58 protein-coding genes, 1 pseudogene and 1 riboswitch (2 of these 60 cut by a window edge) are annotated in these 56044 nt (G+C 57.2%); of the genes and pseudogenes, 30 read left to right on the top strand and 29 right to left on the bottom strand.

The window, feature by feature from the left end; all coding sequences use genetic code 11:
* From OMR58_RS18380 to map, 3 genes are all read right to left on the bottom strand, one after another.
* On the bottom strand, window positions 1-402 hold the 5' portion of the coding sequence (locus tag OMR58_RS18380) for a hypothetical protein (protein ID WP_264546622.1). 291 nt of this gene lie to the left of the window's left edge; only the first 402 of its 693 coding nucleotides appear in the window; the start codon lies at window positions 400-402; its stop codon lies beyond the left edge, outside the window.
* 433 nt (window positions 403-835) lie between these two features.
* Entirely contained in the window at window positions 836-1228 is a 393-nt protein-coding gene (locus OMR58_RS18375; RefSeq protein WP_105595674.1) for a (R)-mandelonitrile lyase, read from the bottom strand.
* A 133-nt stretch (window positions 1229-1361) separates the two neighbouring features.
* Window positions 1362-2150, bottom strand: a complete 789-nt coding sequence (map, locus tag OMR58_RS18370) for a type I methionyl aminopeptidase (protein ID WP_200546363.1) — start codon at window positions 2148-2150, stop codon at window positions 1362-1364.
* Window positions 2151-2355: 205 nt separating this feature from the next.
* On the opposite strand from map, the gene OMR58_RS18365 reads away from it, so the two are divergent.
* On the top strand, window positions 2356-2946 hold the full coding sequence (locus OMR58_RS18365; RefSeq protein ID WP_264546621.1) for a flavin reductase family protein: 591 nt from the start codon (window positions 2356-2358) through the stop codon (window positions 2944-2946).
* 98 nt (window positions 2947-3044) lie between these two features.
* On the opposite strand, the gene OMR58_RS18360 is transcribed toward OMR58_RS18365, so the two are convergent.
* Together OMR58_RS18360 and OMR58_RS18355 are read right to left on the bottom strand one after the other, a co-directional pair.
* A complete protein-coding gene (locus tag OMR58_RS18360; protein WP_264546620.1) occupies window positions 3045-3815 on the bottom strand; it encodes a YdcF family protein in 771 nt (256 codons plus the stop codon).
* Between the two features lie 14 nt (window positions 3816-3829).
* The gene (locus OMR58_RS18355) at window positions 3830-4810 is read right to left on the bottom strand and encodes a LacI family DNA-binding transcriptional regulator (RefSeq protein WP_200558758.1); all 981 of its coding nucleotides are present in this window, start codon (window positions 4808-4810) and stop codon (window positions 3830-3832) included.
* Window positions 4811-5282: 472 nt separating this feature from the next.
* On the opposite strand from OMR58_RS18355, the gene oxlT reads away from it, so the two are divergent.
* On the top strand, window positions 5283-6545 hold the full coding sequence (gene oxlT / locus OMR58_RS18350) for an oxalate/formate MFS antiporter (RefSeq protein WP_264546619.1): 1263 nt from the start codon (window positions 5283-5285) through the stop codon (window positions 6543-6545).
* Between the two features lie 37 nt (window positions 6546-6582).
* Window positions 6583-7281 (top strand): GntR family transcriptional regulator, encoded by a 699-nt coding sequence (locus OMR58_RS18345; protein ID WP_264546618.1) that lies wholly within the window; start codon window positions 6583-6585, stop codon window positions 7279-7281.
* A 31-nt stretch (window positions 7282-7312) separates the two neighbouring features.
* Here the strand turns inward: OMR58_RS18345 and OMR58_RS18340 are convergent, their stop codons facing one another.
* From OMR58_RS18340 to OMR58_RS18300, 9 genes are all read right to left on the bottom strand, one after another.
* Window positions 7313-8470 carry a Gfo/Idh/MocA family protein gene (locus OMR58_RS18340; RefSeq protein WP_264546617.1) on the bottom strand — a complete coding sequence of 386 codons (1158 nt, stop codon included), beginning with the start codon at window positions 8468-8470 and terminating at the stop codon, window positions 7313-7315.
* A complete protein-coding gene (locus OMR58_RS18335; protein ID WP_264546616.1) occupies window positions 8463-9536 on the bottom strand; it encodes a sugar phosphate isomerase/epimerase family protein in 1074 nt (357 codons plus the stop codon). Before OMR58_RS18335 ends, OMR58_RS18340 begins: the two co-directional genes overlap by 8 nt.
* 26 nt (window positions 9537-9562) lie before the next feature.
* Complete coding sequence (locus OMR58_RS18330) at window positions 9563-10804, bottom strand: MFS transporter (RefSeq protein ID WP_200558765.1); 1242 nt, start codon at window positions 10802-10804, stop codon at window positions 9563-9565.
* A gap of 139 nt (window positions 10805-10943) precedes the next feature.
* Complete coding sequence (locus tag OMR58_RS18325; RefSeq protein ID WP_264546615.1) at window positions 10944-11906, bottom strand: GlxA family transcriptional regulator; 963 nt, start codon at window positions 11904-11906, stop codon at window positions 10944-10946.
* Between the two features lie 42 nt (window positions 11907-11948).
* The gene (locus tag OMR58_RS18320) at window positions 11949-12725 is read right to left on the bottom strand and encodes an MBL fold metallo-hydrolase (RefSeq protein WP_264546614.1); all 777 of its coding nucleotides are present in this window, start codon (window positions 12723-12725) and stop codon (window positions 11949-11951) included.
* Window positions 12726-12884: 159 nt separating this feature from the next.
* A complete protein-coding gene (locus OMR58_RS18315; protein WP_264546613.1) occupies window positions 12885-13193 on the bottom strand; it encodes a hypothetical protein in 309 nt (102 codons plus the stop codon).
* Window positions 13194-13303: 110 nt separating this feature from the next.
* A complete protein-coding gene (gene iolE, locus OMR58_RS18310; protein ID WP_264546668.1) occupies window positions 13304-14215 on the bottom strand; it encodes a myo-inosose-2 dehydratase in 912 nt (303 codons plus the stop codon).
* 29 nt (window positions 14216-14244) lie between these two features.
* Window positions 14245-16089 carry a 3D-(3,5/4)-trihydroxycyclohexane-1,2-dione acylhydrolase (decyclizing) gene (gene iolD, locus OMR58_RS18305; RefSeq protein ID WP_264546612.1) on the bottom strand — a complete coding sequence of 615 codons (1845 nt, stop codon included), beginning with the start codon at window positions 16087-16089 and terminating at the stop codon, window positions 14245-14247.
* 133 nt (window positions 16090-16222) lie between these two features.
* Window positions 16223-17161, bottom strand: coding sequence for a MurR/RpiR family transcriptional regulator (locus OMR58_RS18300; RefSeq protein WP_264546611.1), 939 nt, complete (start codon window positions 17159-17161; stop codon window positions 16223-16225).
* 378 nt (window positions 17162-17539) lie between these two features.
* Between OMR58_RS18300 and OMR58_RS18295 the strand changes: the two genes are divergently transcribed.
* The 7 genes from OMR58_RS18295 (at window position 17540) to OMR58_RS18265 (ending at window position 24567) form a co-directional block, all read left to right on the top strand.
* Window positions 17540-18973, top strand: a complete 1434-nt coding sequence (locus tag OMR58_RS18295; RefSeq protein ID WP_264546610.1) for an NAD-dependent succinate-semialdehyde dehydrogenase — start codon at window positions 17540-17542, stop codon at window positions 18971-18973.
* 10 nt (window positions 18974-18983) lie between these two features.
* Window positions 18984-19796 (top strand): HpcH/HpaI aldolase family protein, encoded by an 813-nt coding sequence (locus tag OMR58_RS18290; RefSeq protein WP_264546609.1) that lies wholly within the window; start codon window positions 18984-18986, stop codon window positions 19794-19796.
* A 1-nt stretch (window position 19797) separates the two neighbouring features.
* Window positions 19798-20778, top strand: coding sequence for a hydroxyacid dehydrogenase (locus tag OMR58_RS18285; protein WP_264546608.1), 981 nt, complete (start codon window positions 19798-19800; stop codon window positions 20776-20778).
* 44 nt (window positions 20779-20822) lie between these two features.
* Entirely contained in the window at window positions 20823-21818 is a 996-nt protein-coding gene (gene iolG / locus OMR58_RS18280) for an inositol 2-dehydrogenase (protein ID WP_264546607.1), read from the top strand.
* 21 nt (window positions 21819-21839) lie between these two features.
* Complete coding sequence (locus tag OMR58_RS18275; RefSeq protein ID WP_264546606.1) at window positions 21840-22958, top strand: Gfo/Idh/MocA family protein; 1119 nt, start codon at window positions 21840-21842, stop codon at window positions 22956-22958.
* 828 nt (window positions 22959-23786) lie between these two features.
* Window positions 23787-24212 (top strand): nucleoside triphosphatase NudI, encoded by a 426-nt coding sequence (nudI, locus tag OMR58_RS18270; protein WP_264546605.1) that lies wholly within the window; start codon window positions 23787-23789, stop codon window positions 24210-24212.
* Between the two features lie 124 nt (window positions 24213-24336).
* Window positions 24337-24567 (top strand): hypothetical protein, encoded by a 231-nt coding sequence (locus tag OMR58_RS18265; RefSeq protein WP_105595635.1) that lies wholly within the window; start codon window positions 24337-24339, stop codon window positions 24565-24567.
* 88 nt (window positions 24568-24655) lie between these two features.
* Here the strand turns inward: OMR58_RS18265 and OMR58_RS18260 are convergent, their stop codons facing one another.
* The gene (locus OMR58_RS18260) at window positions 24656-24865 is read right to left on the bottom strand and encodes a hypothetical protein (protein ID WP_264546604.1); all 210 of its coding nucleotides are present in this window, start codon (window positions 24863-24865) and stop codon (window positions 24656-24658) included.
* A 268-nt stretch (window positions 24866-25133) separates the two neighbouring features.
* On the opposite strand from OMR58_RS18260, the gene OMR58_RS18255 reads away from it, so the two are divergent.
* On the top strand, window positions 25134-26327 hold the full coding sequence (locus OMR58_RS18255; RefSeq protein ID WP_200558780.1) for a CobW family GTP-binding protein: 1194 nt from the start codon (window positions 25134-25136) through the stop codon (window positions 26325-26327).
* A 71-nt stretch (window positions 26328-26398) separates the two neighbouring features.
* Window positions 26399-26776: an RNA polymerase-binding protein DksA gene (gene dksA / locus OMR58_RS18250; RefSeq protein ID WP_105595671.1), complete on the top strand. Its 378-nt coding sequence runs from the start codon at window positions 26399-26401 to the stop codon at window positions 26774-26776.
* 139 nt (window positions 26777-26915) lie between these two features.
* On the opposite strand, the gene OMR58_RS18245 is transcribed toward dksA, so the two are convergent.
* Window positions 26916-27602, bottom strand: coding sequence for a FadR/GntR family transcriptional regulator (locus tag OMR58_RS18245; RefSeq protein ID WP_264546603.1), 687 nt, complete (start codon window positions 27600-27602; stop codon window positions 26916-26918).
* A 228-nt stretch (window positions 27603-27830) separates the two neighbouring features.
* Here OMR58_RS18245 and fhuA point away from each other — a divergent pair, with 228 nt between their 5' ends.
* Entirely contained in the window at window positions 27831-29987 is a 2157-nt protein-coding gene (gene fhuA / locus OMR58_RS18240; protein ID WP_264546602.1) for a ferrichrome porin FhuA, read from the top strand.
* Between the two features lie 106 nt (window positions 29988-30093).
* On the opposite strand, the gene OMR58_RS18235 is transcribed toward fhuA, so the two are convergent.
* Window positions 30094-30483 carry a hypothetical protein gene (locus OMR58_RS18235; RefSeq protein WP_264546601.1) on the bottom strand — a complete coding sequence of 130 codons (390 nt, stop codon included), beginning with the start codon at window positions 30481-30483 and terminating at the stop codon, window positions 30094-30096.
* 128 nt (window positions 30484-30611) lie between these two features.
* On the opposite strand from OMR58_RS18235, the gene OMR58_RS18230 reads away from it, so the two are divergent.
* Window positions 30612-31409, top strand: coding sequence for a helix-turn-helix domain-containing protein (locus OMR58_RS18230; RefSeq protein ID WP_264546600.1), 798 nt, complete (start codon window positions 30612-30614; stop codon window positions 31407-31409).
* Between the two features lie 267 nt (window positions 31410-31676).
* On the top strand, window positions 31677-31889 hold the full coding sequence (locus OMR58_RS18225) for a glycine zipper 2TM domain-containing protein (protein ID WP_105595629.1): 213 nt from the start codon (window positions 31677-31679) through the stop codon (window positions 31887-31889).
* Between the two features lie 86 nt (window positions 31890-31975).
* On the opposite strand, the gene OMR58_RS18220 is transcribed toward OMR58_RS18225, so the two are convergent.
* From OMR58_RS18220 to OMR58_RS18195, 6 genes are all read right to left on the bottom strand, one after another.
* Window positions 31976-32449: a tellurium resistance protein TerW gene (locus OMR58_RS18220; RefSeq protein WP_105595628.1), complete on the bottom strand. Its 474-nt coding sequence runs from the start codon at window positions 32447-32449 to the stop codon at window positions 31976-31978.
* A gap of 94 nt (window positions 32450-32543) precedes the next feature.
* Complete coding sequence (locus tag OMR58_RS18215; RefSeq protein ID WP_264546599.1) at window positions 32544-33500, bottom strand: HpcH/HpaI aldolase/citrate lyase family protein; 957 nt, start codon at window positions 33498-33500, stop codon at window positions 32544-32546.
* Window positions 33500-34573: a cysteine protease StiP family protein gene (locus tag OMR58_RS18210; RefSeq protein WP_264546598.1), complete on the bottom strand. Its 1074-nt coding sequence runs from the start codon at window positions 34571-34573 to the stop codon at window positions 33500-33502. Before OMR58_RS18210 ends, OMR58_RS18215 begins: the two co-directional genes overlap by 1 nt.
* A complete protein-coding gene (locus OMR58_RS18205) occupies window positions 34566-35348 on the bottom strand; it encodes a hypothetical protein (RefSeq protein WP_264546597.1) in 783 nt (260 codons plus the stop codon). The genes OMR58_RS18210 and OMR58_RS18205 overlap by 8 nt, the downstream gene beginning before the upstream one ends.
* Window positions 35341-36480 (bottom strand): phosphoribosyltransferase domain-containing protein, encoded by a 1140-nt coding sequence (locus OMR58_RS18200; RefSeq protein WP_205064633.1) that lies wholly within the window; start codon window positions 36478-36480, stop codon window positions 35341-35343. The genes OMR58_RS18205 and OMR58_RS18200 overlap by 8 nt, the downstream gene beginning before the upstream one ends.
* 10 nt (window positions 36481-36490) lie before the next feature.
* A complete protein-coding gene (locus tag OMR58_RS18195; protein ID WP_264546596.1) occupies window positions 36491-37546 on the bottom strand; it encodes an ATP-grasp domain-containing protein in 1056 nt (351 codons plus the stop codon).
* Window positions 37547-37862: 316 nt separating this feature from the next.
* Between OMR58_RS18195 and OMR58_RS18190 the strand changes: the two genes are divergently transcribed.
* From OMR58_RS18190 to OMR58_RS18165, 6 genes are all read left to right on the top strand, one after another.
* Entirely contained in the window at window positions 37863-38444 is a 582-nt protein-coding gene (locus OMR58_RS18190) for a TerD family protein (protein WP_105595622.1), read from the top strand.
* Window positions 38444-39616, top strand: coding sequence for a TerD family protein (locus tag OMR58_RS18185; RefSeq protein ID WP_264546595.1), 1173 nt, complete (start codon window positions 38444-38446; stop codon window positions 39614-39616). The genes OMR58_RS18190 and OMR58_RS18185 overlap by 1 nt, the downstream gene beginning before the upstream one ends.
* 22 nt (window positions 39617-39638) lie before the next feature.
* Complete coding sequence (locus OMR58_RS18180) at window positions 39639-40094, top strand: tellurite resistance TerB family protein (RefSeq protein WP_264546594.1); 456 nt, start codon at window positions 39639-39641, stop codon at window positions 40092-40094.
* Between the two features lie 23 nt (window positions 40095-40117).
* The gene (locus OMR58_RS18175) at window positions 40118-41155 is read left to right on the top strand and encodes a TerC/Alx family metal homeostasis membrane protein (RefSeq protein ID WP_264546593.1); all 1038 of its coding nucleotides are present in this window, start codon (window positions 40118-40120) and stop codon (window positions 41153-41155) included.
* Between the two features lie 59 nt (window positions 41156-41214).
* Entirely contained in the window at window positions 41215-41793 is a 579-nt protein-coding gene (gene terD, locus OMR58_RS18170) for a tellurium resistance membrane protein TerD (RefSeq protein WP_200558801.1), read from the top strand.
* Between the two features lie 72 nt (window positions 41794-41865).
* Window positions 41866-42441 (top strand): TerD family protein, encoded by a 576-nt coding sequence (locus tag OMR58_RS18165; protein ID WP_264546592.1) that lies wholly within the window; start codon window positions 41866-41868, stop codon window positions 42439-42441.
* A gap of 112 nt (window positions 42442-42553) precedes the next feature.
* Here the strand turns inward: OMR58_RS18165 and OMR58_RS18160 are convergent, their stop codons facing one another.
* Complete coding sequence (locus OMR58_RS18160; protein WP_264546591.1) at window positions 42554-43570, bottom strand: lipoate--protein ligase A; 1017 nt, start codon at window positions 43568-43570, stop codon at window positions 42554-42556.
* A gap of 269 nt (window positions 43571-43839) precedes the next feature.
* Window positions 43840-43939, top strand: a riboswitch (guanidine-I (ykkC/yxkD leader).
* Window positions 43940-43998: 59 nt separating this feature from the next.
* Between OMR58_RS18160 and OMR58_RS18155 the strand changes: the two genes are divergently transcribed.
* The 9 genes and pseudogenes from OMR58_RS18155 to OMR58_RS18115 form a co-directional block, all read left to right on the top strand.
* Window positions 43999-45057, top strand: a complete 1059-nt coding sequence (locus OMR58_RS18155; RefSeq protein ID WP_200558803.1) for a putative urea ABC transporter substrate-binding protein — start codon at window positions 43999-44001, stop codon at window positions 45055-45057.
* Between the two features lie 24 nt (window positions 45058-45081).
* Entirely contained in the window at window positions 45082-45897 is an 816-nt protein-coding gene (locus tag OMR58_RS18150; RefSeq protein WP_264546590.1) for an ABC transporter permease, read from the top strand.
* Window positions 45894-46682, top strand: coding sequence for an ABC transporter ATP-binding protein (locus OMR58_RS18145; RefSeq protein WP_264546589.1), 789 nt, complete (start codon window positions 45894-45896; stop codon window positions 46680-46682). The genes OMR58_RS18150 and OMR58_RS18145 overlap by 4 nt, the downstream gene beginning before the upstream one ends.
* Window positions 46679-47422, top strand: a complete 744-nt coding sequence (locus OMR58_RS18140; RefSeq protein ID WP_264546588.1) for an urea amidolyase associated protein UAAP1 — start codon at window positions 46679-46681, stop codon at window positions 47420-47422. The genes OMR58_RS18145 and OMR58_RS18140 overlap by 4 nt, the downstream gene beginning before the upstream one ends.
* On the top strand, window positions 47419-48054 hold the full coding sequence (locus OMR58_RS18135) for an urea amidolyase associated protein UAAP2 (RefSeq protein WP_264546587.1): 636 nt from the start codon (window positions 47419-47421) through the stop codon (window positions 48052-48054). Before OMR58_RS18140 ends, OMR58_RS18135 begins: the two co-directional genes overlap by 4 nt.
* Window positions 48045-48209, top strand: a complete 165-nt coding sequence (locus tag OMR58_RS18130) for a hypothetical protein (protein WP_172606625.1) — start codon at window positions 48045-48047, stop codon at window positions 48207-48209. Before OMR58_RS18135 ends, OMR58_RS18130 begins: the two co-directional genes overlap by 10 nt.
* A 77-nt stretch (window positions 48210-48286) precedes the next feature.
* Window positions 48287-51892, top strand: a complete 3606-nt coding sequence (gene uca, locus OMR58_RS18125; RefSeq protein ID WP_264546586.1) for an urea carboxylase — start codon at window positions 48287-48289, stop codon at window positions 51890-51892.
* Window positions 51893-52054: 162 nt separating this feature from the next.
* The gene (locus OMR58_RS18120) at window positions 52055-52285 is read left to right on the top strand and encodes a DUF1272 domain-containing protein (protein ID WP_200558815.1); all 231 of its coding nucleotides are present in this window, start codon (window positions 52055-52057) and stop codon (window positions 52283-52285) included.
* 13 nt (window positions 52286-52298) lie between these two features.
* Window positions 52299-52454 (top strand): annotated as a pseudogene (locus OMR58_RS18115) (DNA-binding protein); the annotation flags it as partial.
* A gap of 1 nt (window position 52455) precedes the next feature.
* On the opposite strand, the gene OMR58_RS18110 reads toward OMR58_RS18115, so the two are convergent.
* From OMR58_RS18110 to OMR58_RS18090, 5 genes are all read right to left on the bottom strand, one after another.
* Entirely contained in the window at window positions 52456-52815 is a 360-nt protein-coding gene (locus OMR58_RS18110; protein WP_264546585.1) for an MmcQ/YjbR family DNA-binding protein, read from the bottom strand.
* Between the two features lie 2 nt (window positions 52816-52817).
* Window positions 52818-53327 (bottom strand): thioredoxin family protein, encoded by a 510-nt coding sequence (locus OMR58_RS18105; protein ID WP_264546584.1) that lies wholly within the window; start codon window positions 53325-53327, stop codon window positions 52818-52820.
* Window positions 53328-53408: 81 nt separating this feature from the next.
* A complete protein-coding gene (locus OMR58_RS18100; protein ID WP_264546583.1) occupies window positions 53409-54350 on the bottom strand; it encodes a ketopantoate reductase family protein in 942 nt (313 codons plus the stop codon).
* A 141-nt stretch (window positions 54351-54491) separates the two neighbouring features.
* A complete protein-coding gene (locus tag OMR58_RS18095) occupies window positions 54492-55961 on the bottom strand; it encodes a pyridoxal phosphate-dependent decarboxylase family protein (RefSeq protein WP_105593833.1) in 1470 nt (489 codons plus the stop codon).
* A 14-nt stretch (window positions 55962-55975) separates the two neighbouring features.
* A protein-coding gene (locus OMR58_RS18090; protein ID WP_200546499.1) for a diaminobutyrate--2-oxoglutarate transaminase crosses the window boundary here: on the bottom strand, window positions 55976-56044 show its end. It continues 1314 nt past the right edge of the window; the window shows 69 of its 1383 coding nt (coding positions 1315-1383); the start codon falls outside the window, past its right edge — the gene reads right to left on this strand; its stop codon occupies window positions 55976-55978.

Below are 56044 nucleotides of genomic sequence, written 5' to 3'. Positions count from 1 at the left end.
TGCAACCGCTAAAGCAAAACCTGCTTTTGTCAGGGAGCTGGCCGCGATGTGGACATTCACAGCTATAAGCATTTTTTTAATATTTTCGAGCTGATCGGATGTTTTATTTTTAAAAATATCCTGAAAATATATTTCCAACAGAGTACAAACAATATTGCCATTCTGCAAGAGATGGTATATTCCTTTGGTAAAACGGATATCCTCTGTTTTCTGCTGCTGACAAACATCTTGATATTCATCAGTGAAACAGGACGTGTAATGTAATGCTCGCTGCAATCCCGCACCTGTCGTGTTAATTTGATTTGACACTTCTGTCTTTAAGGCGGTGAGTGCATTGTCGAGTTTCAAAGAAAGAATTTTGTTAGCCTGTAAATAACTAATAATTTTATCGTTGCCGTTCATCATTGCTCCCTATCAGTTAGTTTTATTAACTATCATCCATTCCAATGGAATCACTGTCATAACACTTACGCTGCAATAATAACTGACTCTGCTGCAATTGGCAATAAATATAGCTAAGCTTGCTCAGTCATTACAGTAAATGGTAGTTGCCGTTTATCTATATATTTTTCCCGTGAAGGAACACTACTTTTAAATCCTTTCTGTCGTTCTGATAATTCCAGTAAACGGCCGGCTGGCTAGATGGAAATTTGTTGCGTTATCTGAGGCACCTTATTCTTCAGTATCCGCCTGTTGCGAAATAAACACGAATAGGCGAAAGAAGGGGGGAGGCTATGGACAATTAATGCGCTGCATCCGTCAGTAAGGTATGCCAGCCAGATGCGATGGCATTCAGGATCCAGAATGGCGCCCGAATCCAGGCGCTGTGTATAACTCAGGGATACTGCTCGTCGCTGACGTGCTCCAGCCAGTCCACCACTTTACCGTTTTCGGCTTCGGCAATGGCGATATGGGTCATTGCGCTGCCTGCCGATGCGCCGTGCCAGTGCTTAACGCCGGGTCGTATCCAGACGATATCACCGCTGGCGATCGCCTGAACTTCCTTATCCCACTCCTGCACCCAACCCTGACCGGCGGTGACGATCAGCGTCTGGCCAAGTGGATGGGTATGCCATGCGGTGCGCGCACCGGCGCTAAACGACACGGTCGCACCGCCTACGCGCGCAGGTTCGGTCGCCTGGAAAGGGGCATTAATGGTGACTGAACCGGTGAAATAGTCGGCGGGCCCGGCTGCGGGGGCTTTGCTACCGTTTTTAATGATATCAATCATGGCGATTCCTCTGCTCAAATGAAAATCGGGCATCCGTTAACGGATACCCGACAATAATAGGCCATTTAGCCGCAGAGATTGAGGCGGGAGCCCACATAGCAGTTATGAGTAAATCTCATTAATAGCGGTGTTAAATCGCTTCGTACTCGCCTGTACCGTCTGGCCATGGCGTCAGCAAATCAAACCCGGTTTCGGTGACCGCCACGGTGTGCTCCCACTGCGCCGACAGCGAGCGGTCTTTCGTTACGACCGTCCACTCATCGGCCAGCACGCTGACCGCCGCTTTACCGGCATTAATCATCGGTTCGATGGTAAAAATCATGCCGGCCTTCAGCTCCGGCCCCTGGCCCGCAATACCGTAGTGGAGGATCTGCGGGTCATCATGATAAATCTGACCGATGCCGTGGCCGCAGTATTCGCGCACCACACTGAAACCCGCACCTTCGGCGACTTTCTGGATTGCCGCGCCAATGTCGCCAAGGGTGCTGCCGGGGCGCACGGTCCTGATTCCGGCCACCATTGACTGATAGGTGACTTCCACCAGACGTTTAGCGCGAATTGACGGGGTGCCAACGTAGTACATGCGGCTGGTGTCGCCGTACCAGCCGTCGCAGATCAGCGCCACGTCAATATTGACGATATCGCCATCGCGCAGCGCTTTTTTCGAGTTCGGAATACCGTGACACACCACATGATTCACCGAGGTGCAGGTGGTTTTGGTGTAGCCGTGATAGCCGATATTGGCCGGGATGCATTTGAGCGTATTCACAATGTAATCATGGCAAATATCATCGATTTGCTCGGTAGTGATACCGGGTTTAACGTGCTCACCGATCATCGCCAGCACTTTTGCCGCAAGGTTTCCGGCGATCCGCGCCTTCTCAATTCCCTCGGCCGAGTGAATTTTAATATTTCGCATAACGGTTCCTGAAGTTAAGTATCTGATAGTTATTCTAGTTTCCGATCAGCGATGAAACAATCACTGACGTAATGAATCTCGTTTCAATCGGCAACGGTTTCTGTTTATCCAGCCGTGCTGCACCGAATACGTCAGCACGACAGGCGGCTACCGGATGGTTTATTCTGGTTTCTACCTCGTCACATCACGCTCATCGAGAAAATTTATGAACGAATTTATTGCCCCTGTAGCGCTGGAAAAAGCCTACCGCCTGATTAACCATGGCCCGACGGTGCTGGTTTCAGCCCGTCACGATGGCGTACAGGATGTGATGGCCGCTGCCTGGGCCACCGGTCTGGATTTCTCACCGGCCAAGATCCTGGTGGTACTGGATAAGATTGCTAAAACACGGCAGCTGGTCGAGGGAAGTGAAAGCTTCGTCATCCAGGTTCCTACCGTGGCGCAGATAACGCTGACTCACGCGGTGGGCACCCGCAGTCTGTTTACCGAACCTGATAAGCTGGCGAACTGCGGTGTTGAGCTGTTCTCGTTTGACGGTTTCGATTTGCCGTTTGTCGCGGGTTGCTCGGCGTGGCTGGCCTGCCGGTTGATTAACGAACCGCATAACCAACAGGCCCACGATCTGTTTATCGGCGAAGTGGTCGGTGCATGGGCCGACAGCCGGGTGTTCAGCGAAGGGCACTGGCATTTCGATCGTGCCGACCCGGCGCTGCGCAGCCTGCACTATGTCGCGGGCGGGCAGTTTTACGCGACGGGTGAGTCGCTGAACGTGCTGGACGGCAGCGAAGGGAATTAATTGGCAGGCGGTTCGAAAACAGGGAGTGCCGTTCAGTGGTTCAGCACTCCCGTTTCAAGAACGATGTGCCCAGCTGGCCGCAGCGATAAGTTCGTGATTCAGGCTCTGCTCAGTTCGCCCAGCGTCGTTTGCGTAATACGTTGCCACGCCGCGGCGACGTCCTGCGGGATAGCTACATGGCCGATAAACCCGGCCCCTTTCGGCCCGTAGCCGCTGGCATCATTATTTAGCCGACGCATTTCGCCCAGCGCCATTGAAATAAAGCGTTCGACATCCCAAATCCCCGCGCTTTGCGCGCCGGTAATTAACGTGCTATCGGCAACAGAGACGAGGCGAGGGACAAAGACCGGCCAGTTAATAAACCCGGCCTTCATTGCTCGCTGTTGCCAGCTAAATTCGAACGTTTCCCGCGTGCGGCGCTGCATCAGTGGGTCCTGCGACAGGATGATTTTATCCGCTTTCAGCCCCAGGTCGGCAATCATATCGCGGGTAAAATCCGCGTTCTGCCCGCAGTTTGCTGAGCGGTTCTCAACGTAAAGCTGCGAAGGGGGAATAGCGAAGAAGTCGGTGGCCAGGGCGAAAAAAATATCTGCTTCGCCCTGCTGGTCGAAGGTGGCGTTGCGGGTTAACGCGTTTTCAGCCAGCGCCTGCTTCAGTAAAACCGTAGAGTGCCCCACGCCGCCGGTAAACAGGAGCGGAATGCCGGTTGAGGCCGCCAGCTGTAACACGCCCAGGATCGCCGGTACTACGGCATGCCCGGCCAGCACGATCAGATCGGCATCAACGTGGCCCGCCATCGGCAGTTCATCCCACGAAAGCCACTCGCTGATAAGGTTGATATCGCTGTGAGTGCGGTTATCTGTTTGCATTGGTACTTCCCCGATTAACTTGAAAGCCGCTTAACAAAACGCCACGCCAGCCGCGATCTTTCCGGTGGCCCGGACGGGTCGTTAATCTTATTCAGCAGCAGTGTGACGGCCTGGCGGCCAATCTGATGTGAGGGCTGCTCGATGGTGGAAAGCTGCGGGGAGGTCATCTCGCCCAGTTCGGTGCCGTCAAAACCAATCACGGCAATATCCTGCGGGATGCGCAGCCCGGCCTCGTCAATGGCGCGAATCGCCCCGGCGGCCAGCGTATCGGAAATGGCGAATACCGCATCGGGCCTGACCGGCTGTGCCAGCAGGTTCTGCATCGCTGCTTTTCCGGCGTTAAAGCTCAATTCCGCGGCGTATTCCACCGGGAAGCCGTCGAGCTGATGCTCGTGCAGCATATCGCGATAGCCCTGTTCGCGCTGGCGGGCATATTTGTAGGTTAAATCGTGGTTGATCATCCCCACGTTCCGGCGGCCGCCCGCAATAAACTGGCCGACCACATGGCGCGATGCCTGATAATCGTCAATGCCAACGCTGGATACCGACGAGTCTTCATCATACTCCGCACACTGCACCCAGGGTGCATCGGCAATCAGCGTGCTGAGCTGCGGCAGGGCGGAGATGGCATCCATAGTAATGACGCCGTCAACCATCTTGCCGGAGAGCAGCTGCAGGCTGGACTGCGAACGTTTAACGTCGGAACCGGAGTTGCACAGCAGGATACGATAGCCGTTGCTTTCCGCTTCGGCCTCAATGCCTTTTACCACGTCGGCACAAAACGGGTTGCTGATATTGGACACCATCACCAGCAGCATATTGCTGCGCGCGGTGCGCAGCTGGCGGGCGAGCAGGTTGGGCTGGTAATTACTCTCTTTGATTGCGCTAAGTACGCGCTCGCGATTCTGCGGTTTGACCGTACCCTGGTTATTTAACACGCGGGAAACGGTGGCTACGGATACACCGGCAAGGCGCGCAATTTTCTGAATCGACATCCCATCACTGTCCACGCTGATCGTTATTCTGCACAGATTAACACAGTTTCAGCAGGCTGTGCCGGGGCGGCATCACCCTGGGTGCCGGATGGAGAATCTGTTTGAACAACGGAAATAATCACCTCACGGTTTAGCGACGGTGCACGCCTTAATCCAGCCTCATTTCTACATTGCACGCATTCATTCTCAGGCGGGAAAGATTTATGCCGCACCATCATTGCGCACCAAATTTTTGCACTGCATCACATTTATTTTCTTCGCAAACACCCTCTTCGTTGATTATTAACGTTTTTTAAATATGGCACGCTTCCTGCTTTATCGCTCTGTATACACAGCGGTGTATCCAGATGAAGACAGCAGGGATTTGGCATTAACAGGTATCGATTGGGAAGTGTGCGAAACAAATAAGCGCCCGTAAGAAAAGTGGCCTGACCACGGCGGGATAACAGAGCGTAATTTTGGAGATATATCAATGACCTCGATAAGCGAACCGGTGGTAATAGCGAAACACAGTAAATGGGTACAGCTCCTGCTTGGGTTACTTTGCATGGCGGCGATTTCCAGCCCGCAGTACGTCTGGACACTGCTGACCAAGCCGATGATTGCCAAACTCGGCGTCGGGCTGGCTGAACTACAGGTCACGTTTTCGCTGCTGATTATCCTGCAAACCTTTTTCTCACCGTTCCAGGGCCGCCTGGTCGAACGCTTTGGTCCGCGTCTGCTGATCTCCATTGGTACGCTGATGGCCGGTTTCAGCTGGGTGATCGCCGCCCGGGTGGACAGCCTGACTTCACTGTATCTGGTGTATGGCTGCCTCGGCGGGCTGGGCACCGGTATTGTTTACATCGGCGTGGTGGGGCTGGTGATGAAATGGTTCCCACAGCAGCGCGGTTTTGCCGCCGGCACCGTGGCGGCGGGTTACGGCATGGGGGCGATTTTTACCACCTTCCCGATCTCCATTTCTCTCGGTAGCTACGGGCTGGAACAGACGATGACGATGTTTGGCCTGATCTTCGCCGCCGTCGGTTTCCTCGCCAGCCAGGGGCTGAGGCTGCCTGAAACCAGCGCGATGATGCCGGTCGGCACCACGCCGTCGCCGGTGTCGGGCCAGCGCCAGTTTAAATCCGGGGAGATGCTGCGCCAGCCGCTGTTCTGGCTGATGTTTCTGATGATGACCATGATGTCGACTTCAGGGCTGATGGTGACCTCGCAGATGGCGATTTTCGCCGAGGACTTCGGCATCAGCAAAGCGGTGATCTTCGGTATGGCCGCGCTGCCGCTGGCGCTGACTATCGACCGCTTCACTAACGGCCTGACCCGCCCGCTGTTTGGCTTTATCTCCGACCGCTACGGTCGCGAAAACACCATGTTTATTGCCTTCGCGCTGGAAGGCGTGGCGATGACGCTGTGGCTGGCCTGCCGCGAAGATCCGCTGCTGTTCGTGCTGCTTTCCGGCGTGGTGTTCTTCGGCTGGGGTGAGATCTTCTCGCTGTTCCCGTCCACGCTGACCGACACCTTCGGCAGTGAAAACGCCTCAGCGAACTACGGCTGGCTGTATATTTCGCAGGGCATCGGCTCAATTTTTGGCGGCCCGCTGGCGGCGCTGATGTACCAGCATACCCATAACTGGCATCTGGTATTTGGCTGCGCAATTACCTTCGACTTTATCACCGCCGGTCTGGCGTTGTGGGTTCTCAAACCATGGCGCGCCCGCTTTATGCGCGCGCAGAAATAATCTCACGCATTGATTAACGGGTAAGGAATATCGGTAAATGGCATCAGAACTGACCAGGCTTCTTCCGCATTCTGTCCGCGTTTATCGCCAGCTCAGGCAGGAGATTTACGAGTTTATTCTGATGCCGGGCGATCGCTTCACCGAAGTGGATATCGCCAGCCGCCTGGGGTGCTCGCGCACCCCGGTACGCGAGGCGCTATTAACCCTGCAGAACGACGATCTGATCCGGCGCTGTTTTCGCAACGGCTGGGAGGTTTGCCCGATTGATTTCGACGTTTACGAAGATCTCTATGCCACGCGTATCCTGATTGAGGTCGACACGGTGGCGCGCCTGTGCAGCTCCGACTCAGCAAAAACAGACCGCAGCGTCCTGGCCAGGCTGCGGGCGCTGTGGATCATTCCGCCAGAACAGCAGGAGCAGGCGGGAGAGAAAATTGCCACCATGGATGAACAGTTCCATATTGCGCTGACCGAGGCCGCGGGCAATTGCGAGCTGACGGCCATCCTCAGCAATATCACCGACCGGATACGGATTATGCGGCGGCTGGATTTTGAATATGACACGCGCATTGCACAAACCTACGCCGAGCACGCAGAACTGCTGGAGGCGATTGAAAACCGTGAGCAGGAGCGGGCGGTCGGCCTGATGCGCGAACATATTGAAGATGCGCACACCGGCGCCTGCGCCATTACCCTTCGGCGTCTGCAAAAAGTCAGGGCAAGAAATCTGCCCTGACGTAACGTTCAATGCGGTGGCGAGCGGGCAATCAATCCAGCGTGGCCACCTCCACCCAGCGCTGCTGCTGATGGCTTTGCAGCATCGCTTCAACGATCAGCAGCACGCTGGCCCCCTCATGGAAGGTGGCGAAGTTAGCGGCATCCACGCCAGGCCGTTTACCCTGTTGAATAAAGCGGTAGTAGTTCAGCATCATATTTTTAAACGCATCCGGCCAGCCCTCAATATGCCCACCGGGGAAGTGCACGGCGGCCGCCACGTCGCGGTTTACCAGCGAAGCATCGTCACTCAGCGTCTGATTCGCACTGTCGCGATGCCCCAGCCACAGCTGCTGCGGTACTTCCTGATCCCAGGCTATCGACATCTCGCTGGCGTTCACTTCAAACGCCAGGCGGTTTTTACGCCCGGCGCTGACCTGCGAAACCGTCAGGCTGCCCCGACTACCGTCGTCAAAACGCAGCAGGATCGAGGCGAAATCTTCGGTATCTACAGCCACGTCATCATATTCGGCATTCTCTTCAGCGGCGGCAAAGGTGGTGCTGGCTCCGCGCGCCACCCGGCGAACGGGATGCACGATTGAAAAATCCGCCATCACCGCACTGATGCGTCGCCCGGTAACGAACTGCAGCGTATCGCACCAGTGAGAGCCGATATCCGCCACCGCCCGGGATGCGCCACCCTGGTTTGCGGATACGCGCCAGTTGAAATCGCTGTCGTACAGCATCCAGTCCTGCAGATAGCTGCCGTGTACGGCAAAAATACGACCCGCCTGCTGCTGGCGGATCAGGCTGGCTGCCTGCTGCACCATAGCGAACTGGCGATAAACAAAGCTTACGCCGTGCACCACGCCAGAGTCCTCCGCCAGCTTCACCAGTTCGCGCGCCTCCTCGCCGGTCATGCACAGCGGCTTTTCTGAAAACAGATGTTTACCCGCCGCCAGCACCTGACGATTGATCGCCGCGTGCAGATGATTAGGGGTGCAGTTATGCACCACCTGTAGCCCGTCGTGGCGTAGCAGTTCCGCCACGTCGGCATAGGCGTGGGGCACGTTAAGCTGCCGCGCTTTCTCCTGTGCTTTTTCCAGCGAGCTGTCGCAGATGGCCACCACATCCACGAACCCCAGACGGCGGATCGCTTCAAGGTGCGCCGGGCCGATAAAGCCCGAGCCGATGATCGCCGCCTTAATCATTTTTTGGCTCCACATCCAGCCCCAGCATAGTACGGATACTGTTGTCTTCGCTGCCGGTGGCGGCAAAGTCATCAAACGCGCGTGCGGATACCGGAATAATGTGCTCGCTGATAAACTGTGCGCCTTCCCGTGCGCCGCTCTCTGCATCCTTCAGACAGCATTCCCACTCCAGCACCGCCCAGCCGTCATAGCCGTACTGCGCCAGTCGGCTAAAAATGCCTTTGAAATCGATCTGACCGTCCCCCGGCGAGCGGAAGCGGCCGGGGCGCTCGCTCCATGGCTGATAGCCGCCGTACACGCCGCTGCGTCCGGAAAGGGTGAACTCGGCATCCTTAACGTGGAACGCTTTAATGCGCGGATGATAGAGGTCGATAAAGGTCAGGTAGTCCATCTGCTGTAGCAGCATATGGCTTGGATCGAACAGAATATTGCAGCGCGGATGATGGTCGACCGCCGCCAGGAAGCGGTCGAAGGTCACGCCATCGTGCAAATCTTCCGACGGATGCAGCTCGTAGCACACGTCGACGCCGTGGCGGTCGAAGCAGTCAAGAATTGGTTTCCAGCGTGCGGCCAGCTCGTTAAAGGCCGTATCGATCAGCGCCTCTTTGCGCGGCGGCCACGGGTAGAAGTAGGGCCAGGCCAGCGCACCAGAGAAGGTCGCATGGGATTTCAGCCCCAGTTTTTCCGATGCCGCTGCTGCCTGCTGGAGCTTTTCAGCTGCCCAGAGCTGGCGCGCTTCCGGATCGTCACGCAGCGCCACCGGAGCAAAGTCACGGAACGCCAGTTCGTAAGCCGGATGCACCGCCAGCAGCTGCCCCTCAAGGTGGGTAGAAAGCTCGCTAATCACCAGCCCGTAGCGCGCCAGCAGGGCAGTGACCTCATCACAGTACGACTGGCTGCTGGCCGCCTTTTCCACATCAAAAATTGCCGGATGATTACAGGGGATCTGCAACGCCCGGAAACCCAACCCCGACGCCCATCTGGAGAGGTTTTCCAGGGTATTAAACGGTGGCATATCACCGATGAACTGGGACAAAAACAGGCCAGGCCCTTTTAACGTTTTCATTGCTTACTCCTGAAGTTTGTCAAAAACTATTCCTGCTCTTTGTACTTGAAGGTGAAGAGGAATATGACCGCGATAACCGCAGCGGCAACCGCCGGGATCAGCCAGAACGTGGTCCAGTTTTCCGGCTGATGCACGCCGCCGTGGTTAATTAACTGGTTGTACAGCGCGCCGGAGATCTGCGATCCCAGCAGCATGCCGATACCGTAGGTGAACATCACAATCAGGCTCTGCGCCTGGCCTTTTACCTGGCTACCGGCGATGCGGTCGGTATAGATAAAGCCGATAACAAAGAAGAAGTCGTAGCACACGCCGTGCAGCAGGATGCCGATGTACAGCAGCCAGCGCGTTTCTTCATTCACGCCGAAGGCGAACAGCGCGTAGCGTACGAACCAGGCCGCCATGCCGATCAGCAGCATGTATTTCACCCCCAGCCGACGGAACAGCAGCGGGATAATCAGCATAAAGAAGATTTCGGACATCTGGCCGAACGACATCGCGGTACTGACGTCCGCAATGCCCACGTCAGACAGGAACGACGCGGTAAAGGCGTAGTAGGTTCCCAGAGGTATGGAGATCAGCGTGGCGCAGATGGCGAAGATCAGGAAGTGGCTTTTTTTCAGCAGCGCGAAGGCATCGGCGCACAGCAGATCGCGCAGGGCAAACGGCTGGCCCTTCGCCGGGGCCGGCGTGTGCGGCAGCGTCAGGCTGTAGGCGGCCAGCACTGCGGAACATGCAGCGGCGAGGCGGAAGATATCGGTGCTGGCGGCAATGCCGCTAACGCCGATACAGATCCCGGCGACAATCCAGCCGATGGTGCCGAACACCCGCACCACCGGGAAGCTTTTCTCGCTGTTGCTCAGGCTGTGGAAGGCGATGTTATTGGTCAACGCCAGCGTAGGCATATAGCACAGCGTGTAGGCAAACAGCAGGGCGATCAGCAGCGAGCCGTTCTCGGCCAGCAGCGCCTGCGGCACAAACCACAGAATCACCGCACCGGCCAGATGCAGCAGGGCCACCACCTTCTGCGACGGAAAGAAGCGGTCAACCACCATTCCCAGCACGAAAGGCGAGAGGATCGAGGCAATCGGCCCGGCGGAGAAGGCATCGCCGATGATGCTGCCGAGATTATGCTGGGTCATCACCAGGCCGAGCGTGACCGACCAGGTTCCCCAGATAAAGAACTGTAAAAACATCATTAATGACAGCCGTGGAACCAGCATTACATGCTGCTGCCGCGAGCCGTTGCCAGCGGTAAGTGAAGAAACCATCGTCAGACCCCTTCCTGAAAAGTAATCGATTACATTATTGTGTCAGATGAATGTAATCGATTACTTTTATGGTTTCCTGGATCTTTTATCGATCTGCGAGGTGGCTCACAAGCTTAATTTTTTACTGAAGGTTCGTCCGCTACGGCTCAGACTTGCCGCCCTGGAAGGTACGCCGCCATTCGCTGGGGCTGACGGTATAGCGCTGCTTAAAGCTCTGACGGAAGGAAATTACCGACTGATAGCCGCTGAGGGCGGCGATGGCCTCGATGGAATGTTCGGTCATTTCCAGCAGCTGCTGGCTGTTGTGCAGGCGTTCGGCGTTCAGCCATTCACCCACCGACATGCCGGTGGCGCGCAGAAAGTGGCGGGTAAAGGTGCGGCGGCTCATCATTACCCGGGCCGCCAGCGAATCGAGATCGTGCTGGCAATCAAGACTATCGCGCAGATAACCGAGCAGGGCGTTGATGCGCTCATCCTGGGTCGTTTGCGGAATGGGGTGAGAAATATACTGCGCCTGACCGCCGTCACGGTGCGGCGGGATCACCATTCGCCGTGCGACCCGGTTGGCCACGGCGCTGCCGTAAAACTGGCGCAGCAGGTACAGGCAACAGTCCATCGCTGCGGCGGTCCCGGCGGAGGTGATCAGCCGCTGCTCGTCAACGTAGAGCGCGTTGGTATCCAGCTGCACCTGCGGGAAGCGCGCACTGAAGTCCTGCTCGAACTCCCAGTGGGTTGAGGCCCGCTTTCCGTCGAGCAGACCGGCATACGCCAGCACATAGGTGCCGAGGCACAGACCCACCACTCTGGCACCGCGCTGCCATGCCTCATTTAATGACTGACATAATGCCGCAGAGGGCCGCTCGCCGGGATGCGGCCAGTAGGGCACAATAATTAAATCGGCCTGCGCCAGAGCTTCCAGCCCGTGCGGAGTTTCAATGCTCATGCCCATCAGCGATTTCAACGTGCCGGGCTGCTCGGCGCACAGCGTCAGCTCAAACAGCGGGCGATCGGCCAGCACCGGGCCAAAAATCGTGCAGGGCACCGAGAAATGGAACGGGCTGAATCCTGGCGTCACCAGCACGGCAACGGACGGTAACGACATGTTTTTCTCCTGATGACGGCGCAAGGACGGCTATCTTACCACTCAGAACGCCCGGCTTTCGCCATCTTCCGCTACCCACAGGCGATGGGCGAAGCCGTTGCGCTGCGCATAATCGCGCAGCTGCTGGCGGCCGAGCAGGCAGTGGTTAATCGCCTCCATATGGCTGGCAATAATATGACTTTCCGGCAGCAGGCGGTGAACCCGCAGCGCATCTTCCTCGCCCATGATAATTGCGCCAAAGCAGTCAATCTGCGCACTTCCGGCATTCAGCACCACCACGTCGGGTTTGAACGCTGCCAGCGCCTGCTCAACGGCCGGAACCCAGACGGTATCCCCGGCGATATACAGCGTTGGTTCTTCGGGGTGCTGGAACACCAGCCCGCAGGCCTTGCCCAACCGTTTTGCCAGCGGCGGCAGCGCATAGGCGGCGTTGCTACCGTGCTGGCCGTCGGTTTTCCATACGGTGATGTCGCCAATCTCCGTGCGATCGTCCAATACCGTCACCGCGCTGAAACCCTGCGCGCGGATCTGCTCGGCGTCCTGCTGATTCTGGCTGAACAGGGGAATAGTCGAAGCAATCAACCGCCGTGCCGCCTCATCCCAGTGGTCCTCGTGAGTGTGGGTAACGATGACCGCATCGGCGTTAATGATGTCCGCAACCGGCAGCGGCAGCTCGACCAGCGGGTTGCGCAGATGGCTGCGGGCGGTGCCGGGGAAACCGGGCAGCGCACCTTTATCCGCCAGCATCGGGTCAATCAGAAAGGTTTTACCGGCATAGTCCAGTTTGAGCGTGGCATTGCGAATTTGGGTGAGTTTCATCGGTGGCTCTCCATCTGAGCGGCAGCGGAATACCGCCGTACCGCGCCAGTATAGAGAGGCGGGAAAACCGCAATAAGTAGCCTGATGGACAATAAACGATGGGATTGGGACAAACTTATCCCGGGGCTGCGTCGATCAGAGGGGGGCAGTGTCTGCCCCTCAGGCGTAGCGACGAACGGCGGGGGCGCGCAGCTGGGCGAGAATACAGGCGCAGTTCTCGTACAGCGTGCGAATACGGCGCTCCAGCACCTCCGGCGGATGGGATTCCACTTCCGCATACATACTGAGAATTTCGCTTTTGCAGTGCGAACGGCAGCTGCGTTTTTTCTGCCGGGCGTCCAGCCAGCGCAGCAGCATCAGCTTTTTCTCTGCATCACGATGCAGCATGCTGCCTCTGATGCTGCGAATGGCCTGCAAAAAATCCTGATAGAAGTCGGTGATATCCTGCATTTTATCGATATTCATCATCGTTGCATCATCCTGCCCGGTTAAGCGGCAGCCGGATTGTTCCCGGCTGCCGGGTCGTCAGCCAGCGGCACGTGCCGCCGGTGATGGAGTCATGATTGTTCTGCTACCGTTCAGCGCTTTGCGGGCGGCTCGATGGCGTATCCGGCTTTGGTCAGCGAAGATTTCAGGCTGGCATAACCAATTCGCGCGTATTCCAGCGGCGGAGCCAGCGCCGGGTCCTGCTCGGCCTCGACCACAAACCAGCCCTGATAGCCGATACCGGCCAGCCGTGCGATCACCGCATCGAAGTCAATGCTGCCGTCACCGGGCACGGTGTAAACGCCTTTCAATACCGCATCAAGAAACGAGTCGCGCTGCCAGTCCAGCCCGGCACGCACATCCGCGCGAATATCTTTGGTATGCACGTGGTTAATGCGCTTACCGTGTTTGCTCAGCACGCTCAGCGGATCGACCCCGGCAAACACCAGATGCCCGGTATCAAACAGCAGCCCCACCTGCGGGCCGGTAGCCGCCATCAGCAGATCGATATCGCGTTCGTCTTCAATCACCGTGCCCATATGGTGATGGAAGGCCAGCGGTACGCCGAAATCACGGCACCAGCTGGCGAACAGGTTCAGCTTCGCGCCGTACTCGCGGATTTGCTCCTCCGTCAGCCTGCGGCGCTGGCTCAGCGGCACCTGCTGTTGGTTCTGAATGGTGCCCGCCGTTTCGCCGTACACCAGACAGGCCGCACCGCACTCTTTAAACAGCTGCATCTGCGGCGTCGCTTTGGCGATTTCGCTCTCCAGATCGTTATCCAGCAGGGTGCCGGAGTACCAGCCGGAGACCAGCTGTAGCTGATATTCCGCCAGCTGCGGCTGCAGTTCAGCGCGGGTTCGCGGGAACTTGCCGCCGGTTTCTACGCCGGAAAAACCGGCCAGCCGGCTTTCGGCCAGGCAGACGGAAAGCGGTGTGTCGCCGCCGAGCTGCGGCAGGTCGTCATTGGACCAGGCGATAGGGGCAATACCCAGTTTTGCGTGCAACGTCATGTTCTGATTCCTCTGGCTGAAAGTTAAATACCTGTACGCTGTTTTTTACGGCCCGCAACGTGTTCGGCCCGCGCCTGATTCACGCTTTCGCGCTGGCTGACTTCCGGCACGCCGACGTCCCACCAGGCATCGCCCGGCGTCCATTCGTGTGGGTGTGTGTCGATGCAGATGACCGTGGTGCGATCGTTACCCTTCGCCCAGTCCACGGCATCGGCCAGTTCATCCAGGCTGCTGACCTTGCGGGCGAGCGCGCCCATCGACTGCGCGTTGGCAACGAAATCGACGTGGAACGGTTCGGTAACCCGGCAGTCCTTGAGCAGGTTGTTAAACGACGCGCCGCCCTTGGCGTTTTGCAGACGGTTAATCACCGCGTAGCCGCCGTTGTCGCACACCAGCAGGATCAGCTTGTGGCCGGAAAGCACGCTGGAATAGATATCGGAATTCATCATCATGTAGGTGCCGTCGCCGATCAGCACGAATACATCGCGATCCGCGTCGATCATTGCCGTACCCCAGCCCGCAGAGATTTCATAGCCCATGCAGGAGAAGCCGAACTCACAGTCGAAAGTACCCGGGTTTTTTACCTTCCAGCCCTTCACCAGCTCCCCCGGCAGTCCGCCCGCCGCGCTGATCACGTAGTCTTCGGCAGCGGCGCGTTCATTGACCACGCCAACCACCTGCGCGTAGGTCGGTACGCCCGTCGTTACGGTGCGCTGCTGGCGTGCGGCGACCAGCTGATTCCACGCGGCAAAGGCGGTTTTTCCGCTGTCCAGCCAGTCCGCATCCACCGCATAGTTGCCGAGCGCGGCATTGAGCTCGCGGATACCTTCGCGGGCATCGGCGACCAGCGGCAGCGAGAAGTGTTTATGGGCGTCAAAGCGCGCGGCGTTAATGGCAATAAAGCGTGCATCGGGTGAAAACACCGTCCAGGAGCCGGTGACGAAATCCATCAGTCGGGTGCCGATGGCGATAATCACATCGGCTTTTGCCGCCAGCGCGTTGGCGGAGGTCGACCCCAGAATACCGACCGGGCCGATATGCAGCGGGTGATCGTGGGTCAGCGTGCCTTTTCCTGCAATGGTTTCCACCACCGGGATGCCGCGCTGGCGGGCGAAAGCTTCCAGCTCGGCCTCAGCACGCGAGTAGCGTACGCCGCCCCCGGCGATAATCAGCGGATGCCGGGCGGAAGCCAGCAGTTCGGCCGCCTGCTCCAGCAGCTGCTGGTCCGGGCGAGGGCGCGGGATGGTGTGAACGCGGCGGGCAAAAAACGCCTCGGGATAGTCGAAGGCCATCTCCTGCACGTCCTGGCACAGGCCGATAAAGGCCGGGCCGCAGTCCGCCGGGTCAAGCATGGTTGCCACCGCCTGCGGCAGGGAAGAGAGGATCTGCTCCGGCCAGGTGATGCGATCCCAGTAGCGGGTTACCGCTTTAAAGGCGTCGTTGACCGTCTGGCTGGGATCGCTGAAGTGCTCCACCTGCTGCATGACCGGGTCCGGCACGCGGCGAGCGAAGGCATCACCGCAGATCATCAGCATCGGCAGGCGGCTGACGTGGGCCACCCCGGCCGCCGTCAGCAGGTTTGTGGTTCCCGGACCGATAGAGGCGGTCACCACCATAATCTGCTGGCGCAGGCGCGCTTTGGCAAAGCCGACGGCGGCGAAGGCCATCGACTGTTCGTTCTGACCGCGCCAGGTCGGCAGCACGTCCTGTACGCTTTCCAGCGCCTCACCAATGCAGGTGACGTTGCCGTGGCCGAAGATGCCGAACACGCCGGGGAAAAGCGGCACTTCTTCACCGTCTACGTGAATAAACTGATTGCTCAAATAACGGACCACCGCCTGTGCAGTGGTGCAACGATAGGTCGACATAGTTTCTACCTGCTGTAGGGCCCGTAATCAGGCTGGTTATAGAAATTAATTTGCTAAAAACACAAACAAGCAATTTTAGTTGCAATTCCGGACGTAGCCCTCCCCAAAGGGAGAGCGTTAAACCGGACTGCGGCTATTTATGGCTGCTTTTCTTACCTTCCTCGCGGATTTGCGTGCGTTCCGTCAGCGTGGCAATACGCGGCTGTTCCTCTTCAGGATGCAGCTCGGCGGCCAGCGCCAGCGCGATGCACTGTACCAGGCACACCGGTGCGGCCAGCGAACGGGAAAAACTGTATTCCTCTTCCGGGATGGTAAACAGCACCCGGGCGTCCTTCGCCAGCGGAGACAGCACGCTGTCGGTAATCGAAATCAGCGGCACCTTTTTCTGCCCGGCAATATCGGCGATCTGCACCACTTCCTGCGCGTAATGGCGGAAGGAGACGGCAATCAGCGCATCACGCGGGGTCATATTCATCGCCATATGCGGGGCCAGTCCGCCGGACATATCCAGCAGCACGACCTTGCGGTTAAGCATGGTCAGCAGGTAGCGCAGCAAAATAGCCACCGGCTCAGAACGCAGTTGCCCGGCGATAAAAATCGTGTCGGCGCGGCCCATCAGCTGAGCGCTGTGGTCGAGATCGGCGGCGGTGACGCTTTCCAGCATACCCTGGAGCGTGGCGATATCCCGCACCACTAAATCCTGCAGAAAACCGAGGTTGCCGAGCTGCTGGTTTTTTTGCAGATCGTTTTCCAGCGCCACAATGCGCTCGTTATAACCGGGCGCGGTGGTCGCCAGCCGGGTCTGAAACACCGCCTGCATCTGCTTAAAGCCGCTGTAGCCAAAGTGCTGGGCAAAGCGCACCAGCGTTGACGGGTGCAGCGCGCAGCGGGCGGCAATAGCGTTGATTGACTCCAGCGCCACGGCGTTAGGATTCTGGGTAATAAAACGCGCCACCTGCTGAAAACGATCCGACAGCTGCGGATAGCGGGCGGTGATGTCGTTCACCACCTGCTCGTAGTTTTTATGCGGCGGTGGGATATCTTTCCTGTCTGTTTCTTTACGGCTCGCCATCGGCTTTAACCCTTAACGTTTTATTCTGACCGCAGGCTATCGCAACTAAAATTGCATTACAATTTTCATTGCAATTGAAATTTCCAAAAGCGTGATCTGACTCAGAAGTTGCGCATTTCATTCTCTTCGACAAAACGCAGAAACTCTCTCAGTGAGTGGGTTTGGTTCTTTAAAAATTCATTAAAAATCATATTGATAATTCATTTCAGATGCTGAAAAAACCAGCGTAGTCAGCGCTAAACTTGCCATTGCAATTTTTATTGCGTTTTTTTCTTGTTTGCAATTAAGTTAATAACCGGTGGCGGTGAGCAGGCAACGACATCCGCCGAATTAACATCTCCGATCCCGGTCAGGGCGGCAGGAAAACAGGATCAGGCTATGTATAACGACTACGGGCAGTTTATTAACGGCGACTGGCGACAGGGCCGCAGCGGCGAAACCATTGTGGTTACCGATCCGGGGCGCGACGAACGGCTGGGCGAGATCGCCGCTGCCTCCCGCGAGGATACGCTGGAGGCGATTGCCAGTGCGGAAGCGGCACTGGCACCGTGGCAGGCGCGTGCCGCCTGGGAACGTGCCGATACGCTGCACCGCGTGGCGGCAGAAATGGAGCAGGCGCGCGAGCAGGCGGCCCGGACGATCTCCCTCGAGAGCGGAAAACCGCTGGCGCAGGCCAGCCGCGAATGGACGCTGGCTATCGATCAGTTCACCTGGTACGCCGAAGAAGCCCGCCGGGTGTATGGACGTATTGTGGAAAGCCGCGTGCCGGGCGGGCGCTGTGAAGTCTCTCATCAGGCTGTGGGCGTAGTGGCAGCCTTTACCGCATGGAACTTCCCGGTGGTGCTGATTGCCCGCAAGCTGGCCCCGGCACTGGCCGCGGGCTGCACCGTGGTACTGCGCCCCTCCAGCGAAGTGCCCGGGTCTGCAATGGTCATTATGACCTGCCTGCAAAAGGCCGGGCTGCCGGCGGGCGTGGTCAACATGGTGGTCGGACCCACAGCCAATACCTATCAGCCGCTGATTGAATCACCGGTGGTGCGCAAAGTGACGCTGACCGGCTCCACGGCGATTGGGCAGCAGATGATCCGTGATTCGGCTGCCACCCTCAAACGCGTCAGTATGGAACTGGGCGGCAATGCGCCGATGATCGTTTTTGACGATGCCGATATAGAGAAAACGCTGGATCTGGCGGTACCGACCAAGTTCGCCAACTGTGGACAGGTATGCGTCACCGCCGATCGCTTCTATGTTCATAAATCGGTTGCGCAGGCCTTTATCGAAGGATTCGCCCGTCGCGCAGCGGCAATTAAGGTCGGTTACGGGCTGGATGAGGGCAGTGAGATGGGGCCGCTGATCAACGCGCGGCGGCTGAAGGCGATTGAAAACATCGTCGAGGACGCACGGCAGAAGGGCGCGCGCGTGGTGACCGGCGGGCAGCGCATTGCCGATAAGCCGGGCTTTTACTTTGCGCCCACCGTGCTGGCCGATGTACCGGACGATGCGCTGGCGCTGGCCGAGGAAAACTTTGGCCCGATCGCTGCCATCACCACTTTCACTGACGAAGCCGACGTTATCGCCCGCGTGAACCGCAGCGAGCTGGCGCTCTCCGCATATGCCTTTACCCGCGATGCCGCACGCATTCGCCGCGTCTCTCAACAGTTGCAGGCGGGCATGGTGGGTATCAACAGCTTTGCCCTGGCCTCGGCCGACGTACCGTTTGGCGGCATTAAGGCCAGCGGTATGGGCAGCGAAGGCGGTGCGGAAGGTATTTTCGAATATATGAATGTCAAACTGACGCAGGTGGTCCTGTAAGGAAGCCACAATGATAAACAGCAACATTAAGCGTTTATGGGCAGAAGGGCACAGCGTGCTGAACGGCTGGCTGTCGGCTGCCAGCCCGTTCACCGCTGAGATTATGGCGGCGCAGGGCTACGACGCGCTGACCATCGATATTCAGCACGGTCTGGTCGGCTACGAGACGGCCACCACCATGCTGCAGGCAATGCGTGCCAGCGGCGTGACGCCGATGGTGCGTGTGCCCTGGCTGTCGCCGGGCGACATTATGAAAGCGCTGGACGCCGGGGCCTGGGGCATCATCTGCCCGATGATCAACAACGGCGAGGAAGCCCGACAGCTGGTGTCCTGCGTGCGCTACCCGCCGCTCGGTTCCCGCAGCTTTGGTCCGACGCGCGTCACCTTTGCAGCAGGGGCGGATTACGGCCAACATGCAGACAGCGAAGTGGTGTGCTTTGCGATGATTGAAACCGCCGAAGCGGTGGAAAAAATCGAGGAAATCGTGCGAACCCCGGGGCTGGACGGCATCTATATTGGCCCAGCGGATCTGACCCTGGCGCTGACCGGGCGACGCTACCGTACCGGTTTTGACCGCGAGGAGCCGGAAATCATCGACGCCATCCGCCATATTCTGGATCGTGCGCACGCTGCCGGTATCCGTGCCGGACTGCATAACGGCAGTCCGGAGTACGCCGCGAGAGCCGTGGAGTGGGGTTTTGATCTGGTTACCGTCTCTAATGATGTTCAGCTGTTGCGCGGTGCGGCGGCGGCCAGCGCCACGCGCTTTCGCCAGCTGACCGGTACAGCGCCACAGGCTAAAGTCCAGCAGGGGGGGTACTGAAATGCCGCATGTACTGATTGCCGGAAGTATTCATCAGGCCGGGTTGAGCATTCTGCAAAACACCCCCGGTTTCACTTACGAGCTGGTGAAAGAAGTGAGCACCGCCAGCTATGCGCCGTTTATCGAACACGCGGATGCGCTGCTGCTGCGTACCCAGCCGCTGACCGCCGCAGAAATTGAGCAGGCTCCACTACTGAAGGTCGTTTCCCGCCACGGCGTTGGCTACGACGCGGTTGACGTGGCGGCGCTGAACGAACGCGGTATTCCGCTAACCATCGTCGGTGATGTGAATTCGCTGTCGGTGGCGGAACACACCTTTGCTCTGCTGATGGGCGTGGCGAAGCAGCTGCGTGTTTACGATGAAAATCTGCGCAGCGGCAACTGGAACTGCCGCAACAGCTTCTCGGCGATGGAACTGTCGGGGCGCACGCTGTTTGTACTGGGCTTTGGTCGCATTGGGCGGGAAGTGGCGAGAATGGCGCGCTGCTTCAATATGTTTGTGGTGGCCTACGACCCTTACGTGGCCGATGAAATCTTCCATGCGCTTGGCGTGGAGCGGATTACCGAAATGGACGCCGGATTAAAAATCGCCGATGCACTGACCGTGCATTTGCCGCTCAGCGACAGTAAACCGCTGATTGGCTGCCGCGAGCTGGCGCTGCTTAAACCGCAGGCGATTGTTATTAATACCGCGCGCGGTGGGATTATTGATGAACAGGCACTGATCGACGCACTGAAAAACGACCGTCTGGGCGGCGCGGGGCTGGATGTTTTCAGTCAGGAACCGCCGTCGCGTGACTCGGCGCTGCTGCATGCGTCCTATCGCCTGATCCTCAGCCCGCATTCCGCCGGGTTGACCGAAGAGGCAGCGATGCGGATGTCGGTTTCCGCCGTGAATAATATTATTCATTATTTCACCGGCGAGCTGGAAGAAAACTTAATTGTTAATTATCGACAGATAAATAACACGCACGCTATTTAACGGCTGGCGAATAATAACTTACCCGTCCTCTACAGGAACTGACTATGTTGAAAATAGCCGTGCTCGGTGCTGGCCGCATCGGGAAAATCCACACCGCGAATATTGCCACACACCCGCAGGCAACGCTGGTGGCGGTGGCCGATCCTTTTATTAATAGCGCAAACGCACTGGCAGATTTATATGGTGCTAAAGCCGTATCCGATCCGCTGGAATTAATTAATGACGCTGATATCGATGCGGTAATTATTGCCACACCTACCGATACTCACGTTGATTTAATGCTGGCAGCCGCGCGCCAGGGAAAGAAAGTATTATGCGAAAAACCTGTCGATCTGGATTTAAACCGGGCGGCCGAGGCTTGCCGTCAGCTTGAAGAGCTAAATGCCCCAGTGATGGTGGCATTTAACCGCCGCTTCGACCCCAGCGCCAGCGAGCTGCAGCAGGCCATTGCCAGTGGAGACATCGGCGATCTGCACCAGGTGGTGATCACCAGCCGCGATCCGGATTTTGCCCCCATGGACTATCTGCGCCATTCCGGCGGTATTTTCAGCGATATGGTGATCCACGATTTCGATATGGCCCGCTGGCTGCTGGGCGAGGAACCGGTCGAAGTTTACGCCAGCGCCAGCCGCCTGCTGAAGCCGGAACTGGCGGAGTTTGACGATTACGACACGGTGATGGTGCAGATGACCACCGCATCCGGCAGGCAGTGCCACATCAACTGCAGCCGCCGCGCGGTATATGGCTACGATCAGCGGCTGGAGGCCTTCGGTTCCGCCGGCATGCTGCTCAATAACAACCAGCGGGCCAACAGCGTGCGCCGCTATACCGCCGCCGCCACGGAAGTGCAGGCCCCGCTGGAAGCGTTCTTCCTTGAGCGCTATGAGCAGGCCTATCGTCTGGAGATGGATGCGTTTATCCAGGCCGCGTTGGGCAAGCGCGCCATCCCCGTTACCCCCTTTGATGGTCTGATGGCGCTGAAGCTGGCTGAGTGCGCCGCGCGTTCTGCCGCCAGCGGCAGGCCGGTAAGTGTTGATTGATTCCTGACGGAGAACGAAAAAATGAAAAAGATTGGCATTGGTATTATCGGCACCGGCTTTATGGGGTTATCACACGCGCTGGCCTATCGCGCAGCGGCGGGCATTTTCCCGACTGACGGCGTGCCGGAACTGATTGCGGTAGCTGATGTGGACGGTGCAGCGGCAGAGCGGGCGGCAAAACGCTTCGGCTTTCGTCGCCACACCGATGACTGGCAGTCGCTGATTAACGATCCGGAGATCGACGTGGTGTCGATTACCACGCCGAACCGTTTCCATCTGGAGCAGGCGCTGGCAGCAATTAAAGCCGGTAAGCACGTGCACTGCGAAAAGCCGATTGCGCCGACCAGCGAAGAGGCGCGGATCATGACCGATGCCGCCGAGGCGCAGGGGGTGATCACCCAGGTGGGCTTTAACTATCTGAAGAACCCGCTGATCAAGCTGGCCAGGGAGATGATCGACAACGGCGATCTGGGTGATATTGTCAGTTTCCGCGGTATTCACGCCGAAGATTTTATGTCCTCGCCGCTGACGCCATGGTCATGGCGGCTGGACCCTGCCGGCGGTGCGGGGGCGGTTGCCGATCTTGGTAGCCACATTGTGGCGATGGCGCGTTTTCTGCTGGGGCCGGTGGTGGCGGTGCAGGCGGATCTGGAGACGGTCATCAAGCAGCGCCCGGTTGCGGCAGGTGCGCATGAGCAGCGAGCGGTTGAGGTGGATGATATCGCCCGCCTGACCGTCGAGTTTGCACGCGGCTGCAAGGGCAGTATTGAGGCCAGCTGGGTGGCGATGGGGCGCAATATGCAGCTGGGCTTTGAGGTTTACGGTACGCGTGGGGCGCTGCATTTTACTCAGGAGCGTTTTAACGAGCTGCACTATTATCGTCACGATGCCGCCGGTGGGGTGCGCGGTTTCCAGAAGATTGAGGCCGGTCCGCAGCAGCAACCATACGGCGCGTTCTGCCCGGCGCCAGGTCATCAGTTGGGCTTTAACGATTTGAAGACGATTGAGATTGCGGAGTTTCTGAGAGCGGTATCCGGTGGGGAGTTCAGCGGGCCGGGGTTCCGTGATGCGATGGAGATCCAGCAGGTGATTGATGCGGCGATTCGGTCTTCGCGTGAGCAGCGGTGGGTGGCGGTTTGATTTTGGGATGAAGGTATGGCGATGGCTGAAGGGATGGCAGGGCGATCGGCGACGCTGAACGCTGGACGTTTGGCGATCGGCTTGAGCGGCTGTGCCTTCGAACGGGCGGGTCCTCGCGCCGCTTCGCGGTTCCCTCACTTCGTTCGTCAGCCTTCAGGACCAGTACAGACGGGGCGTCCTGCCCCGGCTGTACTTTTTGTCCGCGTCCATGCGGCCAAATCCTGGCTTCCTTTCTGCGTTCAGCGCTGCGGATTGCCCGTTCGAGGGCACAGCCGCTCAGCCTGATTGCTCAGCGTTGTCTGCGGGAAGGTCTGGGATTGTTGGTTTTTCCTCTGCGTCCCAGTGGTCAAAGCAAGATTCTAAAAGCGATGAAAATTTCAAAAGGGACAGCCTCTGCTGCTGCGTAAGGGCATCCGCAGCGCTGAGGTGGAGCCATTGAGCCAGGAGACGACAGCAGGGATGCTGGCGTCAGGCCGGGTTTGAACAGGGACGTTCAATCCTGGCCGATCCGTCGGCGCAATGGCGTAACCGAAGGCACCGTGCCACGCACGGCGCGAGGACCGCCCTGGAGCAGCAGCAGAGGCTGAACCTCAAACACCCATTTCACAGCACCCTCTGATTACCAAACTCAAGAGCGATAAAATTATCAAAGGCAGCAGTAAAAGGTGCACCAGGACATCAATTCCCCTGCGCAATCCGCCAGTGGTTCAGCCAGGGTTGTTTCATACCTGTTTCTTCCCATTAGTCGAGGCGCCTTCCAGTTTTAAACTGGCACTCAGCCCGATGAAGATTTAACCTTGTATTTTGTGGTGTTAATAAGGAGAAGTCATGCGCCAGAGGACGATCGTTTGCCCGATTATTCAGAACGAAGGTGAGTATCTGTTATGCAAAATGGCGGCGGACCGCGGAGTATTTCCCGACCAGTGGGCGCTTTCCGGTGGTGGAATGGAACCGGGAGAAACGATGGAGGCCGCGCTCAGAAGGGAAATTCGTGAAGAGCTGGGGGACGAGCTGGAAATCACGGAGGTCAGGCCGTGGGCTTTTCGCGATGACATTCGTACAAAAACCTATACAGACGGCTCAACCGAAGAGATTTATATGATTTATCTCATCTTTGACTGCATTAGCGCTAACCGCACAATTTCGTTTAATGAAGAGTTTCAGGAAGTCCGCTGGGTGCCTGCGGAGAAGATAGGGGAGCTGGATCTGAATGAGGCCACGCGCGTGACCTTTAGCCAGAAAGGGCTGATTTAAATCGCGAGTCTGGGGTCGGTACCGCGCTATAATTTGCGCACGGGGCTGCTGAAGAAAACGCCGCGGCCATTGATACCGAAAGGGTTACATGCATACAAAACGGTGACACGGAGGAGAGCCTGTTATGTCATATTACATTAAGCCAAACAGGGGTGAGCGACTCGCACCGCTCGACGACGAGAAAACAGTGTTTCAGGCATTAGTTTGTGCGGAGCTGGAAATGTGCTCTGGCAATGCCCAGGAGCGTATAGTTCAGTATAAAGCCAGCCTGGCTAAGGCTGCGAAGCAATCTTCCGCGAGCTTATTAAGACAAAAGCTGAAAGGTTGTCTTGTGCGTGAACGACAGGAAATGTAACCCTGTTTTTGTTGGTACAAAGTTTTGTTGGTACAAAGGCCCATCTGCGGGCCTTTGTTGTTTTTAAATTCGTCTAATCGAGCGTGGTTTAGCCAGGCATACGCTCAAGAAAGAAGTCGCGCCCTTTTTTAACCATGCGCATGCCTTCGCGGCCAGAAGCGCTGGCGATGCGGAAAAACTCATCACTGCTGATATCCCAGGCCAGACGGACGCGCTCGCCGCCGGACTTAATGAAATTCCTTGCTTCATCCACGTTCAGTGCGTTGGTTTCAATAGCCTGGATTGAATGACGACTCATAATTCTTCCTTAGTGACGTATGCAATGCCGTTCTCTTCGAGTGGACAGCATCTGATTTAGCTACAGGAAAACGTTTGCTCTGCGCTAACTGTCAATTTCCTGAAACATTTCCTTCATCTTACTCAGAAAATTTATTGCCTCAACTGACGATAACCTGCTGAAACTAAGATTATTCCTACCAGTCTCTGGAAGGGGGTTGCAATGATAAGAGTAGCTCGATCAGTTGTTATATTATAACATATCAAAAATTATCATCGCGGGCCGACTTATGCAGCGTATTCCCCTGACCATTCTCAATGGTTTCCTTGGCGCAGGGAAAACCACCTTACTGAAAAGTTTACTGATGCAGGCGCAGAATCAGCGGCTGAACGTTAGCGTAATCGTGAACGATATGAGCGAACTGGATGTTGACGGCGTGCTGATTGCCAACACCGAGCTGGTAGGGAAGCAGCGGCAGAATTTTATCTCCATCTCCGCCGACAGCATCAGCAGCCCGACCGGAGTTAACAAGCTGGCACAGGCACTGGAACAGCTCGCTGCAAATCAGCCTGATATGATCCTGCTGGAAACCTCCGGCAGCAGCCATCCGCTGCCGCTGATTAAGCTGTTGCGCGATCATCCGCTGGTGCAACTAAAGGGCTTCCTTTCACTAATTGATGCCGTGATGCTGCAAAGCGACTATGACGGCGGTGAACAGCTGATCCCGCGCTGGCAGCGCAACCTTAACCAGGGTCGTGGTGGCGTTGAAAACCTGCTGGCAGGGCAGATCCTGTTTTGCAGTCATCTGATGCTAACCAAAGTCGATCGACTGAATGCCGATGCAGTGCTCGATATAGCTCATGCAGTGCATCCCATTAATCCTGCGGTGGCGGTGATGGCGCTGCCGTGGGGAAATTTGCCGATAAGCGAGCTGTTGGCGTACCCCGAATATGATTTTTATCGCGTGGCAAAACTCGTCGAGGAACTGGAGGAAGAGGTCGAACAGTTCACCGATGACGGCGCACCGTACGACATTGAATCGCGGGTGATTGCGGACGATCGTCCATTCCACCCGCAGCGGCTGTGGGACACTTATCAGCAATTTCTCGGGGCCGGAATCCACCGCAGCAAGGGCTTTTTCTGGCTGCCGGGACGGGACGATCTCGCTCTGCTGTGGAATCAGGCGGCGGGCAGTATCAGCCTGGAATTTATCAGCTACTGGAAAGCAGGCGTACTGCGACATGAAAACAGCCTGCTGAATAGCGAAGAACGACGCATTCTGCAGCAGCAGCTGGATGACATGCCTGGGCGTTTTGGCGATCGGCGATGTCGCCTGACGGTGATTGGTTTGTCCGGGCAGCTCGAGCCCTTTGTCTCGGCGCTGCAGCGCTGTTTCCTCAGCGAGGAGGAAATTGACTGGTGGCAGAAGGGCGGCACGTTTGCTGACCCCTGGCCGAAACGCGTTGCCAGACTGAAGTCGTAAACCCGACCTGAATACTCATTATGGAGGCCCGCGTGCCACAGAGCATTAAAGAAGAGCAGAAGCTGCTGGCGATGTCGCCCGCAGATTATATGAATGCCCAACAGCTGGCGTTTTTTCAGCAGCGTTTATTGCAGGATAAACAGGATCTTTTGGCGCATATCGACCAGCTGAAAGCCAGTTTACAGTGGGGGGATAACCAGGGTGATGAAGCCGATAAGGCAATGCGCGAAGAAGAACTGAGGCTGCTGCTGCGCCAGATCGATCGCGAAAGCCGCCTGCTACCGAAAATCGATGCCGCACTGATCCGTATCAGAAAGGGTGAGTACGGCTACTGTCAGGAGTCCGGCGATCCTATCGGCCTGCCGCGCCTGCTATTGAGGCCAACCGCCGAGCTGAGCATCGACGTGAAAATGACCCACGAAATGAAAGAAGCCGCCTGGCGTAAATAGCGTTGGTCGACGGGTTTATTTTTGTGCGCCATCGTGTTCACATCCGGGTGCTGATGGATCGGATGACCAGAGGCTTCACGCTCAATGCTCAATGCTCAATGCTCAATGCTCAATGCTCAATGCTTCAACAGTGTGCCGATCATTTCAGCTGCGCCAGATAATTAATCGTCGGGGTCAGCATCTGTCTGACCGCCATTTGTGCCTGCTGCGGATCGCGGGCGGCAATCGCCTCATAAACCGCAGTATGCGCCTGTAAATTGGGCTCGGGGAAAAGGTTCAGTGCCAAAAACTGCTCAATATGATGCCGCACCGAAACGCTGAAGTAGTGGTACAGAGCGCGCATGGCTTCGTTGTGAGAAGCCTCAACCAGCGCCTGGTGAAAACGGCTGTCCAGCGTAACAAACTCCGCCATATCTCTGCCCGATGAGTAGTCGCCGCGCAATTTTAACGCGCGCTTCATCGCAGTTAAATCCTCCCGCGTACGCCGCTCGGCTGCGTATTTAGCCGCTTCAGACTCAATCATGCACTGTAATTCAAAGTGATCGTGCAGGCTGCTTTTGTCGACCTGGCGCATAATTTCCGCCGGGTCCAGCACGCTGCGCACCCAGGTTCCATCCCCCTGACGCACCTCCAGCATACCGGAGTGGGAGAGAACGCGGACCGCTTCGCGAATCGTATTGCGCCCGACGTTATACAGCTGCGCCAGTTCGCCTTCGGTGGGGATTCGCTCACCAACCGGCCAGCTGCCGTCGCCTATGGCGGCACGTAGCGCGTCGATAACCGTATTGACCAGCGGCTGGCGCATGATTGCCTGGGGTGATTTCATCGTTCGAAGCCTGATTGTTGATAAAAACATTATCCTATCATCCGATCAATTTCAGCACCATGCCGACGTAATCGTTATTAAAAATCATTCTCATTGTTAGTTTAAACATAGGATGATAGGATTTTAAACATCCTATGTTTAAAGGATCGATGACGATCGCTTTTGTGATGTCGTCATAAAACATCCCCTTATCCGTTGTTCAACCTCTGTTCTAACGAGCTGAAAACCATGAATGATTTCAGGATTGACCCCGTTCGCCGACCGATTGCGGCATTGATTGCCGTAGCGTTGGGCAGCACATTGCTTTCTCCTTTTGCCAACGCCAATAACAGTGGCGATGACACGCTGACGGTCAGCGCCAGCACCGAGGAAAGTGCCTGGGGGCCGAGTGGGAGTCTGGTAGCTAAACGCAGTGCCAGCGCCACTAAAACCGATACGCCGCTGGTAAAAACGCCACAGTCGGTATCGGTGGTTACCCGTGAAGAGCTGGATCTGCTCGATCCGCCCACCGTTAAGGATGCACTGCGGTTTGCACCCGGGGTAATGGTAGAGAGCCGTGGGTCGGTGTCCGGGTTTAACTCGGTGAATATTCGCGGTTTCTCGCAGATTTCAGACAATGTCTGGCTGGACGGACTCAAGCTGGCGGGCGACGGCTACACAAATTTTCAGGTTGACCCCTACCTTCTGGAGCGTGTAGAGCTGCTGCGCGGCCCGGCCTCGCTGCTCTACGGTGCCAGCGATCCGGGCGGTGTGATTGCGCTGGTCAGTAAGCGTCCGACGGCGGAGACGCTGCGTGAAGTGCAGTTCAAGATGGGCAATCATAATCTTTATCAGACCGGGTTCGATTTTGGCGGCGCGGCGGATGACAGCGGCGAATTTCTCTGGCGGCTGACCGGGGTGGCCAGCGATCGCGATGAACAGCAGGTGGGTGAAAAGGCGAAGCGCTATTCGCTGGCTCCATCTCTGACCTGGCAGCCGAACGACAATACGCGTATCACGTTCCTTAGCCAGTTCAGCGATGAACCGGACATTGGCTGGTTCGGCTATCTGCCAGCCGAAGGCACCGTTACCAGCGGGGCAGCGGGTAAACTACCAACGAGCTTTAACGATGGTGAACCGGGATATAACAAAATCTCCCGTAAGCAGATGCTGCTCGGTTATGACGCGGAACATCAGTTCGGCAACGGCTGGAGCCTGCGGCAAAATCTGCGCTACGCCACCGCAGAAATGGATTATCACACGATCTATGGCAGCAAAATTTCCACCACCGATGCCACACAGCTCACGCGCGGTGCACTGGAGATGAAAGAGCAGCTCAGCACGTTTTCGGTCGATACGCAGTTGCAAAATCGCTACCGCACCGGCGAGATCGAACACACCAGCCTGCTCGGCTTAGACTATCGCCACCTACGTAATGATATCTGGCACGCTTTCGGCAGTGCATCAAATCTCAGCCTGACTCAGCCGGTTTACGGCAACACCGACGTGTCGTATTTCAGTCTGAGCAGCCAGGTGGACCATCAGCAGCAAACCGGTGTTTATGTCCAGGATCAGGCACAGTGGCAGCGCTGGATGCTCACGCTGGGCGGGCGCTATGACTGGGCAAAAAGTGATTCAGTGAACCGCTCCGCAAGTAACGCGCTGACTGAACAGAACGACAGCGAATTTTCCTGGCGCGGAGGGCTGAACTATCTGTTTGATAACGGTATTGCACCGTATATCAGCTACAGCGAGTCGTTTTTACCAACCAGCGGGACTGATTATTACGGTCATACTTTCCAGGCCTCCCGCGCGAAACAGTATGAGGCAGGCATCAAGTATATCCCTGCCGAAGGATTGATTTCCGCCAGCGCGGCGGTGTATCAGCTGACCAAAGATAAAAATCTCAGCACCGATCTGGACCATATTTACAACTCAATTCAGAACGGCGAAGTCCGCTCGAGGGGGATTGAACTGGAAGCGAAAGCGGCGCTGACCTCCAGCGTCGATGTCATCGCCAGCTACAGCTACACTCAGGCAAAATTCACCCGTGACAGCCAATATCAGGGCAACCAGCCGTATGAAATCCCGAAAAATATGGCCTCGCTGTGGGGAGATTATACCTTCCATAACACTGTACTGAGCGGACTGACGCTCGGCATGGGCGCACGCTACATTGGTTCTACGTGGGGTGATAATGCCAACTCCTTTAAGGCGGGGGCGGTAACGATTTGGAACACCGCGCTGCGCTACGATCTGGCACGGTTCAATCTGCCGGGCTCATCGCTGGGCCTTAACGTTAATAACCTGTTTGATAAGCAGTATGTCGCCGGATGCTATGCCACGACTGCCTGCTACTACGGTGCGGAGCGCCAGATTACCGGTACAGCTACCTTCCGTTTCTGAGTCACAAAAGGGAGGAGGCAGTCCTCCTCCCCCAAACAGGGACAGATCCTTCAATGGGCAGATCGTCTATGGCGATTTTCTCTGCCCGGCCAGGGTCTGGCAGAGATTATTGCTGTGCCGATAGCAGGCGATCGGCCGTCAACAGCGCCTCCGTTTCGCTGGCGACAATCAGCATGGGATATCCCCAAAACTTGCTGTATCCCACGGCAAACTCCTGGGCCGCGTCCCGCAGGGCGGCGTCCGGCTCGATAAAAATAGCCGCCAGTACCCGCTGACGCAGCAGCGCACGGTGGGTTTTACGCCACTGGGCAACGTACTGCATTTCGTCCTTGCTTTGTGGGTAAGCGGAAAAATCCAGTCCTTCGGCATTGAGTAGAACAAAAGATTCACCGCGTTCAAGCAGCTCCAGGTACAAAGCGAATCCTTCTTCCGTCGACTGTGTTTTGTCGATCAGATGCAGCCAGACGCGGGGAAAATGAGAAGCGTTAATTAACATATGGGTAATCCTAATGGCATCAGTTAAGCGCTTTAGCGTAAATCAACGGCTGCTGGCCGGCATTGGCGGGTTCGGTCATTCCGTTGCCCGTTTCGGCCATGACACTTGTGTGGCAAGGGGAAGAAGGGATGGCTGATACCCTAATCCGCTCCTCGCCATTAATTTCCGGCGCGGACGGAAGTGCGATAACCGCCTGTGGCGTTACCCGCTGCGATAACGACTGGCGAATCCCCGGACATCGCCACCGGTTCAGCCAGCTGATTTATGCCCTGAGCGGTGAACTGCGCTGTGAAACGACGCAGGGGATCTGGTGGGTGCCGGCACGCGGTGCGGTATGGATACCGCGCGGTGAGCAACACGCGGCCAGTGGCAGGGGTGAAATGGCCAGCTTTCACCTGTACGCGGATGAGTTGATGCCGCCACACTGCGCGACCCTGCAACTGACAACGCTGCTCGCCGAGCTGCTACATCACGCCGCACAATTTTCGCATCCTGCGTCGTTAAGTGCGCGGCAGGCGCGCCTGCTGGCCACGCTGCGGGATGAGCTGGCGGCCGCCCCGGTTGATGTCTTCCCGCTGCCGCTGCCGTCCGATACCCGACTTAATCGGCTGATCGCGCAACTGATGGCTTCACCGTCCGACAAGACACCGGCGGCAGAGTGGGCCAGGCGCATCGGCATGAGCGAGCGCAATATGTCCCGGCAGCTGCTGCGGGAAACCGGTATGAGCCTGGGCCGCTGGCGACGGCAGCTGCACATCGTGCTGGCTTTACGCCAGTTACGGCTCGGTGATGCAGTACAGAATGTCGCGCTGACGCTGGGGTATGAAAACGCCAGCGGATTTATCACCATGTTTCGTAAAATTACCGGAAAATCCCCGGGGCGGTATTTAGCAGAAGAACGGTCGTCTCAATATTACCCGAGCTAACAGGGGGGCAGTGTAATGCTGAATGAACGATGCTTTTCACCGGATAACCGAACCGCAATTTTTAACCCGGCCAGGTATTCTCCTAAACTGTTGGCCATGGCTCTCAGACCTCTGAGAAATAGGAATTTTTACCTTTTACACTATTCGCACTGGCAGTAGATTTCAGCTATCGACAGCGCGGGTCAACACCGGGGATGCTGTCGGGAAAAAAACAATCATAAACACTATTTCTACCTGCCATTGTTGCTAATGGTAATGAGGTTAATCATGCTTTTAAAACGCAGCTTTTCTGTAGCAGTCGTGGTACTGCTGACGCTGTCAATCACTGCCTGTGGACATATGTCTAATCGGGGCAGAAACACGGCGATTGGTGCAGGTATTGGTGCGATTGGCGGTGCGGTACTGACCGGAGGAAGTTCTCTCGGCACCGTAGGCGGCGCGGCGGTGGGGGGCATTATTGGCCATCAGATTAGCCGCTGATTAATTCGCTTTGTCAGTTAGTTTGCAGAAAAAAACTAACCTGCTGGTTAACGCTGGCGGGTTAGGTTGCTAAAACCAGCAGCAGTTCAATTTCCCTTCTTTTTCGCCAGCGCTTCCTCAATAAGTTGATCGATACCGCGAGCAGCGGCCATATCAACCGCTTCGCTGCGGGTAATTTCACAGAGTCTGGAGAGGCGGTTGATTTTGCGCAGCAGCGACATGCGTAGCGAAAGCGATATTGCTTTTTTCTTATCCTTATCGAGAAAGACACGACTGACCGTTTCAGCGGGTTTTGCTTCGGCATTTTCAGCCAACGCTTCATTCATCCGGCGTAGTGCCTTTTTATCCAACTGGCCAATACCGGTTAACTGATAAGAGTGGCCTGCTTTACTGTATTTAATTTCAGCCGCGTAGGATTCGCGCAGTTCTTTCAGCGCACGAGTCAACGTGGGTTCGGAACAGTTCAGGGCAGTAATAATCGTCTCGGCAGCCACCGGTTTTCCAGAACCGAGAAGGATTGCCAGCTTATAAATTCGGGCCTGTCGCGTGCTGAGATGCATAATAAGTCTCTGCCTGGATTCATCATTATAGTTTTATGGCCTGGCAGCATAGCACGGGAAAGGCATTTGCTGGCAGTATCGTCTGAGGATTAGCTCAGCTTTTGGTCAGTGCGGTCATCAGCCTGATCGCATCCTGATTTTTCTCGCTAACAATGCCGTATACCTGGGCACGAGCAAGGATGGCTGAGGCCCAGCGGCGATGGGTGGCCGGTTCGCACATCGCGCCCTGCGACTTAAATACCGCCTGACTGGAATTAAGGATGCGCAAGGCATCAGCGTGATCGCTGGCCGACACCATTAGCGCAGCGTCGATGATGCCAATCTGGCTGGGGTGAATGGCGGTTTTACCCACCAGTCCGTGCAGCATATCCAACGCCAGTTCACGATCCATGATTTGCCGATCGTCAATGTGCTCACAAACCGGCGCGGTCAGGGCAAAATCCCGCGTGGCAAAGACCGAAACCAGCATTTTAATCACGTAGCCCATCGGGCCGTCATACAGGGTGAACTCCCGCGAACGGCGCAGTGAGACGACATTCATTAAATCATTACCGCCGATACGCAGGGCAATAATACGCTGACGACACGGATGATTCGCCAGTGCAGCGGCCAGCTTTCGCATCTGCACCACGTCGAACACTTCTTCAGTTTCCAGCGTTGGCATCATGCACAGGTGAGAATCCTTGAGCATTGCCCACCAGACAGGCAGGCAGTGGCGCGTGAATTTGGGCAGTACAAGACCATCGACACCGCTCAGGTCCCAGTCGGCGGCCAGTTCCGCCCCCATAGTGATATCGCGCGGGCGGACAAATACCAGCGGCCAGCTTGCGTTACCCTGTAACTTTTTGGCCTCTGCCAGTTGCGTCAAAACCTGGCGCAGGTTGCGGCGGGCCAGGGGAATATCGGCGTCGCTGACGGCATCTTCAAGACAGATAACCAGCGAACGCAACCCATCAATCTTATTGTGCAGCACGGCGTCAGCGATATCCGTGCGGGTAGCGGGCATGTACAGCGTTGCGCCCAGGCGCCAGGGAGAAAGCCGTTCGTTCATCAGAGTACCTTCTTGATAATGGTGACCGCCCGATACTGACCAATGGCCTCGCCCACGGCGGTTACCGCGATGCTTTTCTCATGCGCCAGATGCAGCAGCAGCGCGACATCGGCATCGTCGGTCGAACGCACCAGCACGTGATCCGGCACGCGGCGCAGCACGGCTCGTGTGGCTTCAGCAATGCCGGGTTTGATGCGATTAATACTGGTGATGTCGTATTGCTCCGCCAGTTGCTTGATGACCGCTTCACTCTGCTGCCGCAGTCCGGCATTCTGCTCGGGATCCCACGCGCAGGCCTTCACCTTACCCAGCAGGCGACGGCGAGCGGCGACCGTCTCCACCAGGTGACGGCTGCATTCGAAGCGTTCGAGATGATGGCAAATCACGCAGCCGTGGAACCCTTCGCTTCGCCAGATCGAGCGTGAAATCATGCCGGAAACCGGCGCGCCCATAATGCCAAACGGAATCAGCCAGTCGTCGTCGCTGGCCGACAGCCAGGAACGACCACAGGGATCGGCCAGCACCACAAGGCGCGGATAAGCCGGATAGCCTGGGCGATCCTTGAGTGAACGAATTAACTCACCGGTGATAGCCCCTTTGCCGGTCCAGCCGTCAACGAAAACAAGGCCTTCCGTACCGTGGCGCTGTTCAATCCAGTCCAGCGCGGCGCTATCAATGCCGCGATCGCGGATAATGCTGATACCGTAATGATAAGATTCCTTTCCGCAATCGCGCAGCGCCTGCTGCAGCATCACACCCAGCGGCACCCCGGCACGCACCAGACTTGCCAGCACTACCGGCGTATCGGGAAAGCGCTCAATCAGCGCCTGCGCCAGCATCGCTACTTCTTTTGCCAGCCGCTCCGCGCCGTGCTCAAGCGCGCGGGCAAACAAATCCAGATGCCATTCGGTTGGCTCCGGCTCCTGGCTCAGCATTTCTGAATAGTGCTTCGCCCCGGACTGGATCAGCGCTTCTTTGCGGTCGACCGGCGTCATTTCCATTTCCACCGGCGTCAGCAGAAAATGAACGTCCTGCGGATGATAGGAGCCAGAAAACGGCAGAAAATCAGTCATGGTCGGCCTCCCTGAACAGCGCTTCGTTAATATGATCTGCAAACTGACTCTGGCGCGGCAGGCCGTACCAGCTGCACAGCTTCATAAAGCGATGATCGCTCAGGCTGTCGCCGAGACCAATCACCGGAAACACGCCGCGCTCGGCGCGCAGCCGTTCCAACAGGAAACTGACCGCCAGCCCTTTTTCCACCACCACCGGCAGCCAGGCCACGTTGTTGCTGTTGCGATGGATATACCAGCCTGCGGTGGGGAACTGCTGCTCGATCTCATCGGCGATGGCGTACAGTTCGTCCAGTTTGGTGCTGTCGCGATGCTTCATGACCAGATAGATCGGCGTCTGCTCGTATTCATAGTTGATACGCGCCCAGCCGTTGATATTGCGCTTCGCCATCAACTCGGTGATCTGCTGCTGCATGGTTAGCAGCTGCGCCGCATACGGTGCCAGTTTTGCCAGCATCAGCGCCCGCCATTCGGCATCCGCTTCACCCTGTGGATTAAGGATCACCGCACCGTGGGTAGCAACAGCCCAGGAGCGGAAAGGGATTTCAACGCGGGCGATCTCTTCAGTGCCGCGTGCGGTGACGGGGATTAAGTCGCCGTGTTCCAGCATCCAGTCAACCAGCATTGCCTGTTCTTCGGTCATAAAGCTGCGCGGTTGCAGGCTGCGGTCCAGCGCGCCGGTGCGAAACGGCTCCAGAGCCAGCTCATCGACCATTTTGCGGCGGGTCTGAAACAGCGTGTCGTCAAGATCGGAGAAAATTACCGGCTTATTCATAGCTGAGTACCTCAACCTGAGGCGCAACCCGGGAGAGTGCGGCAATCAGCGCAGGATCGAGGCTGTCGGCAGGCGTTTCGCTGCACAGCAGAATGCGGTCAAACTGCTGATGGGCCACGTTGTAAACATAGTTCGGAATGCCCAGTCCGTAGTTATCGCTGAAAGCAATTGCCGACTGAATGGCAAATCCGGTCGCTATCGGCGAGCGGGTGGTGGAGCTGTACTTCACCTCGGCACCCTGACGTTCCAGGCGTTCCGCCAGCAGGAAGGGTTCCCAGATAAATTCGCTGGTGCCGAGCACAAGGATCTTTTCCCCCACGGACGCGACGATATCTTTGCCAAGATCGCCTGCCGGAGCGTCCATGCCCAGACGGCCCCAGTTTTGCCGCCCGGTGACCGGTACGCTGCCGCTGGCGGTTACGTTCACCGCCGGCATAATCGGGATCGGCGCATCCGGGTTTTTCTCCCAGTGCCAGTCGCCGCGCACCAGCGCCACGGTGGTCACCGGTAGCGGGCAGGCTCTGGCAATCGCTTCGCCGCTCCAGTCAGTGAGTGTCACGGTGATCACCCGCTCGATACCGGTCAGTCCGGCGTCGTTTCTCAGCGCGGCCAGCAGATTAATAAAGGTGTTGCCGGTGGTGGCTTCATCATCAATCAGTACCAGCGTGCGGGCGTTCTGTACCCGGCGGCGTAACTCAACGTCAGCGGGTAAGTAGAGCAGGTGGTCGGTTGCGTGGCTGTGGTCTTCTTTAAACTCACACAGCAGCTCGCCGCTAACCGGATGCCGCGTTGAACTGAGATAGACCGACTCCGGCGCGCGCTGGCGCATCTCATCAAACACGCCCGCCCCCAGACCCACGGCGGTTTCCGCCATGCCGATAAACAGCACCGGGCCTTCAGGCAGCGCGGGGAACTGCGCGGCAAGCTGGCGATAAACACCGCGCATGGTGGCCGGGCTGACCGGAATATGGCGACCCAGCACTTTACTGACAAACAAAAAAGCGCGTTTCGGATTACGGCGTTCGGCTACGTCGAACAAATCATCCAGCGGGATGGTGTTACCGTTTGGCGTTACGCTCAGCGTGCCGCAGGTTAAGGTTTTGCGCCACAGTGGCGAAGAGATTGCAGTCATTCTCGTTTCCTTACGGGATCAGGTTGGTCAGCGGTTGATAACGCACAACGTCAGTTATCGATCGCACAGTGGCAGGCGAAAAATCACGGATGGCGCGGTCACGTACCTGCTGTGCGGTCATCAGACCCAGGCGTCGCATGGCGAACAGGCCGGGCAGATTGACGCCGCTAAAGCGGGTGTAGCCGATACCGCCGGAAGGGCGCATGTTGATTTCCAGCAGCAGCGGTTTTCCACTGGCATCATGGCGGGTTTGTACATTCACCAGCCCGTCGGCCTCCATCGCTTCGGCGCAGGCGCGTCCGAGTTCATAAGCTTCACCACTGTTTTCCAGATGTTGCAGCGCGCCGTCCTTGCGTCGTGCTACCGCCGCCAGCACAGATCCTTTTTCAACCAGCATATCAACGGAATACTCCGGACCGGGCAGCCAGGGCATCAGCACCAGCGGCTCAACGCGATCGGCAGCGTCCAGCGCCTGTAAATAGAAATGCGGATGGACCCGGCGGCTATCGGGGTGGGTAAATGCAGCCATCGGCGAGGCAGATTCATCAAAACGCCAGAAACCCATGCCATAAATACCTGTAACCGGCTTCACGCACAGGGGCGCATCGCCAAACGGCGAGTCCAGCAGCAGCTGGCGCAGCTGCGATGTGGAGTCAATGCGCATGGAGGGGACGACCGGCAGCCCGTGCTGCGCCATCGACTCAGCAAAGCTGACTTTGTCATCGGCGAGATCCAGCATTTCAACCCGGGTAGCGCCGGTGGTCAGAGTGGCTCCACTGGTTTCAATCTCCGCGCGGCGGGATTCGAACCAGCGGGCATTGCGCCCGGTATGAATCGCCCGAATACCGTGCTGTTCGACCCTGGAAAGAATAAACGCCAGCCGCCGCTCGTCTTCCGCAGGTTCAATCAGAGCAAAGTCGGCCTGAGAAAGAATTTCATTACGTTGATGACGATGTGACGCGAAAACGGAAATCGGCTGCTGCGATGCTTCAGCAGCAGCAGTGATACCCTGAATAATATCGCGCTGTGAGGACAAACCTTCCATCAGCCAAATGTTCATTGTCATTCTGTATTTATCCACCGGGAGAAAAGTTGCACAGCAAATGAGCATCGAGTGTAGGGAGCCAGAAGAATGTTGTCAATCATATTATGATTAACGTAAAGACGTACCAGTTTCATCTAAAGAAGTGTAAATAATACGAGAGTATATTTATTTTTTAATCATTAAAAATGATATAAATCAATATCTTAAATTAATTTCATAAATGAACAAAAAAAAGGATCTTGTGCAAGAACATCATCATGATATGATTTTCTACCTCAAGGATTGTGACGTAAAAGTCAGTCGCCTTTTTCATTACTCATCTTAAGGAATTATGACCATGGTTTCATTAAGCAAGAACCAGACTGTATCACTCAGCAAGCAGTCTTCCGCGATTAATAAACTGCATTTCGGCCTCGGCTGGGACCCGGTAAAGAAGAAAGGCCTGTTTGGTAAGATCTTTGGCGGCGATGGTGACATCGACCTCGATGCAGGCTGTGTTTTGCTGGATAAATCAGGTAGCGAAATCGACACCATCTGGTTCCGCAAACTCAAATCCGACTGCGGCTCAGTGGTTCACAGCGGTGACAACCTGACGGGCGAAGGCGACGGCGATGATGAAATCATTAACGTTGATCTGTCTCGTCTGCCTTCCGACGTTGAGTATCTGGCTTTTACCGTTAACAGCTTCCGCGGTCAGTCGTTTAACGATGTTGAAAACGCCTTCTGTCGCGTAGTGGATCAGGCGGGTAAAGAACTGGCGCGTTATCAGCTGACCGAGCAGGGCGCTCATACCGGTATCGTTATCGCCTCTCTACACCGCAATCACGGCCTGTGGGACTTTACCGCTCACGGTAAAGCGTGCAGCGGCCGCACTATCGATGCGATGCATACCGACATTGTTGCCACAGTGGTGCGCTAATGAATATGACTCCGGGGGGCAATGCCCCCGTTCCCGCTCAGACCCTGACAGTGCGCGTGCTGTCGGGCGCATCGGTAGACGCCTCCGCTTTCCGCCTGTTTGAAAATGGCAAGGTGCAGGGTGACGCCGATATGGTGTTCTACGGCCAGCCTCAAAACAACGATGGCACCATCAGCCTGAATGCGCAGGGTAATAACACCGCTTTCACTGTCGATCTCAGCCGATTGCAGGCTGCCGTGCAGAAAGTGGCGTTTACTGTCACCTGCGACGGTGCGCAAACCGTCGCGGGCCTGCAACGTCTGGCGATTCAGGTCGAATCTTCAGGCGAAGTGCTGCTGAACGGCAATGTGGATATCAGCGGCCGTCAGGAAGCGGCTCTCATTCTCGGTGAGTTTTATCGCCGCAATGCAGAGTGGAAATTCCGCTTTATCGCCCAGGGCTTTAACGGCGGGCTGAAGCCGCTGGCCGAACATTTTGGCGTGGATGTGGCGGATACGCCGGCACCAGCTCCAGCACCTGCTGCTGCTCCGGCCCCAACGCCCGCGCCAGCACCGGCCAGTAAAATCAACCTGAGCAAAGTCACGCTGACGAAAGAAAAACCGGCGATCAGTCTGACCAAGCGCGATAACTTCGGTGAGATCCGCATCAATCTGAACTGGCATCGTGCCCCGGCTTCATCGGGCGGGTTGAAATCGTTCTTCGGCGGTAACAAGGGCATCGATCTCGATCTTGGCGCGTTTGTCGAGCTTAACGACGGCAGCAAAGGGGTGATTCAGGCGCTGGGCAACACGTTTGGGTCGTTCCACGATAAACCCTACGTGCATCTGAAGGGCGATGACCGTACCGGAGCCGTCAGCGACGGAGAGTGGATGCATATCAACGGCCGCGAGTGGAAGCACATTCGTGAAGTGCTGATCTATGCCTTCATCTACGAAGGTGTGCCGAGCTGGGATAAAACTGATGGCGTAGTGACGCTGCATATCCCGGACCAGCCGCCAATTGAAACGCGCCTGACCGAAGGGCAGGACCGCCGCAATATGTGTGCGATCGCCCGCCTGGTGAACGAAAACGGCAATATCAAAGTCGAACGTATTAACCAGTTCTTCAAAGGCCACTCCGACATGGATGAAGCCTTCGGCTGGGGATTTCGCTGGAAAGCGGGTTCTAAATAATTATTCACAGAGGAAAATAAACATGGGTTTCTTTGACAAGGTAAAAGGCGCATTTAACACCAGCCGTGATGAACTAACCAGGCAGGTGAGCCGTTTTAAGAACAAAAAATTCATGCAGGGTACCGTGGCCGTTTGTGCACGTATCGCCGTTGCCAGCGACGGCGTTAGCGCGGAAGAGAAGCAGAAGATGATCGGCTTCCTGCGTGCTTCGGACGAACTGAAAGTGTTCGATACCTCAGAAGTTATTGAGTTCTTCAACAAACTGGTGACCAGCTTCGATTTCGACATTGAGATCGGCAAAGGTGAAACCATGAAGTACATCCTGGCCCTCAAAGACCAGCCGGAAGCAGCTCAGCTTGCGCTGCGCGTGGGTATCGCCGTAGCGAAGAGCGACGGTAACTTTGACCCGGATGAGCAACGCGCCGTTCGCGAAATTGCTATCGCGCTCGGTTTTGAACCGGCTGAATTCGGCCTTTGATGTCCCACCTCTAAGGGTTAACTATGGTATCCACGCATATCGGCTTTCCGACAGAGACAGTCATTGTTTTCGTAGTACTGGCTGTCGGAGCCATTCTTATTGACCTGTTCATGCATCGCGATGACAAGCCAATATCGCTGAAAAGTGCCGCACTGTGGTCCCTGTTCTGGGTCGCTGTTGCACTGGGCTTTGCCGGCTTCCTGTACGTGCACCACGGCGCGGAAGTGGCCAGCCTGTTTGTTACCGGTTATGCGCTGGAGAAAGTGCTGTCGGTTGATAACCTGTTCGTGATGATGGCGATTTTCTCGTGGTTTGCCGTACCGGACCGCTACCGTCACCGCGTGCTGTACTGGGGGATCATTGGTGCCATCGTCTTCAGGGGTATCTTTGTGGCGATTGGTACCGGGCTGCTCAGCCTGGGTCCCTACGTTGAGGTTGTCTTTGCCATTATCGTGGCCTGGACCGCGGTCATGATGCTGAAAAGCGGCGATGACAGTGAAGAAATCGAAGACTATTCGCAGCATCTGGCCTACCGCATGGTCAAACGCTTCTTCCCAATCTGGCCGAAAATCAGAGGTAACGCCTTTGTTCTGAGCCAGAAAGAAGTGGATGCCGAACTGGCAAAACCGGAAAACAAAGACGTGACCATTGGTCGCGGTGCGAAAGCCTGGCGCTATGCAACGCCGCTGTTCCTGTGCGTGGCGGTGGTTGAACTTTCCGACGTGATGTTCGCCTTCGACTCTGTACCGGCAATCATCGCCGTCAGCCGTGAACCGCTGATTGTGTACAGCGCCATGATGTTCGCTATCCTTGGTCTGCGTACTTTGTACTTTGTTCTGGAAGCGTTAAAACAGTATCTGGTACATCTGGAGAAGGCGGTTATTGTCCTGCTGTTCTTTATCGCGGCGAAACTGGGCCTCAATGCTACCGATCATATCTGGCATCATGGTTACAGCATTTCGGCGACAACCAGCCTGTTTGTGGTTCTGGGCGTACTGGCGGTGGGGATTATCCTCAGCGTGATGTTCCCGGGCAAACCCGACGCCGAGGAAGAAAAGTAAGGGCGGTAGTCCACGTCTACTGAAAACGAATTCGAAAATCTAATTATGAGGAAAATATAATGAGCGTTTCTTTATCCAAAGGCGGCAACGTATCCCTGAGTAAAGCAGCACCAACCATGAAAAATGTTCTGGTCGGTCTGGGTTGGGATGCACGTTCTACCGATGGTCAGGACTTCGACCTGGATGCGTCAGCGTTTCTGCTGGCCGCCAGCGGCAAAGTTCGCGGCGATGCTGACTTCATTTTCTACAATAATCTGACGTCTGCCGACGGTTCCGTTAGCCACACCGGCGACAACCGCACCGGCGAAGGCGACGGCGATGACGAATCACTGAAAATCAAACTGGATCTGATCCCGGGCGACGTCGACAAAATCGTCTTCGTGGTCACCATCCACGATGCGCAGGCACGTCGTCAGAGCTTTGGTCAGGTTTCCGGTGCGTTTATCCGCCTGGTTAACGACGACAATCAGACCGAAGTGGCCCGTTACGATCTGACTGAAGATGCCTCTACCGAGACCGCAATGCTGTTCGGCGAACTGTATCGCCACGGCGCCGAGTGGAAATTCCGCGCGGTCGGTCAGGGTTATGCCGGTGGTCTGGCATCCGTGTGTGCCCAGTACGGCATCAACGCATCCTGATAGTTTTATTCATTGTTCCAACCGGGCAGTAAGACGCTGCCCGAATCACCCATTATCAGCAGGAGCATTAAAATGGCAGTTTCTCTCGTAAAAGGCGGCAACGTATCCCTCACCAAAGAAGCACCAACCATGAACATCGCCATGGCCGGTCTGGGCTGGGATGCTCGCGTAACCGACGGTCAGGATTTTGACCTGGATGCTTCAGTCTTTATGGTTGGCGAAGATGGCAAAGTGCTGAGCGACAGCGGTTTTATCTTCTTCAACAACAAGCTGAGCAGCTGCGGCTCCGTTGAGCACCAGGGCGACAACCGCACCGGTGCGGGTGATGGCGACGATGAGCAGGTGAAAGTTGAACTGGGCAAAATCCCGGCCGATGTGAAAAAGCTGGTCTTCGCGGTTACCATCTATGATGCGGAAGCGCGTAAGCAGAACTTCGGTATGGTCAGCAACAGCTTTATGCGTATCTACAACAACGATAACGGCAGCGAAATCGCCCGTTTCGACCTGTCTGAAGATGCCTCTACAGAAACCGCGATGATCTTCGGTGAGCTGTATCGCCACGGCGCAGAGTGGAAGTTCAAAGCAGTAGGTCAGGGCTTTGCCGGCGGTCTGTCCGCGCTGGCTTCCCAGCACGGCGTTAACGTCTGATAATCAGTTAATAAAAAACCCGGCGAGCCCGGGTTTTTTTTCGTCCGCCTGCGGTGGCTGTGGTCAAGAGCGAACCTGGGTTTCAGGCGGCGAATGCGGCGGGCAGTGCCACTCAGCGCAAACTTTCCACCAGCCACGCTGCCAGCTGCAGCAACTCTTCCCGCTGCTGCGGAAACTCAGCAATCAATTCTTCCGCCTGGCGAGAAACGCTCTGCGGCTGATATTTCACGCCCTGTAGCTGCTCCTGCAACGCTTCCAGCGGGGCCGGATTCAGGCTGTCGGTGTAAATCCGGCAGCGCTGAATGATGCCGCGCTCAACGTCAACGTGGATCTCCACGCCGCCCCAGCTGAAGCGGGTATCCAGCTGATGGGCGAAATCCGGGGCCTGGCCAAAGTTCCACTCCCAGCTGCTCTGGCGGGCAAAGGTTTCGGCAAAGCCGGGGAGGTCGGGGAACGCTTCCGGTGAAATCAGCTCCGGCTCACAGCGGTCTCCGTAGTAGTCGAAGAAGGATTGTGTGACAGCGTCACAAATTCGTTCGTAGCTGATATCCGGCTGAAGCTCCTGCAGATTCGCCACGCGGGAACGTACCGAAGTGATGCCCTTGGCCTGTAGCTTTTTCTCGTCAGGGTTCAGGTAGTCGGCCAGCCGCGACAGGTCGGCATTCATCAGCAGGGTGCCGTGATGGAAACCGCGATCGCGGGTTTCACGATAGGCCGAACCGGAGACTTTGCGCATCCCGTCGGCGGTGCTGACCACCAGGTCGTTGCGCCCTGAAGCTTCCGCCGTCATGCCCAATGCTTCCAGCGCGTGCAGGATAATCCCGGTAGACACGCTTTTGTCGTACTCCGGCTTACCGGCCATAAAGGTAAAGCAGCAGTTGCCGAGGTCGTGAAACACCGCGCCACCACCGCTGCTGCGGCGCGCCAGGCGAATGCCATCTTCCTCCATGCGGCGGGTATTGCACTCTTTCCACGCATTCTGCGCCCGGCCAATGACCACCGTTTCCGCATTGCGCCACAGGAACAGCACCCGCTGGGTGGTAGGCATCTGGCGGAAGATGCACTCTTCCACTGCAAGGTTAAACCACGGGTCCCAGGATTCAGATAACAGCAAACGCAGTGAGGACATCAGTAACTCCATTTCCATATTAAGGCCGCCGGGCAGTGCGCGACGGCGGGAGTGCGGCGCAGGGATCATACTCTTGCGGCGACCGGCGTGTCACCTTCGTCCGTATGCCGGGCTGCACTGAAGTGATGCAACCTGCCTGATCGTGAGGCAGAAAAAGATAACTCGCGCGTTCTGATTATCGCAACTCATTGTTTAAAATGGAATTGAACTTCTGGCATAGCTTTTGCTTTTATCTCACTAAGCAGCAGCGTTACCCAGATAACTAATAAAAAATAGCAGGCTAGGGTTCCGGTCCACCAACGTGGATGTCTGGTCCGAGAGCTGGCGACCTCGGTTGAGGTTACACGGCGGGACAAAAGCCCGGGAGACAGCAACACCGCAGGTGTAGCGCTGCTCCCGTATTTTTTCCGCCGACACCGAGGTCCGATATGAAACTATCCCGTTTGCTGGGCGCCTGTCTCCTTACCGCCACCGCGCTTCTCAGCCTGCCGACGCAGGCCGCCGCCAAGAAAGAATTCAACGTCTGCTGGACCATCTATGCAGGCTGGATGCCCTGGGGGCAGATTTCCAGCTCCGGCATCATCGATAAGTGGGCCGCGAAGTACGGCATTAAAATCCACGTCACCCAGCTCAACGACTACATCGAGTCAATCAACCAGTACACCGCCGGGCAGTTTGACGGCTGCACCATGACCAATATGGATGCGCTGACCATTCCTGCTGCCGGCGGCGTGGACAGCACCGCGCTGATCCTCGGCAGCTATTCCGAAGGCAACGACGGCGTGGTGCTGAAGGGCAAAGGCAAAACCCTGAACGACCTGAAAGGCATGAAGGTGTATCTGCCTGAGCTGTCCGTATCGCATTATCTGCTGGTGCGTGGCCTGGAGAAAGCCGGGCTGCAGGAGAAAGACGTCACGGTAGTGAACACCTCCGATGCCGATATCGTTTCCGCCTTCGCCACCCCTGGCGTGCAGGCCGCCGTGGCCTGGAATCCGCAGCTTTCGGTAATCAAAGCCACTCCGGATACCACCGAAGTGTTCGGCTCGCAACAGGTTCCCGGCGAGCTGATCGACATGATGGTGGTGAACACCGCCGTGCTGAAAGACAACCCGGCGCTGGGCAAGGCGCTGACCGGTGCCTGGTTTGAAATGATGGCGCTGATGAAGGCCGGGGATAACAAAGCCCTGACTGAAATGGCGACAGCCTCCGGCACCGATCTGGTGGGCTATCAGGCTCAGCTGAAAACTACCCATCTGTTTTATACCCCGGCCGATAACCTGCAGTTTATAACCGGCAGCGAGCTGGCAAAAACCATGCAGCGCGTGGCGCAGTTCTCCTTTGATAAGGGGCTACTGGGCGACGGCGCGCAGAGTGCGGACTTTATCGGCATGCAGTTCCCCGGCGGCGTGACGCAGGGCGACAGCGGCAACCTGAAACTGCGCTTCGACGACAGCTATCTGCAGATGGCCGCAGACGGCAAGCTGTAACCGATGGCGCAAGGAGTAAACACAATGCGGCAAATTAATCGCCACCCGACGCCAGGCGCGCGCCTGATGCTGATACTGCTGCCGTTTGTGCTGGTGATCGCCGCGTGGCTGATCGGTTTGGCCATCCGTCTGGAGGCCAACCCGCAGGACAAACTTCTGCCGGGTCTGGGACAGATGATCGATGCCGTGCACCGTATGGCCTTCGTAGCGGACAAACGCAGCGGCGATTACCTGTTCTGGACCGATACGCTGGTCAGCCTGGCGCGTCTGCTGGTCGGGCTGAGCATCGCTGCGCTGTTGGGGCTGTGCTTCGGCATTGCCTCCGGGGTTTTCCCCATGCTGCGCGCACCGCTTTCGACCTTTATGACGGTGATTTCGATGGTGCCGCCGCTGGCGATACTGCCGGTGCTGTTTATCGTGTTCGGCCTCGACGAGCTGTCGAAGGTAATGCTGATTGTTATTGGCGTCACGCCGATGCTGGCGCGGGATCTGGAGCAGCGGGCGCGGGAGATCCCGGTAGAAATCCTGATTAAAGCGCAAACGCTGGGGGCCAGCAGCTGGACGCTGGTCCTGCGCGTGGTGCTGCCGCAGCTGCTGTCTCGACTGCTGGTCTCACTGCGGTTAATGCTGGGCGCGGCGTGGCTGTTCCTGATCTCCGCAGAGGCGATTTCCGCCACCGCCGGGCTGGGCTACCGCATTTTTCTGGTGCGCCGCTATATGGCGATGGATGTGATCCTGCCTTATGTGGTGTGGATCACTCTGCTGGCCTGGCTGATGGATCTCGGCCTGCGCTATCTGAATCGTAAATGGTTCCCGTGGTCGACAGGAGCACAGTCATGAGTTTTATCGTCATCGACAACATCTGGCAGGAGTATGGCCGCCATGTGGTGCTGGAGCGCCTGAATCTGCACATTGCCGAAGGGGAGTTCTGCACCATGGTCGGGGCATCAGGCTGCGGAAAATCGACCTTTCTGCGTCTGCTACTGGGCCAGGAAAAGCCCAGTCGAGGGCAGATTCTGCTGGACGGAGAACCGCTCAAACCGGAGCCGGATATCACCCGGGGCGTGGTGTTCCAGCGCTATTCCGTTTTTCCCCATCTCAGCGTGCTGGACAACGTCACCATCGGGCTGGAGCTGCCGCGCTCACGCTGGAGCGGCCGCCTGTTCGGCCAGCAAAAGCGGGAGGCGAGGGAAAAGGCCGCTGCACTGCTGGTACGGGTGGGGCTGGGGCATGCGCTGAACAAATACCCTGCCCAGCTATCGGGCGGCATGCAGCAGCGGCTGGCGATTGCCCAGGCGTTCATTATGCAGCCGCGCGTACTGCTGCTCGACGAGCCTTTTGGCGCACTCGATCCCGGCATCCGTAAAGATATGCACCAGCTGCTACTGGAACTGTGGCAGGAAACCCGCCTGACGGTGTTTATGGTCACTCACGATCTGAGCGAAGGGTTCCATCTGGGCACCCGGCTGCTGGTGTTTGACAAAGTGCGTATCGATCCCCACGAACCGGAAGCGTACGGCGCCCGGATCACCTATGACATCCCGCTGAACGAGCAGCGCCAGCCGCCACGCGATATCGTGACGACCGCTGCGTCGGCTTCAGCCGTAAAGGAGTTTTCCCTGTGAACACCACTCAACACAATCATGCCGATACTGAGAGCGAAGTTCTGCCGGGCGGCGGACACACCTCATTTATCCTGCGTCGCGGACAGGTCCTGCGCATCACCGATACCACCGGCGGTGCCAACGTCAGCCTGATGATGCTGAACGCCGCAGAGAAAAGCGACCGTCTGAATCTGCCGGATACCCTGAAAGCGCAGCACACGGCGAAGCTGACCACCGGCCACTGCCTGTATTCCGATATGGGCCGGGTTCTGGTGGCCATCGTGGCGGATACCTGCGGCTGGCACGACAGCTTTGGCGGCGTGCTCAATGCGGCTGAAACGTTGGAAAAATACGGCCAGGGTCGTTACCAGGAGCTGAGAAACGGCTTTTATCGCAACGGCACCGACAACCTGCTGGTCGAGATGGGTAAATGGGATTTGAACCTGCAGGATCTGCTGATGACCCTGAACCTGTTCAGTAAAGTTACGGTGGATGAGGAGGGCCACTTCCATTTCGAACGCGACTATTCCCGCCCCGGCAGCTATATCGAACTTTACGCGCCGCTCGACGTGCTGGTGATTATGACCGCGCTGCAGCATCCGATGGACCCGGCGACCGAGTATGCTCCGCGCCCGGTCAGCCTGAGCTTCCGAGAGGCGGACGCTCCCGCTGCGCTGCTGTCCTGTACCGAAATCCGCGCTGAGAACGCCCGCGCGCTGATCAACACCACACAGTTTTGCCGCCATGGAGCCCCACTATGAATCCCGTTGCCAGCACCCGAGATATCCGCGATGCGATATACCGCCATACCATTCCGGCGGGCGAACCGTTTCTGTTTGAAGTGCGCCAGGGACAGACGATGCGCCTGCTCGATCTTGAGGGCAATCAGGCGGTGGATACGCTGTTCTACAGTGCCCGTAATCCGCGGGAACGCTACGATGCCCAGCGCACGCTGCGCCGCCAGAATAACGTTTACCTCACCACCGGCAGCGTACTTTACTCCAACCTCGGCAACCCGCTGTTGACTATCGTTGCCGATACCTGCGGCCGCCACGATACGCTGGGCGGTGCCTGTTCACAGGAGAGCAACACCGTGCGCTATGCGCTGGATAAACGCCATATGCACAGCTGCCGCGACAACTTCCTCTGCGCCAGTCTGCACGATGGTCGCCTGCAAAAGCGCGACCTCGCTGCGAATATCAACTTCTTTATGAACGTGCCGGTGACCCCGGACGGGGGATTGACCTTTGCCGACGGTATTTCGGCCGCCGGTAAGTACGTTGAACTGCACGCGGAATGCGATGTGATCGTGCTGATCTCTAACTGCCCGCAGTTGAACAATCCCTGCAACGGCTGGAACCCGACCGCGGCTGAGGTACTGATATGGAATTAATTTTTCAGCGCTTGCGATTAGTGATGCCGCTGCGTTTCTGGCAGAAAGCGGGGCTGCTATGCCTGCGGCTGCTGGAAGCCCGCACCGCAAATTATGCGGTGCTGTCCGATCCGTCGGGCCACCTCAGCGGGCGCGCATCATCCCGCTCGCGTTAAGGCGATTTTTCTCCGGTGGACGACCACAGGAGATCGGATTGATGGCGGGACGGCCCGCCAGAGTGTGAGTCTCAACCATGTTTACAAAAGTCCTTATTGCCAACCGTGCCACGCTGGCCTGTCGCATTCTGCGCACGCTGAAAACCATGAACGTCAGCGGCGTTGCGGTGTTTTCCGAAGCGGATGCCGGCAGTCTGCATATCAGCCAGGCCGATGAGGCCATCAGCCTTGGCGACGGGCCTGCGGCGCAAACCTATTTAGTGGTGGATAAAATCATTGCGGCCGCACGTGAAAGCGGAGCACAGGCCATTCACCCTGGTTACGGCTTCCTGTCGGAAAATGCGGCGTTTGCCGACGCCTGCGAAGCGGCAGGTATCACCTTTATCGGCCCGACCCCGGAGCAGCTGCGGCTGTTTGGCCTGAAACATACCGCCCGCGATCTGGCCCGCCGTCAGGGGGTGCCGCTGCTGGAGGGCAGCGATCTGCTGGACAGCGTTGATGATGCGCTAAACACCGCAGAAAAGGTTGGCTATCCGGTGATGTTGAAAAGCACGGCGGGCGGCGGCGGCATTGGTATGCGCGTCTGTGGTGATGCCCGCGAACTGGCCGACGCGTTTGCCACGGTAAAACGACTGGGCGAAAACAACTTCAGCGACGGCGGCGTGTTTATTGAAAAATACATTACCCGCGCGCGCCATCTGGAGGTCCAGGTCTTCGGTGATGGTGCCGGAGACGCGATCGCTCTTGGCGTACGCGACTGCTCGGTTCAGCGCCGCAATCAGAAAGTCATTGAAGAAACCCCGGCACCGAATCTGCCGGAAGGGATGGCAGACGCGCTGTGCAGCGCTGCCCTACAGTTGGCGAAAGCGGTTAATTATCGCAGCGCGGGCACCGTGGAGTTCGTTTATGACAGTGAAGCGCAGCAGTTTTACTTCCTTGAAGTCAATACCCGTCTGCAGGTGGAGCACGGCGTAACCGAGCAGGTGTGGGGCGTGGATCTGGTTCGCTGGATGATCGAACTGGCCGCCGGAGCGCTGCCGCCGCTGGCGGAGCTGGCGGCAGGATTGCAGCCGCAGGGGCATTCGATTCAGGCGCGGCTGTATGCCGAAGATCCCGCCCGCCAGTTCCAGCCGTCGCCCGGGCTGTTGACCGAGGTCAGTTTCCCATGGGCAGACGGTCAGCGGCTGCGCATCGACAGTTGGATTGAAGCGGGCTGCGAAATCCCGCCGTTCTTCGATCCGCTGCTGGCAAAAGTCATCACCTGGGCCGACAGCCGTGAAGAAGCGACCGCCGCGTTGAGCGACGCGCTTGGCAATACCCGTTTGTACGGCGTAGAAACCAACCGTCAGTACCTGCAGCAGATCCTTGCAGATCGGCCTTTCGCCAGCGGCCTGCCGTGGACGCGCTGCCTGGAGCAGCTGGTTTATCTGGCCGAAACTATCGAAGTGCTCCAGCCCGGCACGCAAACCACGGTACAGGATTATCCTGGCAGGCTGGGTTACTGGGCGGTCGGCGTGCCGCCGTCGGGACCGATGGACGACCGCGCGCTAAGGCTGGGCAACAGGCTGCTGGATAACGCGCCGTCCGACGCGGCGCTGGAAATCACCCTGAGCGGCCCGACGCTGCGCTTTAATACCGCTGCCGTTATCGCCATTACCGGCGCAGAAATCAGCATCGAACTGGACGACGTGCCTCTGCCGATGAATACCACGCTGGCGGTTTCCGCCGGTTCCGTACTGAAGCTGGGCGAGATCGCCAGCGCTGGCGCACGTAGTTATCTGTGCCTGCGCGGCGGTATTGCCGTGCCGGAGTATCTGGGCAGCAAAAGCACCTTTACTCTCGGTCAGTTTGGCGGCCACGCCGGTCGTGCCTTACGTATCGGCGATGTGCTGCATCTTGCTGCCTGCGATGGCGATGGCAGTGTCGCTGGAGCCACGCTTCCTGCTGAACTCTGCGCGCCGCTGCCGGCGGTGCGTACCTTGCGGGTAATCTACGGTCCACACGGCGCGCCGGAATACTTTACCGCTGACTGGATAGACGTCTTCTTTGCTACCGAGTGGCAGGTTCACTTTAACTCCAGCCGCACCGGCGTGCGGTTGATTGGTCCGAAACCGGAGTGGGTACGTGAAAGCGGCGGTGAAGCGGGGCTGCATCCGTCAAATATTCACGATAATCCCTATGCGGTGGGCGCGGTGGATTTTACCGGCGATATGCCGGTGATCCTCGGTCCCGACGGCCCAAGTCTCGGCGGATTTGTCTGCCCGGTCACCGTAATTGAGGCGGACCTCTGGCAGCTTGGGCAGCTCAAGGCGGGCGATCGCCTGCGCTTTGTACCGGTCGATATCACTACCGCGCGGCGGTTGGTGGCCGCGCGTCAAACCGAACTGGCAACGCTTCAGCCGCAGGAGAACCGCTGGCTGACTGCACCGATCGCGTCCCCGGTGGTGCTGGACTGCGGCCAGGACGATCGTCGGCTGGTCGCCCGCCTGTCCGGCGACACGCATCTGCTGCTGGAAATCGGCGCGGCGGAGCTGGATCTGGTGCTGCGCTTTCGTGCACACGCCCTGATGCAGGCACTGGAGGCACTACAGAATCCGGCGATCATTGACCTCACGCCCGGTATCCGCTCGCTACAAATCCACTACCGCCCGGACGAGCTGTCACTGGAATCGCTGCTGGCGATGATTGCGCCGCTGTGGCAGGGCGTCTGCCAGCAGCAGGATCTGCGCGTGCCGTCGCGCGAGGTCTGGCTGCCGCTCTCCTGGGACGATCCGGCGTGCCAGCAGGCGATTGATAAATACATGACCACCGTGCGCCGCGATGCCCCCTGGTGCCCGAGCAACCTGGAGTTTATCCGCCGGATTAACGATCTGCCGGATATCGATGCGGTTTATCGTACGGTGTTTGAAGCCAGCTATCTGGTGATGGGGCTGGGTGACGTGTATCTCGGCGCACCGGTGGCCACGCCGCTCGATCCGCGCCACCGTCTGGTGACCACCAAGTACAATCCGGCACGCACCTGGACCGCCGAAAACTCAGTCGGTATCGGCGGTGCCTATCTGTGCGTTTACGGTATGGAAGGGCCTGGAGGCTATCAGTTTGTTGGCCGCACCCTGCAAATGTGGAACCGCTATCGCAATGTGGCGGACTTTAACGGAAAACCCTGGCTGCTGCGCTTCTTCGACCGTATTCGCTTCTTCCCGGTCAGCGCCGCCGATCTGGAAACTATCCGCCGCGACTTCCCGCTGGGGCGCTATCCGCTAAGAATCGAGCAAAGTGAACTGGCGCTGGCCGACTATCAGGCGTTTCTGACGCAGGAAAGTCAGACTATTTCGGCATTCCGCGATCATCAGCAGTCTGCGTTTGACGCCGAACGCCAACGCTGGATCGCTTCCGGCCAGGCACACTTCGACAGCCAGGAAGAAGGGACCGTTGAGGATGAATACCAACCGCTGGCGGCGGGGCATCAGGCGGTGGAAAGCAGTATTGCCGGTAATCTGTGGCAGGTCAGCGCAAATGTGGGTGACACTGTCACTAAAGGTCAGCCTCTGGTGATTCTGGAATCGATGAAAATGGAGATCCCACTGCTGGCTCCCTGCAACGGGATCGTCCGCGAGGTACGTGCCGCGCCGGGTTCCGCCGTCAGGGCCGGGCAGTGCGTGGTGGTCATTGAGCAGGACTGACCGTTCACACATTCTGGTACAGGTGCCGTTCTGCGTGACGCGGGTATTCACGCAGGAACGGAGATCCTGTCCCGTTCTGTCCGTTTGCTGTCCGAAAACGGTATTTCGCCGACGGCAAACGGACGGTATGCTGACTAAAAAACGACGACGAGGATGGGGTAAATGCTGGAACTACGACCGGGATGTGAATACTGCGATATCAACCTGCCGCCGGAATCTCTGGATGCGGTAATCTGTTCGTTTGAATGTACCTTTTGCCGCGACTGCGCAGAGAAACATCTACAGGGCAAATGCCCGAACTGCGGCGGTGAACTGGTGCGCAGACCCATCCGCCCGGCGATCAAGCTGGAGAAGTTCCCGGCTTCTACCGTGCGGGTGCTGAGGGAAGGATAAAGCGAGGAGACCTGTGGCTAAAGACAGCTTACATGATGAGGCAATAATTGAAATTCTGCGCGAAGATCCCAGCTTTGCTCAGGTTTATCTGCATCAGGCCTTCCTGGATATTGATGAAGAGGATGGCCAGCAGGCATTTCTGCTGGCATTACACCATTTAACTGCCGCGCTTAAAAGCGCGGATGCTTATATTTCGGCACGCCCTTGAGCACCAGTCGCCAGGAATCATTCACCAGCTGTTCGACCAGCCCGGCAGTGATTTTCTCGCCCGGATGAACCGAAATCCAGTGGCGTTTATTCATGTGATAGCCGGGGTGAATGGAATCATAGATCGCCCGGTGCAGCTCGCCCTGTTCCTGCTGGCACTTCAGGGTGATAATTTTTTCCCCGCGCAGCTCGGTAAGCAGCAGAAACATTTTATCCGCCACCTTAAACACCTGATGCTCCGGGCCAAAAGGGTAGCTGCATTCTGAACCGGAGAGCAGTTCAGCGGCCGCAATAGCCGCCGCATGAATTTGTCCACCGTCCATGATTAAGACTGCCGATGCTGTTGGATAACCGCCACGATATCTTCAACGGTGTCCGCCAGACGTTCGCCCTGCTTATAGGAGGACAGGGTGTCTTCATCACCGTTGAGCACCGACTGCGGGCGCTCAATAAAGGTGCCGAGCGGATTCAATTCTGCATCAAGGATTGCCGCAAACGGAATCTTCACTCTTTCCACGCCAAACTGCTGTTGGAACAGCACCGTCGCCTGGTCGCGGGTAATGATACTCATCTTCACATCGGGTGCCAAACGGCACAGCGCCTGAAAAGCAGGCACGTTGCGCAGGCAGTCCGGGCACCACATTTCTGCGGCAACCAGCAGCGTGTAGCTGCCGTCCAGCCGTTCGATTTCGCCTTTCAGCTCGTCAGAGAGAAAGCCGACTCGTTCGGTTTTCGCCTGCTCGCGCAGCAGATGCTGGATCTGCTCATCATTGCCCTGGCGGATAAACTGCGGATAGTCGACGCCAAGTTCGATCAGTGTATTGAAATCTGTCACCTGCTGCTCCCAAAGGTAAATTAGTAGGGTATCAACGTGCTGGACCAGGCTGAAATATCAGCCTGGCGTTGGGTATTGCCGTTATGACGCTGCCGTCTCTGAAGATGCCTGTCGCTGAAGCAGGTACACCTGCAAATTGACCCATACCGCATTCAGCAGCGGCGTCGCCAGCTGATGGCGTTGGGCGCGCTGAACCAGATCGCCAATAATCTGATCGGCTTCAATATCATATCCCTGCATTAAATCGCGATACATCGACGATGTCAGCGGGGTATCCGGGTTGCTGAGCCAGGTTAAAATGCCGTCCGTCTGCGCCTGACGATGCTGATAACCTTCAGCAATCAGGGTAGAAAGTACCTCATTAAACAGCCCGGTTAACATGGCCTGACCGCCGCCGGAGGCGACGACCTGGCGGGTATCACCGCGGGCCAGGCAGGTTACCGCCCCCAGGGTACTCAGCAGCAGCCATTTTTCCCACAGCTCACAGGCGATAGCATCGCTGAGGAAGGCGTCAAAGCCGCAGTCATGCAGGGTAGAATCCAGCTGCTGTAGTCTTTCGCCGTTATCGCCGTTGAGCGCGCCGTAATATAGCTGATGCAGCGGCGAGAGCTGGACAATCTCGCCCTCTGCCCCCAGCGTAGCGTGGATTTTGCACAGTCCGCCGATAACATGACGATCGCCAAAGCGCTGGCGAAGTAAATCGATATGCCGCATGCCGTTGAGGACAGGGAGGATCAGCGTATTCGGACCGACTGCCGGTGCAATATCCTCCATGGCCTGCTGCAAGCCGAAGCCCTTCACCGTCAGCACGATGAGATCGAAAGGGCTGCTGATTTCAGCGGCGAGGAGGGTTACGGGGTTCAGGGTTTCACGCCCCTGCGGGGTTTGCAGGATCAACCCGTTTTTTTGTAGCTGCTGGCTGCGACGCTCGCGCAGCAGGAAGGTGACATCACGCCCGGCCTGCGCCAGCCTTGCACCAAAGTAACCGCCGGTTGCTCCCGCGCCAACAATCAAAATACGCATAATCCACTCCATCGTTGCGAAACATAAAGGTTCAGACTCCGTGAACCGACATGCTATCAATCTCTCGCCGAGATGGGCAACAAAAAAGCCGGTGACATTGCTGTCACCGGCTTTCAGTTAAGTCCCTGAGCGGGCGAAAATTTACGCCGCGATCTGCTCGGCGGTTTTTTCTACCAGCGCCAGCAGCACTTTGATGTCTTCCAGCGTGACCGTCGGGTTAAGCAGCGTCAGCTTCAGGCAGGTTACGCCGTCCGCTTCGGTTACACCGACGTTAGCGCGGCCAGATTCCAGCAGCACATCACCGATTTTCTGGTTGAACAGCGCCAGGGCAGTATCACCCGCGTCAGAGAGCTGCTGCGTACGGTAGCGGAACAGCACGCTGGCCAGCTGCGGCTGCATCACCAGCTCCAGCGCCGGCTGCTCGCTGACGTACTGAGCCACGTCCTGCGCCAGCGTTACGCCGTGATCAATGATCTCCGCGTACTGTTTCTGGCCTAGCGCCTCCAGACCCATCCACAGCTTCAATGCATCGAAGCGGCGGGTGGTTTGCAGCGATTTAGACACCAGGTTTGGTACACCCTGGGCTTCATCAAACTCGGAGTTCAGGTAAGCCGCCTGATAGCGCATCAGCTCGTAGTGGCGCGCTTCCTTCAGCAGGAAAGCACCGCAGCTGATGGTCTGGAAGAACTGCTTGTGGAAGTCCAGAGTAATGGAATCCACCAGCTCCAGGCCGTCCAGGTAGTCGCGATACTTCTCGGAGAGGAGCAGTGCGCCGCCCCAGGCCGCATCAACGTGAACCCAAATCTGGCGCTCGGCAGCCAGCTCGGCAATCGCCCGCAGCGGATCGATTGCACCCGCGTCGGTAGTACCGGCAGTGGCGACGATAGCCAGAATCTGCTCGCCGTTAGCCTCCGCCTGCGCCAGTTTCTCCTGCAGATCGTTAAGATCCATACGGGAGAAGCGATCGGTTTTCACCAGCGTAACCGACTGATAACCCAGACCCAGCAGCGCCATGTTCTTCTGCACGGAGAAGTGCGCATGCTCGGAGCAGAGAACACGGATTTTCTTCAGGTTGCCAACCAGGCCATCCTGCTGAATTGAGTGTCCCTGGCGGGCAAAGAAGGCATCGCGTGCCAGCATCAGGCCCATCAGATTGCTCTGAGTACCGCCGCTGGTGAATACCCCGGCATCGCCGGGCTGATAGCCAACCTGGGTGCGCAGCCATTCAATCAGCTTCATCTCGATGATGGTCGCTGACGGGCTTTGATCCCATGAGTCCATGCTCTGGTTAGTGGCGTTGATCAGCACTTCCGCCGCCTGGCTTACCACCAGGCTAGGGCAGTGCAGGTGCGCCACGCACTGCGGGTGATGGACCGCAAGGCTGTCTTTCAGGAAGTACTCAATTGCACGCTCAATCGCGGCCTGATTACCCAGCCCCTGCGGATTGAAATCAAGCGTAATTCGCTCGCGCAGTTCGGCAACGGTTTTACCCTGATACATCTCGGGCTGCTGCAGCCACTGGGCTACTGCTTCGCTACTCTGGGCAATCGCCTGGCGATAGGCTTCAGTGCTTTGCGCTGAACCTGCCAGAATCGGGTTTAACCTGGACATCGAATTCACTCCACTCAGACCGGTTTTACGCCGCTGGCAAGCAGGGCGTTTTCAAATTTATCCAGGAACACTTCCAGCTCACT

Source organism: Erwinia sp. INIA01, from assembly GCF_025947915.1.
Taxonomy (GTDB): domain Bacteria; phylum Pseudomonadota; class Gammaproteobacteria; order Enterobacterales; family Enterobacteriaceae; genus Erwinia; species Erwinia coffeiphila.
The sequence above is the reverse complement of the archived record's forward strand: the minus strand, read 5'-3'. Positions and strand labels throughout refer to the sequence as shown.

Excerpts from the sequence above, each read along its gene's own strand:
- OMR58_RS18290 (WP_264546609.1), top strand. The coding sequence starts at position 18,984 with ATGATAAACAGCAACATTAAGCGTTTATGGGCAGAAGGGCACAGCGTG.
- OMR58_RS18180 (WP_264546594.1), top strand. The coding sequence starts at position 39,639 with ATGGGTTTCTTTGACAAGGTAAAAGGCGCATTTAACACCAGCCGTGAT.
- OMR58_RS18325 (WP_264546615.1), bottom strand. The coding sequence starts at position 11,906 with ATGTCGTTACCGTCCGTTGCCGTGCTGGTGACGCCAGGATTCAGCCCG.
- OMR58_RS18165 (WP_264546592.1), top strand. The coding sequence starts at position 41,866 with ATGGCAGTTTCTCTCGTAAAAGGCGGCAACGTATCCCTCACCAAAGAA.
- OMR58_RS18195 (WP_264546596.1), bottom strand. The coding sequence starts at position 37,546 with ATGACAATGAACATTTGGCTGATGGAAGGTTTGTCCTCACAGCGCGAT.
- OMR58_RS18100 (WP_264546583.1), bottom strand. The coding sequence starts at position 54,350 with ATGCGTATTTTGATTGTTGGCGCGGGAGCAACCGGCGGTTACTTTGGT.
- OMR58_RS18130 (WP_172606625.1), top strand. The coding sequence starts at position 48,045 with ATGGAATTAATTTTTCAGCGCTTGCGATTAGTGATGCCGCTGCGTTTC.
- OMR58_RS18320 (WP_264546614.1), bottom strand. The coding sequence starts at position 12,725 with ATGAAACTCACCCAAATTCGCAATGCCACGCTCAAACTGGACTATGCC.
- OMR58_RS18365 (WP_264546621.1), top strand. The coding sequence starts at position 2,356 with ATGAACGAATTTATTGCCCCTGTAGCGCTGGAAAAAGCCTACCGCCTG.
- OMR58_RS18300 (WP_264546611.1), bottom strand. The coding sequence starts at position 17,161 with ATGGCGAGCCGTAAAGAAACAGACAGGAAAGATATCCCACCGCCGCAT.
- OMR58_RS18340 (WP_264546617.1), bottom strand. The coding sequence starts at position 8,470 with ATGATTAAGGCGGCGATCATCGGCTCGGGCTTTATCGGCCCGGCGCAC.
- OMR58_RS18155 (WP_200558803.1), top strand. The coding sequence starts at position 43,999 with ATGAAACTATCCCGTTTGCTGGGCGCCTGTCTCCTTACCGCCACCGCG.
- uca (WP_264546586.1), top strand. The coding sequence starts at position 48,287 with ATGTTTACAAAAGTCCTTATTGCCAACCGTGCCACGCTGGCCTGTCGC.
- OMR58_RS18225 (WP_105595629.1), top strand. The coding sequence starts at position 31,677 with ATGCTTTTAAAACGCAGCTTTTCTGTAGCAGTCGTGGTACTGCTGACG.
- OMR58_RS18145 (WP_264546589.1), top strand. The coding sequence starts at position 45,894 with ATGAGTTTTATCGTCATCGACAACATCTGGCAGGAGTATGGCCGCCAT.
- OMR58_RS18245 (WP_264546603.1), bottom strand. The coding sequence starts at position 27,602 with ATGAAATCACCCCAGGCAATCATGCGCCAGCCGCTGGTCAATACGGTT.
- OMR58_RS18135 (WP_264546587.1), top strand. The coding sequence starts at position 47,419 with ATGAATCCCGTTGCCAGCACCCGAGATATCCGCGATGCGATATACCGC.
- OMR58_RS18360 (WP_264546620.1), bottom strand. The coding sequence starts at position 3,815 with ATGCAAACAGATAACCGCACTCACAGCGATATCAACCTTATCAGCGAG.
- OMR58_RS18215 (WP_264546599.1), bottom strand. The coding sequence starts at position 33,500 with ATGAACGAACGGCTTTCTCCCTGGCGCCTGGGCGCAACGCTGTACATG.
- dksA (WP_105595671.1), top strand. The coding sequence starts at position 26,399 with ATGTCGCCCGCAGATTATATGAATGCCCAACAGCTGGCGTTTTTTCAG.
- fhuA (WP_264546602.1), top strand. The coding sequence starts at position 27,831 with ATGAATGATTTCAGGATTGACCCCGTTCGCCGACCGATTGCGGCATTG.
- OMR58_RS18315 (WP_264546613.1), bottom strand. The coding sequence starts at position 13,193 with ATGATGAATATCGATAAAATGCAGGATATCACCGACTTCTATCAGGAT.
- OMR58_RS18355 (WP_200558758.1), bottom strand. The coding sequence starts at position 4,810 with ATGTCGATTCAGAAAATTGCGCGCCTTGCCGGTGTATCCGTAGCCACC.
- OMR58_RS18335 (WP_264546616.1), bottom strand. The coding sequence starts at position 9,536 with ATGAAAACGTTAAAAGGGCCTGGCCTGTTTTTGTCCCAGTTCATCGGT.
- iolG (WP_264546607.1), top strand. The coding sequence starts at position 20,823 with ATGTTGAAAATAGCCGTGCTCGGTGCTGGCCGCATCGGGAAAATCCAC.
- OMR58_RS18330 (WP_200558765.1), bottom strand. The coding sequence starts at position 10,804 with ATGGTTTCTTCACTTACCGCTGGCAACGGCTCGCGGCAGCAGCATGTA.
- map (WP_200546363.1), bottom strand. The coding sequence starts at position 2,150 with ATGCGAAATATTAAAATTCACTCGGCCGAGGGAATTGAGAAGGCGCGG.
- OMR58_RS18160 (WP_264546591.1), bottom strand. The coding sequence starts at position 43,570 with ATGTCCTCACTGCGTTTGCTGTTATCTGAATCCTGGGACCCGTGGTTT.
- OMR58_RS18110 (WP_264546585.1), bottom strand. The coding sequence starts at position 52,815 with ATGGACGGTGGACAAATTCATGCGGCGGCTATTGCGGCCGCTGAACTG.
- OMR58_RS18175 (WP_264546593.1), top strand. The coding sequence starts at position 40,118 with ATGGTATCCACGCATATCGGCTTTCCGACAGAGACAGTCATTGTTTTC.
- OMR58_RS18255 (WP_200558780.1), top strand. The coding sequence starts at position 25,134 with ATGCAGCGTATTCCCCTGACCATTCTCAATGGTTTCCTTGGCGCAGGG.
- iolD (WP_264546612.1), bottom strand. The coding sequence starts at position 16,089 with ATGTCGACCTATCGTTGCACCACTGCACAGGCGGTGGTCCGTTATTTG.
- OMR58_RS18205 (WP_264546597.1), bottom strand. The coding sequence starts at position 35,348 with ATGAATAAGCCGGTAATTTTCTCCGATCTTGACGACACGCTGTTTCAG.
- OMR58_RS18275 (WP_264546606.1), top strand. The coding sequence starts at position 21,840 with ATGAAAAAGATTGGCATTGGTATTATCGGCACCGGCTTTATGGGGTTA.
- OMR58_RS18210 (WP_264546598.1), bottom strand. The coding sequence starts at position 34,573 with ATGACTGATTTTCTGCCGTTTTCTGGCTCCTATCATCCGCAGGACGTT.
- OMR58_RS18095 (WP_105593833.1), bottom strand. The coding sequence starts at position 55,961 with ATGTCCAGGTTAAACCCGATTCTGGCAGGTTCAGCGCAAAGCACTGAA.
- OMR58_RS18230 (WP_264546600.1), top strand. The coding sequence starts at position 30,612 with ATGGCTGATACCCTAATCCGCTCCTCGCCATTAATTTCCGGCGCGGAC.
- oxlT (WP_264546619.1), top strand. The coding sequence starts at position 5,283 with ATGACCTCGATAAGCGAACCGGTGGTAATAGCGAAACACAGTAAATGG.
- nudI (WP_264546605.1), top strand. The coding sequence starts at position 23,787 with ATGCGCCAGAGGACGATCGTTTGCCCGATTATTCAGAACGAAGGTGAG.
- OMR58_RS18295 (WP_264546610.1), top strand. The coding sequence starts at position 17,540 with ATGTATAACGACTACGGGCAGTTTATTAACGGCGACTGGCGACAGGGC.
- OMR58_RS18200 (WP_205064633.1), bottom strand. The coding sequence starts at position 36,480 with ATGACTGCAATCTCTTCGCCACTGTGGCGCAAAACCTTAACCTGCGGC.
- OMR58_RS18150 (WP_264546590.1), top strand. The coding sequence starts at position 45,082 with ATGCGGCAAATTAATCGCCACCCGACGCCAGGCGCGCGCCTGATGCTG.
- OMR58_RS18265 (WP_105595635.1), top strand. The coding sequence starts at position 24,337 with ATGTCATATTACATTAAGCCAAACAGGGGTGAGCGACTCGCACCGCTC.
- OMR58_RS18235 (WP_264546601.1), bottom strand. The coding sequence starts at position 30,483 with ATGTTAATTAACGCTTCTCATTTTCCCCGCGTCTGGCTGCATCTGATC.
- terD (WP_200558801.1), top strand. The coding sequence starts at position 41,215 with ATGAGCGTTTCTTTATCCAAAGGCGGCAACGTATCCCTGAGTAAAGCA.
- OMR58_RS18120 (WP_200558815.1), top strand. The coding sequence starts at position 52,055 with ATGCTGGAACTACGACCGGGATGTGAATACTGCGATATCAACCTGCCG.
- OMR58_RS18185 (WP_264546595.1), top strand. The coding sequence starts at position 38,444 with ATGAATATGACTCCGGGGGGCAATGCCCCCGTTCCCGCTCAGACCCTG.
- OMR58_RS18260 (WP_264546604.1), bottom strand. The coding sequence starts at position 24,865 with ATGAGTCGTCATTCAATCCAGGCTATTGAAACCAACGCACTGAACGTG.
- OMR58_RS18345 (WP_264546618.1), top strand. The coding sequence starts at position 6,583 with ATGGCATCAGAACTGACCAGGCTTCTTCCGCATTCTGTCCGCGTTTAT.
- OMR58_RS18220 (WP_105595628.1), bottom strand. The coding sequence starts at position 32,449 with ATGCATCTCAGCACGCGACAGGCCCGAATTTATAAGCTGGCAATCCTT.
- OMR58_RS18285 (WP_264546608.1), top strand. The coding sequence starts at position 19,798 with ATGCCGCATGTACTGATTGCCGGAAGTATTCATCAGGCCGGGTTGAGC.
- OMR58_RS18190 (WP_105595622.1), top strand. The coding sequence starts at position 37,863 with ATGGTTTCATTAAGCAAGAACCAGACTGTATCACTCAGCAAGCAGTCT.